Raw genomic sequence first — 55,185 nt, 5'->3', positions numbered from 1 at the left:
GCAACGCGCTGAAATTCTACAGCTCCGTGCGTCTGGACATTCGCCGCATCGGCGCGATCAAGGATCGCGATGAGGTGGTCGGCAACGCGACCCGCGTCAAGGTGGTGAAGAACAAGGTGGCCCCGCCGTTCAAACAGGTCGAGTTCGACATCATGTATGGCGAAGGCATCTCGAAGATGGGCGAGCTTCTGGACCTGGGCGTGAAGGCCGGCGTGGTCGACAAGTCGGGCGCCTGGTTCAGCTACGGCGACGAACGCGTCGGGCAGGGGCGTGAGAACGCCAAGACCTTCCTGCGTGAAAACCCCCGCGTGGCTTTGGAGATCGAAGACAAGATCCGCGCGGCCCACGGGTTGGATTTCGACATGCCGCCGGGCGCCCGGGACGAGGATGACGGGTTGGTCGAGGTCTGATCCCTCGCGGAAATCCCAAGTATCGCAAAGGCCGGGCCCATTGCCCGGCCTTTTTGCATGTGCAGCCGCAGCAACCACCTGTGGACAGCACCGCCCGCCCCTTGTAAACCAAGCCGAACGCCCATCAGAGACAGACGACCATGGCCAGCCTGAACGACATTCGCTCGACCTTTCTGAACTATTTCGCCAAGAACGGGCACGAGGTGGTGGACAGCTCCCCCCTGGTGCCGCGCAATGACCCGACGCTGATGTTCGTCAACTCGGGCATGGTGCAGTTCAAGAACCTGTTCACCGGGGTCGAGACCCGCGACTACAAGCGCGCGACCACCTCGCAGAAATGCGTGCGCGCCGGCGGCAAGCACAATGACCTGGATAATGTCGGGTACACCGCGCGCCATCATACCTTCTTTGAAATGCTGGGGAATTTCAGCTTCGGCGACTATTTCAAGACCGATGCGATCCCCTTTGCATGGGAGCTGATCACCAAGGATTTCGACATCCCGAAGGACAAGCTCTACACCACGGTTTATCACACCGATGACGAGGCGTTCGAGATCTGGAAGAAGGTCGGCGTGCCGGAAAGCCGCATTATTCGCATCGATACCTCGGACAACTTCTGGCAAATGGGCCCGACCGGTCCCTGCGGCCCCTGCACCGAGATCTTCTATGACCATGGTGAGCACATCTGGGGCGGCCCTCCGGGCAGCCCGGAGGAAGATGGCGACCGGTTCATCGAGATCTGGAACATCGTCTTCATGCAGAACGAGCAGTTCGAAGACGGCTCGATGATCGATCTCGAGATGCAGTCGATCGACACCGGCATGGGGCTGGAACGCATCGGCGCACTCTTGCAGGGCAGCCATGACAACTATGACACTGATCTGTTCAAGGCGCTGATCGAGGCGAGCGCGCATGCGACCTCGACCGATCCGTTTGGCGACAAGAACGTGCACCATCGGGTGATCGCGGACCACCTGCGGTCCACGTCGTTCTTGATGGCCGACGGGGTCATGCCTTCGAACGAGGGCCGCGGTTATGTGCTGCGTCGCATCATGCGCCGCGCCATGCGCCACGCCCACCTGCTGGGCGCGAAGGATCCGGTCATGCACCGCCTGGTGCCCGCGCTGGTCGGGCAGATGGGTCAGGCCTATCCTGAACTTGGCCGTGCTCAAGTGATGATCGAGGAGACGCTGCTGACCGAGGAGACCCGGTTCAAGGCGACCTTGGATCGGGGTCTGAAACTGCTGGATGACGAGCTGGTGGACCTGCCCGAAGGCGCCGATCTGCCGGGTCAGACCGCGTTCAAGCTCTATGACACCTACGGCTTCCCGCTCGACCTGACCCAGGACGCGCTGCGTGAAAAGGGCCGCGGCGTGGACACGGACGGGTTCGACGCGGCGATGGAAGAACAGAAAGCCAAGGCGCGCGCCGCCTGGTCCGGCTCGGGTGAGCAGGCGGATGCGACCGTCTGGTTCGACCTGGCCGAGGACAAGGGCGTGACCGAGTTCCTGGGCTATGACACCGAACATGCCGAGGGGCAGATCGTGGCCCTGGTTGCCGGGGGCGAGGCCGTCGAGGCCGCCAAGGCGGGGGATGAGGTGCAGATCGTCGTCAACCAGACGCCCTTCTACGCCGAAAGTGGTGGCCAGGTTGGCGACAGTGGTCTGGTGCGCACCGAGACCGGGTCGGCCAAGATCACCGACACCAAGAAGGTGGCCGGCGTGTTCATCCACATCGCCACGGTGGAGGAGGGTGAGATCACCACGGGGCAGGGGGCGGAGCTGAGTGTCGATCACCTGCGCCGCACCGCCATCCGCGCCAACCACTCGGCCACCCACCTGCTGCATGAGGCGCTGCGCAACGAGCTGGGCGAACATGTCGCGCAGCGCGGCAGCTTGAACGCGCCGGATCGTCTGCGCTTCGACTTCAGCCACAACAAGGGGCTGAGCGCGCAGGAACTGTCCAACGTGGCGCTGGAGGTGAATGCTTACATTCGCCAGAACACGCCCGTCGAAACGCGCATCATGACCCCGGATGACGCCCGCGCCATGGGCGCCCAGGCGCTGTTCGGCGAGAAATACGGCGACGAGGTGCGGGTCGTGTCGATGGGGCATGCGCCGACCGGCAAGGGTTCGGACGGGCAGACCTATTCGATCGAGCTTTGCGGCGGCACCCATGTGAAACAGACCGGCGACATCGGGCTCTGCGTGATCCTGGGTGATAGCGCGTCCTCCGCTGGCGTGCGCCGGATCGAGGCGCTGACCGGCAAGGCGGCCTTTGCCTACCTGGAGGATGAAGCCAAACGCGTGGCCGAGATCGCGGGCGTGTTGAAAGCGCAGCCCAGCGAGCTGGTGGACCGCATCAAGGGTCTGTTGGACGAACGCAAGGCGTTGACCGCCGAGGTGGCGCAGCTGCGTCGGGAGCTGGCCATGTCTGGTGGCGCCAAGGCTGAAGAGCCTGCGAAGGAGATCAACGGGGTCAGCTTCAAGGCGCAGGTTCTGACCGGCGTCTCAGGCCGTGACCTGCCGCCGCTGGTGGACGAGATGAAAGCGCAGATGGGATCGGGTGCGGTGCTTCTGATCGCTGATGTCGACGGCAAGGCCGCCGTGGCCGCCGGTGTGACCGAGGACCTGAAAGGTGATCTGTCTGCCGTGGACCTTGTGCGCGCGGCCGTGGCCGAGCTGGGCGGCAAGGGCGGCGGTGGCCGTCCCGACATGGCGCAGGGCGGGGGTAAGGATGCCTCCAACTCGGACGCGGCCATTGCTGCTGCCGAGGCGGTGATCGCGGGCTGACCATCCGGTCAAATACCGCTTGCTGAGACACGGAAAGGGCGCGTAACCTGCATGGGTTCGCGCCCTTTTTCCATAGGAGAGACCATGCCTGCGCTCTGGATTGCCCATGTCACCGTCACCGATGAAGAGGCCTATGGCAAATATGCCAAGCTGGCCGGACCGGCCATTGCCAAACACGGCGGGCACTTCATTGCCCGCGCCGGGCGTTACGTGCAGCTCGAGGGCAAGGAGCGCCCGCGCAATGTGGTTGCCAAGTTCGATAGCGTCGAGGCCGCCGAGGCCTGTTACCACAGCCCCGAATACCAGGAAGCGCTGAACCACGCGCGCGATGCGTCCGAGCGGGAGCTGCTGATCGTCGAGACCAGCGAGTAGGCGCGTTCTCGCCCCGCTGCTTGCACAAATAGTCTAACAAAAAGGGCCCCAACTGGGGCCCTTTCGTCGTTCTATCTCAGGCGCTTACTGGTTCGCCTTCGCATGACGCTTGCGCTCATGCGGGTCCAGGTAGCGCTTGCGCAGGCGGATCGAGTTCGGCGTCACCTCGACCAGTTCGTCGTCGTTGATATAGGCGATCGCCTCTTCCAGCGACAGGGTGACGGGCGTGGTCAGGCGCACGGCTTCATCGGAACCCGAGGCACGCACGTTGGTCAGTTTCTTACCCTTCAGCGGGTTCACTTCCAGGTCGTTGTCGCGAGAATGCTCGCCGATGATCATGCCGGTGTAGACGTCCACCTGCGCGCCGATGAACATCTTGCCGCGATCTTCCAGGTTCCACAGGGCATAGGCCACGGAGGTGCCGTTCTCCATCGAGATCAGAACGCCCGCGCGGCGGCCCGGGATGGCGCCCTTGTGGGCCGTCCAGCCGTGGAACACACGGTTCAACACGCCGGTGCCGCGGGTGTCGGTCAGGAACTCGCCGTGGTAGCCGATCAGCCCGCGCGAGGGCACGTGGGCGATGATGCGTGTCTTGCCCGCGCCGGCCGGGCGCATCTCGACCAGCTCGCCCTTGCGTGCGCCGGTCAGTTTCTCGATCACCGCACCGGAGTATTCGTCATCCACGTCGATGGTGGCTTCCTCGACCGGTTCCATCACCTGGCCGTCGTCTTCGCGCATGATCACCTGCGGGCGGGAGATCGACAGTTCGAACCCTTCGCGGCGCATGTTCTCGATCAGCACGCCCATCTGCAGTTCGCCACGGCCCGAGACCTCGAAAGCCTCGCCGCCCGGAGTGTCCTCGATCTTGATGGCGACGTTCGATTCCGCCTCTTTCATCAGGCGGTCACGGATCACACGCGACTGCACCTTCTTGCCGTCCCGGCCCGCAAGCGGGCTGTCGTTGATGCCGAAAGTCACGGTGATGGTGGGCGGGTCGATCGGCTGGGCGTCCAGCGGTTCCTCGACTGCCAGGGCGCAGATCGTGTCGGCCACGGTGGCCTTGGACATGCCGGCGATGGAGACGATATCGCCCGCGACGGCTTCGTCGATGTCCTGTTGGGCGAGGCCGCGGAAGGCCTGGATCTTGGTCACGCGGAACTGTTCGATCTTCTGGCCGATGCGCGACAGGGCCTGCACGGTGGCGCCCACCTTCAGCGTGCCCGACTCCACGCGGCCGGTCAGGATGCGGCCAACGAACGGGTCGGCGCCCAGGGTCGTGGCCAACATGCGGAAGTCTTCGCCCTGATGGGCCAGCTGTTTCGGCGCGGGCACGTGGTTGACGATCAGGTTGAACAGCGCGTGCAGGTCCTTGCGGGGTCCGTCCAGCTCGGCATCCGCCCAGCCGTTGCGGCCAGAAGCGTACATGTGCGGGAAGTCCAGCTGGTCCTCGGTGGCGTCGAGCGAAGCGAAGAGGTCGAAACATTCGTCCAGCGCGCGGTCGGGTTCGGCATCGGGCTTGTCGACCTTGTTCAGCACGACGATCGGGCGCAGCCCCAGGGCCAGCGCCTTCGAGGTCACGAATTTGGTTTGCGGCATCGGGCCCTCGGCGGCGTCCACCAGCAGGACAACGCCATCGACCATCGACAGGATACGTTCGACCTCGCCACCGAAATCGGCGTGGCCGGGGGTGTCGACGATGTTGATCCGCGTGCCTTTCCATTCAACGCTGGTCGGCTTGGCGAAGATGGTAATGCCGCGCTCGCGCTCCAGGTCGTTCGAGTCCATGGCCCGTTCGGCCACTTCCTGGTTTTCGCGGAACGCACCGGATTGTTTCAGAAGCTCGTCCACCAGCGTGGTCTTGCCGTGGTCAACGTGAGCAATGATCGCGATATTGCGAAGGTCCATGATACGCGCCTTTTCAGAAGAGTTGGCGCGCGGATAACGTGGATGGGGGCGAATTGCTAGCCCCTAGTGCGACGCCGTAGAAGAAAACAGGTTAATTACCACGATCCCGGCCAATATCAGCGCAAGACCCAGCAAGGCGGGCAGGTCCAGCCGCTGGCCGAAGACTGCATAACCGATCCCGGCGATCAGCACGATGCCCAGGCCCGACCAGATCGCATAGGCGATGCCCACCGGCATGAATTTCAGCGCCCAACCCAGCAGGATGAAGCTGATCACATAGGCCACGACCACGGTCACTGACGGGCCAAGGCGGCTGAACTGCTGGCTGGCCTGCAGGGCCGAGGTGCCGATGGTTTCGAACACCACCGCGACAAAGAGGATGAGGTACTGCATCGCGCGCTCCTTTGCCCTCTTTTGGGCGTTGACGCTCGGCCTGTCCAGTCTGCGCGCGACGCCATTGCAGTTCAATCGCGACCCCGGTTTCGGCGCTGGGGTTGAGTAAATTTAAAAACCGTGATTAAAGGCTGACAAAATCACTGGGGTATTCATATGTGCCGTTGGGCCGCCTATCTGGGGCAACCGATCTTCATCGAGGATGTCGTCTCGAACCCGGGACATTCGCTTGTCGTGCAAAGCCAGGACGCCGAGGAGGCCAAGACCGCCATCAACGCGGACGGGTTCGGTGTGGCCTGGTATGGTCACCGGCCCGAGCCGGGGTTGTTTCGCGATGTCTATCCGGCCTGGTCCGATCCGAACCTTCGGTCTCTGGCTGAGCAAGTGCAATCAGGGCTGTTTCTGGCCCATGTACGCGCCTCGACCGGCACGGCGACCAGCCGCAACAACTGCCATCCCTTTGCCGTCGACAAGTGGAGCTTCATGCACAACGGTCAGGTCGGCGGGTTCGAGTGCTTTCGCAAGAAGGCGGATATGCTGATCCCGGATGAGCTCTACGCGCATCGCAAGGGGGCAACGGACAGCGAGGTGCTGTTCCTGCTGATGTTGGGGGCAGGGGGGCAGGACCCGGTCGCGGGGCTTGCAGCTTCCGTGCGTCAGCTCGAGGGTCTGTCGCGCGCCCATGGCGGAACGCCGCACATGCGCTTGTCGGCGGCCTTCTCGGATGGCGAAACGCTTTGGGCGGCGCGTTATTCTTCGGATGAGATCGCACCGACGGTCTATTATCGCTGGTCGCAGACGCGCGTCGGTTGGGCGGTGGTATCCGAACCTCTGGAAAGCGACGAGGGGGATTGGACCGAGCTGCTGCCTGGGCAGGTGGCGCGGTTCCAGGGCGAAGAGGTCGATATCCTCCCCTTCGCCCCCTGAGGTCTCAGCCCACCAGGGCCTTGTTCAGGTTCTCGTCGATCTTGTCGAGGAAACCCATGGTGGTCAGCCAGCCCTGGTCGGGGCCGACCAGCAGGGCCAGGTCCTTGGTCATGTGGCCCGATTCCACGGTCTCGACGATCACACGCTCCAGCGTCTCGGCAAAGGCGCGCAGGGCGACGTTCTCATCCAGCTTGGCGCGGTGTTTCAGCGCGCCGGTCCAGGCGTAGATCGAAGCGATCGAGTTGGTCGAGGTGGCCTCGCCCTTCTGGTGCTGGCGATAGTGGCGGGTCACGGTGCCGTGGGCCGCTTCGGCCTCGACGATCTTTCCGTCCGGCGTCATCAGCTGCGAGGTCATCAGGCCCAATGATCCGAACCCCTGCGCCACGGTGTCGGACTGCACGTCGCCATCGTAATTCTTGCAGGCCCAGACGAACTTGCCGTTCCACTTCATCGCACAGGCGACCATGTCGTCGATCAGCCGGTGTTCATACCACAGCCCCTTGGCTTCGAACTGCTCCTTGAACTCGGTGTCATAGATATGCTGGAACAGCTCCAGGAAGCGGCCATCATATTGCTTCAGAATGGTATTCTTGGTCGACAGGTACAGCGGCCAGCCGATGTTCAGCGCGTAGTTCATCGAGGCGCGGGCGAAATCGACGATGGATCTGTCGAGGTTGTACATCGACATGAAGACACCGGCGTCGGGGGCGTCGAAGACCTCTTTCTCGATCACCGTGCCGTCTTCGCCGACGAATTTCATCGTCAGCTTGCCGGCGCCCGGGAACTTGAAATCTGTCGCCTTGTACTGGTCGCCGAAGGCGTGGCGGCCGATCACGATGGGCGAGGTCCAGCCGGGCACAAGGCGCGGCACGTTCTTGCAGATGATCGGCGCGCGGAACACCACGCCGCCCAGGATGTTGCGGATCGTGCCATTGGGGCTGCGCCACATCTGTTTCAGGCCGAACTCTTCCACCCGGGCCTCGTCCGGGGTGATTGTGGCGCATTTCACCGCGACGCCGATTTCCTTGGTCTTTTCGGCGGCGTCGATGGTGATCTGATCCTCGGTCCGGTCGCGTTCCTCGATGCCCAGGTCGTAATAGAGCAGGTCGAGGTCCAGGTAGGGCTGGATCAGCTTCTTCTTGATGAAGTCCCACATGATGCGGGTCATTTCATCGCCGTCCATTTCGACGATGGGATTGTCGACTTTGATCTTCGTCACGGGAAAGCCCTCCGGCTGGTCACATTTGCGCTCTCTTTAGCGCAAACGGAGCCGGAGGGGAAGTGTTGTATGCGACGGTATACATAATTATTCCGCCGCAAGCCGCCGTCAGTAGAAGGGCGTGTAGGTAAACATGCGTTCGTTGCGCGTGCCGCCCGGGGTCAGAACGATGCCGAAGGCAAAGACATTGCCGTGATAGACGTCGCCGGCACCGAAGTCGTTCTCGTGAAAGCCTGCGTCTGCATAGAGGCGCACACTGTCAGAGACGTCATGGCTGACCCCGACCGACAGAAGGCCGAAATGACCGAAGTCGCCGTCATAGATCACGTCGCGGGCGAAAGCACGCAGACGGGTGCGGTCGGTCAGGGCATAGCTGCCGTGCAGCTCGGCCAGGGTCGCCGGTTCAACGTTGGAAACAAACCGACCGACCCTCCCCTCAAGGCGCAGGGGGCCGTTCACGTGCGTTGCTTCGACGCCGAGGAACCAATCGGTTCCATTGAAGCTGTCCATGGCCACCACGCCACCCAGGCGTGTCCGGTCATTCAGGTCCCGGAACAGATGCAGGTTGAGCGAGTTGATGTGCCGAAAACTCAGGAACGATCCGAACTGCCGACCTCGGACATGTGGCCCAAGCCGACCTGGATACCACCCCGGTCAGACTCCAGGAAACTTGCGCTGACCCAGGCTTCGGCGGTGTCGACGCGAAAGCCGAGCCCGTCGTCATAGCTGGCGTATTCAATGCCGAAACTTAGCCCGTCCAGCCCCGGCTCCGATGCCAGTCCCGGCCCCTGCGCATGAGCGCTGGACGTGGTGGCGGACGTAGATATGACACATGCGGCCAAAGCCGCAGCGAACCTTTTCATGGTGTGATCTCCCAGTCAGTTTCAATGTGGGAGGAAGACGGTAATTATTGGCCCCAGTTCGGGGGTCGTTTCTCAATGAACGCCTGAATGCCTTCCTCGGTATCCTTGAACAACATGTTCTCAACCATAACGTTACCGGTGAAAGCATAGGCATCGGAAGTTGACATGGTCAACTGGTCGTAGAAAGCGGATTTGCCGACCTTGACCGCGGCGCCGAGTTTCGCGGCCACCTTGGCGGCCAGCGCCATTGCTTCGTCGGTCAACACGTCGGGCGCCACCACGCGGTTGACCAGCCCCAGTTCGGCGGCGCGCTCGGCTGAGATGAACTCGCCCGTCGTCAGCATCTCAAACGCCTGTTTGCGCGGGATGTTGCGGGTCAGGGCGACCATGGGGGTGGAGCAGAACAGGCCGATATTGACCCCGTTCACGCCGAACCGCGTACCCTCGGCCGCCACCGCCATGTCGCAGGTGGCGACCAGTTGGCAGCCGGCGGCGGTGGCGATGCCGTGTACCTCGGCAATCACAGGTTGGGGCAGGCGTTGCAGCGACTGCATCATGGCAGCGCAGCGGTCGAAGAGGTCCTTGAAATAGGCGCGTCCCCCGTCCTCGGCCGCGCGGCCTGCGGTCATCTGTTTCAAATCGTGCCCCGCGCAAAAGGCCTTGCCCGCGCCCGCGATCACCACTGCGCGGATCGTGCTGTCCTGGGCCAGTGCGTCGATCTCGGCCTGAAGGGCCGCCAGCATCTCATCCGACAGCGCATTCAGCGCTTTCGCGTTGTTCAGGGTCAGTCGGGCAACTGACGCTGCGTCCTCGCGCTTCAGAATCGGTTCCGTCATCTTGTCCTCCCGCAGATTTCCCGCTCACGATAGGGGTCAAGACAGAGAGGGAAAAGCATGGACGTGAAAATGTCGAAAGAGGAGCTGGGCGCGTTCCTTGATGCCCAGTTCGAGCAGGTGGCGAAGGATTTCGTGGTCGAACAGGTGCGCCCGATGGGAATTACCGTGCGCAAGCTGGTGCAGCAGAAACACTTGCGCCCAGGCGGGACGGTGTCCGGCCCGACCATGTTTGCCCTGGCAGATGTCTGCGTCTATCTGGCGATCCTGGGCATGGTCGGCCCCAAGGCGCTGGCGGTGACGACCAACTGTTCCATCGACTTCATGCGCAAGCCGGTGGCCCATGCGGATCTGATCGCCGATTGCACCCTACACAAGCTGGGCAAGGTGTTGGCCGTGGGGGATGTGTTGATCCGTTCGGAAGGGCAGGAGGCGCCGGTTGCCCGGGCCACCCTGACTTATTCGATCCCGCCGGGGTAGCGGTTATTCCAGTTCGATCCGGATCACGACCCCATCCGCCCCATAGCCCCAGTTGTCAGCCGATGCGACAATGGCGGTGCTGACCACGGCGGCAACCAGCCCAGCGGGTGAGGCGCCACCAAAGGCCACGCCTTGCAGCGCCGGGTCGACCTTGCGGGTGCCCGTCTGTTCCCCGGTGGTGCAGGAGATATGCAGGGGCGTCGGTTTTCCCTTCATGGTCGGCAGGCGCACATAGGCGGGGGTGACGAACTCTCCGCTCAATTCCGCGCTGTCCAGGGTGCAGCGGGCGCCGACAACTTCCGCCTCCTGGCCATCTTGTTCGATGAAGCTGCGCAGGATCGGTTCGCGGTAGCCGGTGATGCGTTCAGCCGGAACGCCCGGTTTCACGGCCATCGATACGGGCGGTGCGGTGACTTCGGCGCCCTGCATGCAGCCAGTCAGGACGACAAGAGCGGACAGCGCGGGAAAAGCAGTGCATTTCAATTCCTCTTTTGAAATTTTTCAGAGGGTTATCGGCAGCTCCCGCCAGGTTGTCAATTCGCAACCCTCGACCTGCGATCAAATGTTCCACGCGCTGAATATCTGCTCCACGTGGGTGCTGTGTGGAGCGGCTGAGGGGGCTCTGTCGCCCCCAGGGAGGCGACAGAGCCAAGTCTCTTACGGGATCAGATTCGACACGTAGGGCGGCAAGGCAAAGGCGCCCTGGTGCACCTCGGGGGTGTAGTAGCCCGTGTCCAGCTCGGCCGCGTCAAAGCGCCCGCGCAGCACGTCCAGCGGCACATCGCGCGCGTCGCCATCGGTGCCCCAGCCAAAGGCCATCGGCCCGCCAGCATAGGTCGGCACCGTGGCGAGGTAGCAGGTCGCGTCGGCAAAGAGCGTCTTGAAGGCGCGCATGGTGCCGGTCAGCTCGTCGCCCTGCATGAAGGGCACGCCGTTCTGGGTGACCAGGATGCCGTTCGGCGCCAAGGCGCGTTTGGCATGGCCATAGAAATGGTCGGTGAACAGCACCTCGCCCGGACCGATCGGATCGGTCGAGTCGATGATGATCACGTCATAACCACCCTCGGTGGTCTTCATGAACTCGGCCCCGTCGGCAATGATCAACTCCAGGCGCGGGTCGTCGAAGGCGCCGCGCGACAGCATCGGCAGGTATTCCTTCGAAAACTCGACCACACCGCCGTCGATCTCGACCATGGTGACATGTTCCACAGAGGCGTGATCCAGCGCCGCGCGGGCCATGCCGCCGTCGCCGCCACCCACGATCAGCACGCGTTTCGCGGCGCCATGGGCCAGGATCGGCACATGGGTCAGCATCTCGTGGTAGATGAAATTGTCGCCCTCGGTGGTTTGCATCACATCGTCCAGCGTCAGGATGCGGCCAAATGTGCCGTTCTGGAACACTTTCAGGCGCTGACGCTCGGTCTTGCTGTCATAGAGCAGCTCGTCCACGCGCAGCGACTGGGCGTAGTGGTCGTGCAGACGCTCGGTGATCCACTCCTCGCTCATGCCGCCACCTCGTCGGCGACGATGCCGTCACCGCGCAGCAGTTCCTTGACGCGCACGTTTTCGGTCTGGAAGGCGGCTTTCAACACATCGACCGCGTTCCAGGGCTGGGCGTCGCCGCACATGAAGACGTCAAAGGCGCCGTAGCCAATTTCCGGCCAGGTGTGCACCGAGATATGGCTTTCCGACAGGACTGCCACGCCGCTCACGCCCTGGGGGCTGAACTTGTGCGTGTGGATGTGCAGAAGCGTCGCGCCGCAGTCTTCCACGCAGTCGCGGAAGGCCTGTTGGATGCGGTCTTCGTCGTCCAGACCATGGCCGTCCATCACCTCGATGATCAGATGCGTGCCCGCAAAGACCTTGCCGTCGCGACGAATGAAATGGTCGTGACGGTCTTCGTCCAGCAATTCGCATGCAAGATTGGAATTGGCCGCAATCGGGCCATGTGAGCCTTCCTCGTGGGCGCCTGTCTCCAGACCGATCCCCAGTTGGAAGAGGTCCGCGTCCTTCATGGCGCTCCCCTTCGTTACCAGCAGTTCGTTCCAGTCGGTCCCTTAGCGCCCCCCCAGATGGCTCGTGGGGTTGGGATCGGTCCCGAAAGTGAGGGGCATCTAGGCTTGGTTGCGGATTCGATCAAGCCTTGATTTGCCGCAGGGGCAAAAAAGCGCAAAAAAAGGGCCCGGGCGAACCCGGGCCTTGAGTGGTTCTGACGGTACGGGGAACGTGCGCGGAAGCGGGGACAGGCCCCGCCGACCGCTTAGCGCCAGAACGGAAGAGTGGTTTCGCGCCATGCCTCTTCGGGGCTGAGCCCGATGTCGCACAGCAGATGATTGTCCAGCTTTGCCAGGTGTTTGCGGGTGTGTCGGGTCACCGTCCAACGGGTCACAGCCACCGCGAACCATACGGCCGCGCGGGCCGCGACGGGCAGAAAGGGCGCTTGCGCAAGGCTGTCGATCTGGTGCTGGGCTGCATGTGCCATGGTGACCTCCGATTGTATTGACACAATTTTGAACTCTGTATAACAATATTGGTACAAAGAGTCTGATTGTGTGGCTAGGAAAAGATTGTAATGGATACAATATGGGCGCCGAAGCTCGAAGGGACACTCGCGGGCGCGGGGCGGGCAAAGTACAAGGCCCTGGCCGAGGGGATCCGCTCGGCGATCCGCGACGGGCATCTGACCGAGGGCGCCAAACTGCCGCCGGTGCGCGATCTGGCCTTCAGGGTCGGCGTGACCCCGGGCACCGTGGCGCGGGCCTATTCCATCCTGACCGACGAGGGCGTGTTGAGCGCCGAGGTCGGGCGGGGCACATTCGTGGCCACTCGCGCCGCACCTGTGGCCGAGGATTGGCCCGAAATCGTGCGCTTGCGCAGCCCGACCATCAGCGACGGTGGGCAGGTGGCGCTGATCCGCGAGCATATGCGCCAGCAGGCCGATGACCTGTCCTTGCAGGAGCTGACCTTCTACCCGTCGCGCCAGGGTGATCTGCCGCTGCGCGAGGTGCTGGCCGGTCGGCTCAGCCAGGAGGCGCTGGGGCCGATCTCGCCCGAACAAATGGTGCTGACCCATGGCGGGCAGAGCGCGCTGGTCATGGTCATGCAGGCGGTGTTGAAGGGGCCGAACCCGGTGGTCATGGTCGAACGTCTGGCCTATCCGGGGTTTCGCCGCGCGGCCGAGCTGAACCGCGCCCGGGTCATCAGTATCGACACGGATGACGAGGGGCCCTTGCCCGACCAGGTCGAGGCCGCCGCCAAGGCCCATGGCGCGCAGATGCTGCTGACCTCGGCAGATGTGAACAACCCGACCCTGCGCCGCACCTCGGCCCGGCGACGGCTGGAGATCGCCGAGGTCGCCCGACGCTGGGGCATCCATGTGGTGGACGACGACTGTTACACCCTGGCGCAGCTGGAGGAGGAAGGCTATCGCGCCATCCTGCCGGAGCTGGGCTGGTATCTGTCCAGTTTCTCGAAGGTACTTACGCCCTCGCTGCGCATCGGCTATGTCGCCACGCCCGAGGGGCAGGGCAAGCGGCTGTCGCGGGTTGCGGCCTTCGGGCATTTCGGCATGGCCCTGCCGCTGGTCGACCTCGGGCGGCGTGTGTTGCAGGACCCGCGCCTGCCTGCCATTCGCGCGCGCATTCAGGCCCTGTCCGCCGAACGGGTCCGTGTGGCGGTGAACCACCTGGGCGGGCATGAGGTCACCTGGAGCGAGGACGTGCCCTTCCTCTGGCTGCAACTGCCCTATGGCTGGCGCAGCTCGGCCTTTGTCCGCGCGGCGCAGGATCGCGGTGTGATCCTGAAAAGCAGCGAGGATTACGTGCTGCGCGACGCCCGCGCGCCCCATGCGGTGCGGCTGGCGGTGAATGGCCAGGTCTCGATGGCCTGTTACGAGGATGCGCTGCGCAAGGTGCGCTCGATCCTCGACAACCCGGTCGAGGAGATGACGGTGTGAGGCGTCGCCTCGTTCGTTTCTGGGCGCTGGCCCCGGTGATGCTGTTCTGGCTCGCCTGGTCGCCCAGTTCCACCGATCCGCAGACGCCCGACGGTACGCCGGTCTGGGTCTTCGATCACGGATGGCATGCGGGTGTGGTGGTCGAACGCGCCACGCTCGAAGCGCACGCCGGGCCCGTGGGGCAGGGATGGCTGGCCGATTTTCCCGACGCCGACTGGTTCGAGATCGGCTGGGGAGATCGCGGATTCTATTACGAGGCGGGCGGACTCGCCGATGTAACCGTCCCGCTGGCCGCCAAGGCGCTGCTCTGGCCCACCGACAGCGTGATGCACGTGGCGACGGGGCGGGGCGATCCAGAATGGGTGTTCGAGGGCTCGACCTCGGCGCGGTTTTCACTGGATGACGGCGCCACGGCCCGGTTGGTCGCGGCAATGGAGGCGGGATCGGCGGGTGGCGCGGCCCTGGGGCCGGGCCTCTACGGCACCAGCCTTTTCTACCCGGGGCTGGGGCGTTATCACCTGTTTCGCACCTGCAATGACTGGGTGGCAGGCGTCTTGCGGGCGGCCGGAATTGGCGTGAGCCGCGCGCTGTCCACCCACTCCGGACCGCTGGTTTGGGAGCTGAATCGGCGTCATGGGAATGGGGTAATATAATACCTTATTTGTAATTCTTTGATTTTGCTGCATTTAATGCGTCAAACTTGTGTTGACTGGCCCGCGCAAATCACTAGAAACACCCCATCCGAAAACCCATCAAGGGCTGACACCATGAAAACCTTCTCTGCAACCCCTGCAGATATCGACAAGAAATGGATCCTGATCGACGCCGAAGGCGTTGTTCTGGGCCGTCTTGCGACCATCGTTGCCACGCGCCTGCGCGGCAAGCACAAAGCGACCTTCACCCCCCACATGGACATGGGTGACAACGTCATCATCATCAACGCGGACAAGGTCCAGCTGACCGGCAAGAAGCGCACCGACAAGGTGCACTACTGGCACACCGGTTACCCGGGCGGCATCAAGTCGCGCACCGCTGGCCAGATCCTGGAAGGCGAGCACCCGACCCGCCTGGTCACCAAAGCCGTTCAGCGCATGCTGCCCGGCGGCCCGCTGAGCCGCGAACAGCTGCGCAACCTGCGCGTCTACGCCGGTTCCGAGCATCCGCATGAAGCCCAGCAGCCTGAAGTGCTGGACGTCAAAGCCATGAACCCCAAAAACGCGCGTGAGGGCTGAGCATGACCGAAGAGATCAAATCGCTCGAAGAGCTGAACGCGGTTGCTGAAGGCACCGAAGCCGTGGTCGAAGTGGCCGCGCCCCGTGAACCCGTCCGTGACGAGCTGGGCCGCGCCTATGCCACCGGCAAGCGGAAGGACGCCGTTGCCCGCGTCTGGATCAAGCCGGGCTCCGGCAAGGTCATCGTAAACGGCAAGGACCAGGACAAGTACTTTGCCCGTCCGGTGCTGCAGCTGATCCTGCGCCAGCCGTTCCAGGTTGCCGGTGTCGAAGGCGAATTCGACGTCGTCGCGACCGTCAAGGGCGGTGGCCTGACCGGCCAGGCCGGTGCGGTCAAGCACGGCATCTCGAAAGCCCTGCAACTCTATGAACCGTCGCTGCGCGCGCCGCTGAAAGCCGCCGGCTTCCTGACCCGCGACAGCCGCGTGGTGGAACGTAAGAAATACGGTAAGCGCAAAGCCCGCCGTTCGTTCCAGTTCTCGAAGCGCTAAATCGCTTTTGCAGAATTTCGAAAAGGGCTGCCCTCGGGTGGCCCTTTTTGCATAACCAAGCTCCCCGAAGGTGCCTGCCATGTCCGACTTCATCGTCCAGAACATCGTTCCGATCTCGCTTGCGGTCGCGATGATCCTGTCCGCCCTTGGCCCTTACCTGATGGGCGCACGCCCCATGCATGGCGCGCTGAGCGGTGCGGCCTTTCTGGCGGTGACGCTGGGGCTTTTGAACTTCGTCACCAGTTCCTTCCTGATCGCGCTTTTCGCAGGCAGCACCGCGGCGGCGCTGTTGGGGCGTGTCCTGGGCATGACATCGGCGCAAAGCCTCACCGCCCTCGGCGGCTGCCTTCTGGGCCTGGCCTTGCCGATCCTCGTCCTCTGAATTCGGCCATCTCGGCCGGATTTCATATTGCGGGGCAGGGGGCTTTGCCCTATATCCCGCCCACGACCAAGTGTCAGTGGCACCCGTAGCTCAGCTGGATAGAGCGCTGCCCTCCGAAGGCAGAGGCCATAGGTTCGAATCCTATCGGGTGCGCCACCTTTTCGAACATCCCGGACTGCTTTCTGCGCCTCATGGTTGCGCGGCGTGAATTCTGTTGGCCTATTGGTTGCGTTGCAATCAGGAGGCGGCCATGGGGAGCCAGCGGCAGGGTACAAAGAAGCGGGCGCGCGACTGGGTTCGCGTTCTGGCGCAATATCGCGAGCCGGATGAGGCGCGGTCCTGGTTTGAAATCGCAGTGACTTTGGGGCCGTTCCTGGCGCTTTGGGCCTTGGCCTGGGTGTCGCTGGACGGACCGCGCATTGCAACCCTGGCTCTGGCCTCCCTGCTGGGCCTGTTCCTGATGCGCCTCTTTGCGTTGCAACATGACTGTGGCCACGCGGCCCTGTTCAGGGATCGGCGGGTGAATGACTGGGTTGGGCGGGTGCTGGGCGTGCTGACCCTGTCGCCCTACACGACCTGGCGCAAGATGCATGCGACCCATCATGAGAATGCGGGCAATCTGGATGGCGATTTCATGGGGGACTTGATCGTGCTGACCGTGGAGCGGTTCCGGGCGCTTGGCCCCTGGGGGCGGCTGGGATATCGCATCTATCGCAACCCGATCTTCATCCTCGCCGTGTCGCCCGCGCTGCTGTTCTACGTGCTTTATCGGATCCCCGTTGGGTTGATGTCCCATCGCCGCTATTGGGCCAGTTGCATGATCAACAACGCGGTGCTGCTGGCGATCCTGGGGGCGATGGTCTGGGCGCGGGGATGGGAGCCGGTGCTGTGGATCTTCCTGCCCTCGACCATGGTGGGGGCGACCGCCGGGGTCTGGATCTTCTATTGCCAGCACCAATGGGATGGGGCGCAGTTCGACTTCGGGGATGACTGGCAGGTGCATGAGGCGGCGCTGCATGGCTCATCGCAGCTGATCCTGCCCGGCTGGATGCGCTGGTTCACGGCGAACTTCCCGATCCACCATGTGCACCACCTCTATGCGCGCATTCCCTGTTACCGCCTGCCAGAGGTCGTGCGCGATCATCCGGAGTTGGAGCCGATGAACAAGATCACAATCGGGCAAAGCCTGCGCGGGCTGAACCTGGCGCTTTGGGATCCCGAGGCGCGCCGCCTGGTCAGTTTCGCCGAGGCAAAACACTTGCCCACCCCTGCTTGATATCGTCGCAGGGGCGGGCTCCGCCCACGTTTGCGCAACCGGTTTGTTGAATTCCGCGACCACTTGGGCTAAACGGTGCGCGAACACCTGCGCGGTCCAGCGTGGGATTTCCCTGCGCTCGCGCGCCAGACAACACTGCCTCCAGCACTTCGAAAAAGGGTAAGGAAAAATGGCTGATCTCTCGAAACCGGATATTTTGTATACCATTGTAGACGAAGCGCCCGAACTGGCCTCCGCCTCCTTCCTGCCGATCATTCGCAAGTTCGTCTCGGCGGCAGACATCACCGTGGGCACGCCAGACATCTCGCTGGCGGGCCGAATCATCTCGACCTTCCCCGAATATCTGACCGAAGAGCAGCGCCAGTCGGACGACCTGGCCGCCCTGGGCGAGCTGGTGAAGACCCCCGGCGCCAACGTGATCAAACTGCCGAACATCTCGGCCTCGGTGCCGCAGCTGGTCGCGGCGATCGAAGAGCTGCAGGCGCAGGGCTACAAGCTGCCGGATTACCCGGAAGACCCGTCGAGTGACGAAGAGAAAGCCGTGCGCGCCAAGTATGACACCATCAAGGGCTCCGCCGTGAACCCGGTGCTGCGCGAAGGCAACTCGGACCGCCGCGCTGCCCGTGCGGTGAAGAACTACGCCCAGAACAACCCGCATTCGATGGGCGCCTGGGTGTCGGACAGTAAGACCAAGGTCTCGTCCATGCCGGGCAACGATTTCTACGCCAACGAAGTGTCCGCCACCATCTCCGCCGCTCAGGCTGGTGACGCGAAGATCGAGTTCGTCGCCAAGGACGGCACTGTCACCGTTCTGAAGGACGGCTGGCCGCTGGAAGAGGGTACCGTGGCCGACGCCACCTTCATGTCCGCGCGTGCCCTGGGCGCCTTCCTGGCCGAGGCCATTGAAGACACCAAGGCTGATGGCACCATGTTCTCGCTGCACATGAAGGCGACGATGATGAAGGTCTCGGACCCGATCATCTTCGGCCACGCCGTCAAGGCCTGGCTGGGCCCGGTCTGGGAGGCGCATGGTGACGCGATCGCCGCCGCCGGTGGTTCGCCGAACTCGGGTCTGGGCGCGGTTCTGGACGCCATCGACAGCCTGGGCAATGCGGCCGAGATCAAGGCCGAGATCGCCGCGCTGGAGCGTCCGTCGATGTACATGGTTGACTCGGATAAGGGCATCACCAACTTGCACGTGCCGTCCGATGTGATCATCGACGCCTCGATGCCCGCCGTGATCCGTGCTGGCGGTAAAGGCTGGGACGAGACCGGCGCCAAGGGCGACACCAACTGCGTGATCCCCGACCGCTGCTATGCCACCGTCTATGATGAGACGATCAACTTCTTCAAAGCCAATGGCGCGCTGGACGTGACTACCGCGGGTGCCGTTGCCAACGTCGGCCTGATGGCGCAGAAGGCGGAAGAATACGGCTCGCACCCGACCACCTTCGAAGCGCCGGGCGAAGGCACGATCCGCATCGTTCTGGCGAACGGTGAGACGCTGCATTCGCACGAGGTCGAGACCGGCGACATCTGGCGGTCCTGCACCGTCAAGAAAGCCCCGATCGAAAACTGGATCGAACTGGCGATGGACCGTCAGCGTCTGACCGGGTCGGAAGCGATCTTCTGGCTGGACGCGAACCGTGCCCATGACGCCGAGCTGATCAAATACGTTCAGCCCGCCCTGGAGGCGGCCGGCAAGGCCGACCTGTTCCAGATCATGGCGCCGCGTGAAGCCACGGCCCAGTCGCTGAAGACGATCACCGCCGGTAACGACAGCATCGCCATCACCGGCAACGTGCTGCGCGACTACCTGACCGACCTGTTCCCAATCCTGGAGCTGGGCACCTCGGCCAAGATGCTGTCGATCGTCAAGCTGATGAACGGTGGCGGTCTGTTTGAAACCGGTGCTGGTGGCTCGGCGCCGAAACACGTGCAGCAGCTGGTCGAACAGAACCACCTGCGTTGGGACTCGATGGGTGAGTTCTGCGCGCTGGGTGAGAGCCTGAACTTCCTGGCTGACGTCAAGGGCAACGCCAAGGCCGGCGTGCTGGGCCGCGCCGCCGAGGACGCCACGCAAGGGATCCTCGACAACAACAAGTCGCCCGAGCGCAAGGTCGGCCAGCCCGACAACCGCGACAGCCACTACTGGTTCGCCCGCTACTGGGCCGACGCGCTGGCCGCGCAGTCGGATGACGCGGGTCTGGCTGCCGAGTTCGCCCCGATCGCCAAGGCACTTGCCGAGGGTGAAGAGGCGATCCTGGCCGAACTGGCCGCGGCCCAGGGCCCGGCGGCCGAGATCGGCGGTTATTTCCGCCCGTCGGTCGAGCTGAAAGCGAAAGTGATGCGCCCCTCGGCCACGCTGAACGCGATCATCGACTGAGCCGGTCGAACAGATTGATTGAAGGGCCCGGGGGAACCCCCGGGCCTTTTGCGTTAGTGAAGCAGGGCGGTGGCGGCGTCGGCAATGTCCGCGCCCGACCCCATGGCTTGATACAGTGCGCGAGGCGGGTGGATGTCGGTATCCACGGCGCGAGTGATCCAATCACGGGCTTGAAGCTGTTTCAGGCTCTGCGACAGGGCGCGGTCGGTGATCGGGGGTAGGGCGGTCTTGACCTCTCCGAAAAAGCGGGGCTGCTGGCAGGTGGCCAGTACCGGCACGGTCCAGCTGCGGCGGAGCAGGGCGAGCCCCGCGTCATTCACCTTTGCCTCCATGATCCGCGCGGCCATGGCGGCGGCCTCCTTACCCGTGGCTGTCAGCCGGTACTCCGGCCGCAGCGGGTGGCCGTGGCCGGGGTTGCGCTCCAGCACACCCAAGTCGATCAGATGGGCAAGGCTCTGCGCAAAGGCGGTGCGGCTGGCCCCTGTGGCGGCCAGCAGCGGTGCCTGTCGGGCAGGGGTGCCCCTGTACAAGGCGGCCAGGATGCTCAGGCACCAGGCGCGGGAAGTGATCTTGACAAGCAGAGGTATGTCCATAAAGTATAGTTGCTATATTTTTTGAAAAAAGGAAAGTCCAATGCCCGCTGCCACGCTTGAAAACACCCTGACCTTGGCCATTTCTGTACGCGACCGGCACGCGAGCGCGGCCTGGTATCATGAGATGTTGGGGTTCGACTTGCTCTACCACGCCGATGAGGCGGGCTGGAGCGAGCTTCAGACCAAGACCGCGGGCGTGACCCTGGGGCTAGGCGAACAGGCGGAACCCGCGCCGGGCAACACAGTGCCGGTGTTCGGCGTGGCGGATATTGCCACGGCGCGCGCGGGGTTGGAGGCCGCAGGCGTGGATTTCGACGGTGACACGGAAGTGGTCGAAGGCATGGTTGCCACCGCCACCTTCTATGATCCCGACCGCAACGCGATGATGCTGGCGCAGGATCTGACCGGCGGCTAGGCGTTCCGGTAACGGGCCACGAAATTGCGCAGGATCTTCTCGGGCATGTGCACCTCTTCGGCCTGGCACATGGCGATCAGTTTCTTGGCGTCCTCGGGCGGGAAATAGCCCTTGTTCTTGTAGATGCGAATGCGGGTTTCGAACCCGTCGCCATCCGCTTCCGGATGGAACTGCGTGGCATAGACGTTCTGGCCGTGGCGGATCATCTGAAACGGGCAGGCCTCGCCCTCGACCAGGTGCACGGCGCCTGGGGGCAGGGCCTGCACGGCCTCCTTGTGGCCCACGAAGGCGCGGAAATGCGTGTCGATCCCGGCCAGCACCGGGTCGGCCTGGCCCGCATCAGTCAGCTCGCAGTTGGTGGCGCAGACCGGTTCGCCGTACCTGTCCTTGTTGACGATGCCGGGCTGAAGGTGGTGGCCCAGGATGCCGATGCCGTAGCAACAGCCCATGTAAGGAAAGTCGCGTGCTGTGATCTCGGGCATGAGGCCCAGGATCGCGGTTTCGATCCGCGCCTCGATGGGATCCTTGGTGGCCGGATCGTCGGAGACGCAGCCGGGCCCCCCGCCCACGATCACACCGGCGTAACCGTCCAGAGACAGCCCCTCGGGCAGCTCCTCCTGATCCAGGCGGATGCGGTGGGTCTCATCCTCGCTCAGGCCACCCTTCGACAGGATCGCCTTGTATTCGTCGTCGGAGGCCTCGGTCTCGGGGCGCAGCTGCAGGATCAGGAACGGTTTCATGGGTGGCCGTTTAGCGTGACCGGGGGGCGGGGGGCAACAGGTTTGGGGCTGGATCCCATCGCCCGCCCGCTGAGGCGACACCACGCACCGCCCCGCTGCGCTCTCCCGGAGCCAAAGCTAAGCGGCAGATGCGTCATTATGCGCCCTCGCTTTTCCTCATGTAAATTTGAAGAGTCAGATAAGCAAATCTACGCCCGAGGTGCGACTCGCCTCCGGGCACCGAGGAGGTAGCCAAATGAGAGTTTTTGCCGGCATCGCCCTGGCCATGGGACTGACCCTGGGCCTGGCGACCAGCGGCGCCATGGCCGAAAGCGCCGGGGGCACGCCCCACGCGCCCGAGGCCCCGCCGCCCATTCCCGTCAGTTCAACCGCGGATCACAGCGAGTTCGAGGCGCTGAAACGCGCCTTCGCCTCCGGTCCTGAAGTGACCGAGGCCTGCCTGTCCTGCCACAACGAGGCGGATGACCAGCTGGCCCATTCGCTGCATTTCAAGTGGGATTACGAAAGCACCACGGGCCAGGCCCTGGGCAAGTCCAACGTGATCAACGCCTTCTGCGGCAACGTGGCCTCGAACGAGCCGCGCTGTACCTCGTGTCACGCGGGCTATGGCTGGGACGACATGTCGGCCGATCCGGCCTCGATGGAGGTACAGCCCGACTGTCTGGTCTGCCACGACCGCTCGGGCCAATACACCAAGACCGCGACCGGGGCAGGGCACCCGCCGCTGGATCCGGTGAAACCCGGGACCAAGACCATTACCGGCGCGCTCGCCTGGGCCGTGGACCTGACCGAAGCCGCGCAGAGCGTTGGCATGCCGGGGCGCGACAACTGCGGCAACTGCCACTTCTACGGCGGCGGTGGGGACAATGTGAAACACGGCGACCTCAGCTCGGTGCTCTATGCGCCCAGCGAAGAGATCGACGTGCACATGTCCCCGGATGGCGAGAACTTCACCTGCTCGACCTGCCACGTGGAAGAGGACCACAACTGGGCCGGCTCGCGCTATGACGTCGACATGTCGATCCCGGAAGAGGCGCAGGCCCCCGGCGCGCATCGTGTGACCGCGACGTGCGAAAGCTGCCACAGTGAACGGCCGCACCCGCTGGAGATCGCCTCGGGCCCCGAGTTCATTCGCAACCTGAAGCTCAACGACCATACCGACAAGCTGGCCTGTCAGAGCTGCCACATCCCAGAGTTTGCCCGCGGCGGCGTGCCGACCAAGACCGTCTGGGACTGGTCGACCGCCGGGCAGATGAACGCCGAGGGCAAGCCCTATAGCGAGGACAACTGGGTCAGCTCGACCGGCAAGGCGATGCACACCTACATGTCCACCAAGGGCAACTTCGAATATGGCGAAGATGTCGTGCCGCATTATGCTTGGTTCAACGGCTCCATCACCTACACGCTGGGGGATGAGACCATCGACCCCAGCCAGACGGTCGAGATCAACCGCCTGGGCGGTGAACCCGGCGATGGTGTGTCGAAGATCTGGCCCTTCAAGCGCATGGAAGGGCGCCAGGGCTATGACGTGAACCTGAACCGCCTGACCTATTCGAATGTATGGGGACCCACCACCGACACGGCCTTCTGGAAGAACTTCGACTGGTCGAAGGCGATCGAGGCCGGGATGGAAGCCGCAGGCGCCGAGTATTCCGGTGAGTTCGATTTCGTCGACACCTACATGTACTGGCCGATCACCCATATGGTCGCGCCCGCCGAACAGGCGGTCGAATGCGCCGACTGCCACGCCGAGGATGGCCGCATGGCCGAGCTGGCGGGCATCTACCTGCCGGGCAGCAACCCCAATGGCATGGTTGGCATCATCGGCAAGGTGATCCTGGCCCTGGCCCTGTTGGGTGTCATCGGCCACGGGCTGTTGCGCGTGCTTGGTCGCAAATCGAAGGAGGGCTGATCCATGTCCAAACGTATCGTCAAGGTCTACCCATTCTTCGAACGCCTGTGGCACTGGTTGCAGATGGCGCTGATCGTGATCCTGATGCTGACCGGGTTCAGCCTGAACGGGCAGCTGGGCCTGGTGCCCTTCGGCCCGGCGGTGGTGTTCCACACGCTGGCGGCGGGGCTGCTCTTGATGCTGTGGATCTTCGCCACCTTCTGGCTATTCACCACCGGCACCTGGAAGCAGTTCATCCCGCGCATCGAGGGCATGATCGAAACCGCGCGCTTCTATGCCCTGGGCATCTTCAAGGGCGAGAAACATCCGTACCGAAAGGTTTATTTCCGCAAGCACAACCCGTTGCAGGCGGCGACCTATTTCGTGCTGAAATGGTTCATCTTCCCGGCGATCTGGATCTCGGGCCTATTCTACCTGACCTATGCCCTGTGGGAAGGCGGCGAGAACGCCGGGTTCTGGATCGTGGTGGTCGCGAACATCCACGTGCTGGCAGCCTATGTGGTGGCCTGTTTCGTGGTCGCGCATGTCTATCTGCTGACCGTGGGCCATGGCTTCCGCCACCACGTGCAGCCGATGGTCACTGGCTATGAAGAGGTCGACCTGACCACTGAACAGGAGGCCTATCTGGAGGCCAACGAACCCAACCGTCTCAAGCCGCGCGGCGTGCCGGCCGAATAGGCGGCACTGGCTGAGGCAAGGAAGGGGCGTCCCGCGGGGCGCCCTTTTTTTGCGGCTGCGCCGTGCCTGATGCTTCCGTGTGTTCGGTCGACGGGGCCAACGGCGTGATCTATTGGCTGAAGTGACTGGGGCCGGTCACGACGTGTGCCTGCATCAGTTCCCGAAGGCTCGGAAACCACATCTCGTCTGGTGCGACCTCGGGGACGCGTACAAGGAAATCAGGCGCGACGCCGCGCGCCTGCAGATAGGCCAGGTCGCGCTGCATTTCCTCGGCCGGGTCGATGTTCGGGTGGCCGGAGGGGATCAATAGCGCGTAGCTGTGGAATCCAAGGCGGCCTTCCAGTCCCAGTGTGCGGTTCTTACCTGCCACAAAGACCAGGGTGCAGGCGGAGCTGCAGGTGCGCACTACTCGGGTGTTCAGACCGGTCTGCAACACCAATCGGGCCAAGGTGCGCGCCGCCTGCACCTGCCCGCCGGGGCTGTTCAGCACCAGGGTGGTGACCTCCGGGTGCGCCTTCAACCGCGCCGCGACCTGGGCCGTGATGCCGATCGGAATGACCCCGTCCAGGTGAAGGTCCTGGCCCGAGATGGTCAGAACCAGATCCTCGTCCGGCACCACCCGCCCAGCCAGCGGGTCGGGGCGCGGAGGCGACAGCCGGCTGTGCAGCACCAGCATCCACCAGATCGACAGTGACAGGAATAGCGCGACCAACAGGGCCAGCAGACCGGCCCAGACATGGCCGGTGGCCCCGAAGCTGCGGGCACGGCGGTCGCCGTGGCGCACCAGACCCACGGTCTGCCAAGTGTAAAGTGCGATGTCGGCACCGATAAGCCCCAACACCACCAGAGAGGGCAAGGGGAGGGGCAGGAGGCCCCAGGCGAGCATGATGATCACGATGCGTAGGGCCACCACATTTAACCAGAGGCTCTGTCGTGCGGTCAGCGCCCCACGCCAATGCGCGCGCAGATAGGTCGAGAGGGTGGCGGGGTTTGACATACGGCTCAGTCTGGGGCCGGTGGCGGAAATTCCCAAGCCGAAACGTAATAGCGTTCTCCGGGCAACAAAAAACCCGGCCAAGGCCGGGTTCATGATCGAATTGTGGGAAGCTCAGAGGCCCTCAGCGCCCCCAGGTACGCACCACGCCGCAATCCATATGCACGAAGTTCGAGCCGGAATACTTACCAACCCCACCCGCGCGGCAGGCGGTGGCGGCGCGGAACATCTGGTGCACGGTGCGATTTTGCAGACGCAGGTCAGCCGCCTGACCCTTCATGTGCAGCGAGTTCTTGGCCACCCCGCGCGAGCGCGAGCGCAGCATCGCGTTGGTCTGCGGCGAGCGGTAGCCCGACAGCAGCATATAGGGCTCGTTCACGTCCATCAGCGAATGCGCCGCCGCCATGATATCGATCGTGCGCGTGTCCATGGAGATCGAACTGTCGATCCGCCAGTCGCGCATGAAGTGATTGATTTCCTTGAGGGCTTCCTTGATGTACTTGCCTTCGATCCAGTAGATCGTGTCGACGCTTTCGCCGGTGCGGCCCGAGTACATCGAGATGCGGCGGATGTCGCCCCCCCCGCGCAAGAAGCCTGCTGCATTGGAGAAAGTCGGGGCTGCTGCCACCGTGGTTGCTGCAAATGCGCCAAGAAGCGCACGCCGCGTCATGCCCGTCGAGCTGTGTTCCGTCATCTGTCCCAGCGCGTCCCGTCGCTTGCCTGTGCCCGCCGTGCCCTGCATGACCCGTTCACCATGCTGGCTTTCGGCAAAGCCCCAATGTCACCTCATCCCCAGGTGCAGCTGCTTTATGGCATGGTTCGATTCGTCCGCCAACCCCTCATGGATCCAACGGGCTGTTATTCAAGGGGAATCGGCGAAAAATTGCTGAAATTGCTGCGATGTGGCGAAAACGCGCAGGAAAGTGCCCGATGCGTGACCCGAAAAGGACAAGGTCGGGTTTTCCGGAACCCGCGCGGAAATGTGAGTGGACAGTGTTAACTCTTTCGCGAGATTATGTCATTTACTCATGAATTGCAGCTCGTAACCCGTGGCAGCTCTTACCCCGTGACCGAGGATATATCGAGGAAGACGATGACGATTTCCCGCCCGCGCCTTCGCGCCCCGTTTGTGTTCAAGATGCTGGCCGTTCTGGCCCTTCTGTCGATCTCTACCATGGCCCCGACGCCCGCCCAGGCACAGCGTGCCGTGCCGGCCTTTGCCCAGGCCGTGGCCGAGGCAGCCGCGATGGACGAGGAGATTGCCGCTTTCTACCGTGAAAACGGGTACGAGCCGATTTGGACGGGCACCAGCAACCGTCACAAGCAACGTCGCGCGGCGCTGCTGAAGGCGCTGGAGGCGGCGGGCGATCACGGGTTGCCGGTGGCCGCCTATGATACGGAACTGCTCAAGACCAACCTGCGCCGGGTCGGCTCGACCCGCGATCTGGGCAAGCTCGAAGTGCAGATGAGCCGCCTGTTTCTGATGTATGCGCGCGATGTGCAGTCGGGCGTCGTGACGCCGAAACGCGTGGATGGCGAAATTCACCGCGACGCGCCGGTGCGCGGCGGCAAGGCGCTGCTGGCCGGGTTCGCGCAGAGCTCGCCGCGCGGGTTCCTGAAAGCGCTGACGCCGAAATCGCCGGAATATGCCCGGCTGATGAAGGAAAAGCTGCGGCTGGAAAAACTGCTGGCCCAGGGTGGCTGGGGTGAAACCGTTGCGGCGCGGTCGGTCAAGCCGGGTGCCTCGGGTGATGCTGTCGTCGCGCTGCGCAACCGTCTGGTGCGCATGGGCTACCTGCGCCGTTCGGCCACGCGCAATTACGACGCCGACCTGCAGCGCGCCGTGCAGCTGTTTCAGATCGACCACGGGCTGGAGCCCGACGGGGTCGCGGGCGACGGCACGATCAAGGAGATCAACCGCTCGGTCACCGACCGCCTGAAGTCGATCCTGGTGGCGATGGAACGCGAGCGCTGGATGAATATCGAGCGTGGTGAGCGTCACATCTGGGTCAACCTGACCGATTTCACCGCCAAGATCGTTGACGGTGGCAAGGTGACATTCGAGACTCGCTCGGTCGTCGGCAAGAACCGCCACGACACCCGTAGCCCGGAGTTTTCCGACGAGATGGAGCACATGATCGTCAATCCGACCTGGAATGTGCCACGCTCGATCGCGGTCAGCGAATACCTGCCCGCGCTGCAGCGCAACCCGCAGGCCGCCGGTCACCTGCGCATCACCGATGTGCGCGGCCAGGTGGTGGACCGCTCGGCGGTGGATTTCACCCAGTACACGGCGACCAACTTCCCCTTCGACATGAAGCAGCCGCCGTCCAGCCGCAACGCGCTGGGGCTGGTGAAGTTCATGTTCCCGAACCGCCACAACATCTACCTGCATGACACGCCCTCGAAGAGCTTGTTCGGCCGCGAGGTACGCACTTTCTCGCACGGCTGCATTCGCCTGCAGAAACCGTTCGAGTTCGGCTATGCCCTGCTGGCGCGTCAGACCAGCAACCCCAAGGGCACGTTCCACGCCGCGCTGGACACGGGACGCGAGACGCAGATCGACCTGGATGAACACGTGCCGGTGCATATCGTCTATCGTACCGCCGTGATGCCCGCGAAGGGCCGCGCCAACTACCGTCGTGACGTCTATGGCCGCGACGCCAAGGTGTGGAATGCTCTCGCCGGGGCAGGGGTGGCGCTCCGCGCCGTTCAGGGCTAATCCTGTCGCGGGGGCGCGTTGCCCCACGCGGAAAGGACAGCCATGCGCCATACGCTTGCCGAGATTGCCGTGGCCTTGGGGGGGGACCTCCTGGGCGACGGGACCATCGAAATTACCGGCACCGCCGAGCCTGCAGAAGCGCGGCCCGACCAGCTGGCCATCGCCATTGACCCGAAATATGCCGACGCCTTTGCGACTGGCCGCGCCCGGGTGGCGCTCTTGTGGGAAGGGGCCGATTGGCAGGCGCTGGGGCTGGACGGCGCCGTGACCCTGCCGCGCGGCAAGGCGGGCATGCCGGAGCTCACACGCATGATGGACAAGGGACCCGAGATTGCGCCGGGGATCCACCCGAGCGCGGTGATCGACCCGACCGCCAAGATCGGCGAGGGCGCAGCCATCGGCCCCTTCGTGGTCATCGGGCCGCGCGCCCGGGTCGGGGCGCGGGCGCGCATCGACGCAGGCGTGACCATCGGCGAAGACGTACAGATCGGCGACGACTTGCTGCTCCATTCCGGCGCACGCATTGCCCGCGGCGTCGAGATCGGCCACCGTTTCATCGGCAATCAGAACTGCGTGGTGGGCGGCGATGGGTTCTCGTTCACCACCCGCGACAAGAGCGCGGTGGAAGAGCTGCGCGGTGACCTCGATCACGCGGGCGAGGCCGTGGCCGGATCCAGCCAATGGCAGCGCGTGCACTCCCTGGGCGCGGTCGAGATCGGTGATGACGTCGAACTCGGCGCCGGGTCGACCATCGACCGGGGCACCATTCGTGCCACCCGCATCGGGCGCGGCACCAAGATCGACAACCTCGTGCAGATCGGCCACAACGCGGTGCTGGGCGAGGATTGCCTGGTCTGTGGTCAGGCGGGTGTCGCTGGATCCGCCCGGATCGGCAATCGCGTGGTGCTGGCGGGCCGGGTGGCGGTCAGCGACAACCTCTTCGTTGGCGACGACGTGATTGCTGGCGGCGGGGCCGGGATCATGACCAATGTGCCCGCAGGGCGTGCCGTTCTGGGCACCCCGGCGGTCAAGATGGACACCCAGCTGAAGATCAACCGCGAACTCAGGCGCCTGCCGCGCCTGGCTGATACCATTCGCGAGCTTCAAAAAGCTGTTTCACAAATGACGCAAAAGGACTAAATCACCTCCTAATTCCGGGAGGACGGAAAGGAAATATCATGTCTGAGACCATCAAGGATCGCGTCATCGCCATCATCGCCGAGCAAGCCGTTCTGGAGCCGGGAGATGTCAGCCTTGATCAGACGCTGGAAGACCTGGGCATCGACAGCTTGGGTCTGGTCGAAAGCATCTTCGCGATCGAGGAAGCCTTCGATATCTCTGTGCCCTTCAACGCCAATGATCCGTCGGATTCAGATTTCGACATCTCGTCGGTTGCCGCGATCATCACGGCGGTCGAAGGCCTGGTCGCCGAGCAAGCCGCATGACCTGCCGCGGGCGGCGCGTCGTAATCACCGGCCAGGGTACGATCAACGCTCTTGGCACCAATGTCAGCGAGACGTTGGAGGCCATGCGCGAAGGGCGCTGTGGGATTTCCGAGCTGGAGTTTCAGGACGTCGACCGCCTGTCGATCCGCATCGGCGGGCAGGTCAAGGGCTATGACGCCGAAGCGCAGTTCAATCGCCAGCAGATCGCGCTTTATGACCGGTTCACCCAATTCACCCTTGTGGCCGCGCGCGAGGCGATCGGGCAGGCGGGGTTGAGCTTTTCCGGTGACCTGGCCACGCGGTCCGGCGTGGTGCTGGGCACTTCTGGCGGCGGCATGAACACGCTGGATGAGAACTACCGGTCTGTCTACGAGGACGGCAAGAACCGCGTGCACCCCTTCGTTGTGCCCAAGCTGATGAACAATGCGGCGGCCAGCCACGTGTCGATGGAATACAACCTCAAGGGGCCGAGCTTTACCGTCGCCACCGCCTGTGCCAGCTCGAACCACGCGATGGGTCAGGCGATGCAGATGATCCGTCACGGCGGCGCCGATGTGATGATCACCGGCGGGTCCGAGGCGATGCTGTGTTTCGGCGGGATCAAGGCCTGGGAAGGGCTGCGCGTCATGTCGCGCGATGCCTGCCGCCCGTTTTCTGCGAACCGCAACGGCATGGTCCAGGGCGAGGGCGCGGCAATCTTCGTCTTCGAGGAATACGAACATGCCCGCAAGCGCGGCGCCGAGATCCTGGCCGAGGTGGTGGGCTTCGCGATGAGCTCGGATGCGTCCGACATTGTCATGCCCTCGAAACAGGGCGCGGCGCGCGCGATCCGGGGCGCGATGCAGGACGGGGCGTTGAACCCGGAAGATATCTGTTATGTCAACGCTCATGGTACCGGTACGGCGGCCAATGACAAGACCGAATGTGCGGCTGTGGCCGATGCCTTCGGGCATCACGCGGATGACCTGATGATCAGCTCGACCAAGTCGATGCATGGTCACCTGATTGGCGGCACCGGCGCGGTGGAACTGCTGGCCTGTATCATGGCCCTGCGCGAAGGGGTGATCGCCCCCACGATCGGCTATGAGGAGCCGGACCCGGAGTGTGCGCTGGATGTGGTGCCCAACGTGGCGCGCCAGATGGAATGCGAGGCGGTACTGTCCAATGCCTTCGCCTTTGGCGGGCTGAACGCGGTGTTGGCCTTGCGAAAGGTGGCGTGAGGGACGCTTTCCCCGTTGTGGTCCATTAAAAGGGATCCAATAAAAAAACGCCGCCCCGAGGGCGGCGTTTTCGTGTCTGGGCCTGTGGCGGCTTATTGCTGCGGCAGAACCGGCGGCTGCAGCGAGTCAAAGGCGGCGGTGAAGCCGGTCAGCGAGATCGGCAGCTGCACGCGCTGGTCCGGTGCGACGGCGGGCACGATAGTGGCGGTCGCCACGCTACCGGCCTTCATTGCCGCGATATCCGCGGGGCCAAAACCCAGCTGAACCAGGCAGCCCTGTGCGGTGCAGACGCGGAAGGCGTATTCCTTGCCACCGCCACTGTCCACGGCAATGGTCAGCTTTTCGGTCAGCAGTGTTTCCAGGGGGGCAACAAAGGTGGCCCCGGCCAGGGCCTGGCTGCCCTCGGGCAGGCGCACGATGTTGATCTCGGCGACTGGCGTTCCGTCCGCGTCCTTCAGCAGCTGATACATCTGACACGGATCGTCGCCGCCCGGGTTGTGGGCGCAGCGGCGCTCCCAATCGCCATGAACCTCGGCGACATAAATCTGGCCGGGCTGGCGTTCCGCATCGGTGCCCATGTCCAGACCGGTCACACCGGCGTCGGCTTCGGCCTCGGCCTCAGCTGCGGCGTCTTCACCTTCGGCCGGGGCGGCCTCGCCGCTGTCCTGTGCCCAGCCGGTCGAAGCGGTGCTCAGCGCAAACAGTGCGGCCAGGGTAAGCGGTTTCAACAGATCTGCCTTCATGTGCAATGTCCTGTGTTTATCATGAACCTGTTCGGACGGATGCTTAACATGGCTGGAACAGGCTGTCAGGCGCAAAACGACTGCCTGACGCGCCATGGGGGAATTCCGCGTGTCCCCGGCCGTTCAGTGTTTGCTTGCCGCGTTCCGGACGGGAGGTGACGCAAATTCGCCTGACACCACGACCTGCCCGTGTTAGAGCGCAGAGGATGGTTTCGTTCGGCGCGCCCTGCGTGTCGGACGATCAGGGAACACGGTGCGGCGCCCACGATCCGTTCAACGGCGCCAATTCCGCGACTGCCCCCGCAACTGTAGGCGGCGAGCACCCCGGCATGACCACTGATCCGAGGCTTTCGAGCAGAGGATCGGGAAGGGCCGGGCGAGCCATGACCCGCAAGTCAGGAGACCTGCCATCGCCTGTAGACAACCCGGGCGGGGTGCCCCGGCGTGGATGATCCGTCCGCCCGTAAACCCCGTTTCAACGCGCGGAGGGCGACATGACCCGGAAAGACGAAACGATCATCTGCACCACCTGTCCGATCACAGGCGGGGCCTGCCTGCAGGGCCATGCTCTGTTGACACGATTGAGCGCTGCCATCGGTGCGGCGGGCGACACGCTGGACGAGGAATTCGAAATCTCCGGCGCGGCGGATGTGGCGGGCTGCGGGCGGCCCTGCCGCCTGGCTTGGCGCGCCACGCGGGACGAGGCCTGGCTGGCCGGGGATGTGGATGCGGACCTGTCCGAGGACGAGGTTTGGGCGGCGGCCAAGGCCGGGCGCGGCTTGGTCATTGCCACCCGTCAGGTCGAGATGGCGCTGAGTTGACACAAAGGTTGGTCGCGCCGCCGCTGGCGCACCCACCTGCCGGGAACGATATTCCGGCCCCCATCATTTTCTTGGAAAAAGCACAAAGAAAAAGGGCCCTGGATGAGGGCCCTTTCCTGATTTTTCACTCCCTGCCGGACCGGCCGGCTTATATTGTGTCGGAACGCTATGACGTTTGGTCGCATCGGTCAACAGGGGAAAGTGGTTGTTTTTCAACATTTTCGAAAAAAAGCCGCGCCCGGGGGCGCGGCCAGTCTGACAGGGAGGAAGTCATCCGGGCGAAAGAGGACACTGCCCGGATGATTTCACCCTAGCGCAGAAGGGTTAATTTTGTATTTTCAACCCAGAAGTTTTCCACAGGAAGTAGAGGCGGGCTCATGGGCAGCGATATGGACGGGCGCATTTTCATTGGCGGCGGCGGGGCTGAATACGTTGAAAAACAAGGACTATTGCTGAAGTATGCCAACCGCCACGGGCTGATCGCGGGGGCTACCGGCACCGGCAAGACCGTCACTCTGCAGATCCTGGCCGAAGGCTTTGCTGCCCAGGGCGTGCCGGTTTTCCTGTCGGATGTGAAAGGGGACCTGTCGGGCCTGGCGGCCGCGGGCTCGGAGGGGTTCAAGCTGCATGACGCCTTCATGAAACGGGCGGGAACCATCGGCTTTGACGACTATAAGTATGGTGCCTTCCCGGTGACTTTCTGGGATCTCTATGGCGACCAGGGGCACCCGATCCGCACCACCGTGTCCGAGATGGGGCCGCTGCTGCTGTCGCAGCTGCTGGAACTGACCGAGGCGCAGGAAGGTGTGCTGAATATCGCCTTCCGCGTGGCGGATGAACAGGGGCTGCCTCTGCTGGACCTGAAGGACCTGCAGGCGCTGTTGGTCTGGGTTGGGCAGAACTCCAAGGACCTCAGCCTACGCTACGGCAATGTCTCCGCCAGCTCGGTTGGGGCGATCCAGCGGGCATTGCTGGTGCTGGAAAACCAGGGCGGCGCGCGGCTGTTCGGTGAACCGGCGCTGGAACTCAGCGACATCATGCGCACGGATACAGACGGGCGCGGGCGGATCTCGATCCTGGCGGCGGACAAGCTGATGGGCTCGCCGAAGCTTTACGCGACCTTCCTTCTGTGGCTGTTGTCGGAACTGTTCGAGGAACTGCCCGAGGTCGGGGATCCCGACAAGCCCAAGCTGGTCTTCTTCTTTGACGAGGCGCATCTGCTGTTCGATGACGCGCCCAAGGCGCTGCTGGACAAGGTGGAACAGGTGGCGCGGCTCATCCGGTCCAAGGGCGTGGGCGTCTATTTCTGCACCCAGAACCCGGCCGATGTGCCCGAGGATATCCTGGGTCAGCTCGGCAACCGCATTCAGCATGCGCTCAGGGCCTTTACCGCCAAGGACCGCAAGGAGCTGCGCCAGGCCGCCGAGACCTATCGCGACAACCCGCGTTTCGAGACCGAGGACGCGATCCGCGAGGTCGGCGTGGGCGAGGCCGTGACGTCCATGCTGGAGCGCAAGGGCGCGCCCGGGGTGGTGGAACGCACGCTGATCCGCCCGCCGTCCTCGCAGCTGGGGCCGCTTGACCCGAAGGATCGCAAGGCGCTGATCAATGCCTCGCCGATTGCCGGCAAGTATGAGGAGCTGAAGGATCGCGAAAGCGCCTATGAGGTGCTGACCAAACGCGCAGCTGACGCGGCCCGCGAGGCCGAGGAGGCGGAGAAGGCCGAGGAGGAGGCCGAAAGCGCTGCCGAACGCGAATACCGTGCCGGGCGGCGCTACTCGGGCACGCGGGTGGGGCGGTCAAGCTCGCGGTCCCCCCGCAAGAGCCGCTCGCGCAAGTCGGAAAGCTTCGGCGAAGCCGTCGCCAATGTGGTGATCAAGGAGCTGAAGGGTACCACCGGACGCCGCATCGTGCGCGGGCTCTTCGGCACGTTGTTCAAGGGGCGCTGAGATGGCCCGCGTGTCTGAGGCGCCGCTGCCGGAGACGGCTCTGTTGCAGACCTATCACCAACGGCCCGGCTGTTATGCCGATTGCTATGCGGTGGAGCTGCCTGGGAAGGTGTCCTTTGCCGACTATGTCGTGGCCTTCTACACCACGCCTCTGTTCAAGCTGGAACGCGTCATCCTGCGGGTCACCGTGCGCCGCCCGTCCACGGACGGTGAGGTGCGGGCCCTGGCTGAGGGGCGGGCGGAGCGTTTCGCCGCCTGGGATGTCGAGGGACGGGAGGTGGATCAGCTCCTCTTGTGCGACATGGCCGCGAAAACCCGCTCCTGGCTGATGGTGGAGCCCACCCCGGGCGGCACGCGGCTCTATTTCGGCTCGGCCGTGGTGCCGGGCGGGAATGGCAAGCTGGGGGTACTGGTCCATGCGCTGATGGGGTTTCACAAGGCCTATTCCCGCGCGCTTCTGGGCGCGGCGGTACGGCGGCTGCGTTAGCCTATTGGATGGGCGCTGCAGTCGCGCCGAAGGCGCGCCACCGCCCCGCAGGTGCAAAACTATTTGAAATAGTTTTCGGTTGCGCGGCGATGGCCTCGCTGCGCTCGGGGGACCGCCGTCTTACAGCGGTCGGATCTTCAGTTCGGCAATGCGGTGGCCTTCGCGGCTGACCACCTGGAAGCGGAAGCCGTGGAAGGAAAACACTTGCCCCTCGTTCGGGATCATCTGTGCCTCGTGGATGACCAGACCGGCGATGGTGTTCGCCTCCTCGTCCGGCAGGCCCCAGTCGGTCATGCGGTTGAGGTCGCGAATGGTCATCGCGCCGTCGACCAGGAAGTGCCCATCGTCGGAGCGCGTCAGTTCCGGCTCGCTTTCCGTGTCGAACTCGTCGGTGATCTCGCCCACGATCTCTTCCAGGATGTCCTCGAGCGTGATCAGACCCTGCAGGGAGCCGTATTCGTCCACCACCAGCGCAAAATGCGTATGGCGGTGCAGGAACTGGCGCATCTGGTCGTCGAGCGTGGTGGTTTCGGGGATGAAGTAGGGCTCCTTGGCCACTTCCATCACGTCGAAATCCATCAGTTCGCGCCCGGCTGCCTGGGCGGCATACATGGCGCGGCTGAGGTCCTTGGCATGGATCACACCGACGATGTTCTCGGGCTCGTTGCGAAAGACGGGCAGGCGGGTGTGCGGGCTGGCCAGGGCCTGTTCCAACACCTCTATGGCGCTTTGGCCCGCGTCGATCATCTCGATCCCTGAGCGGTGCAACATGATCTCTTCCACCACACGGTCGCCCAGGTCCAGCGCGCCCAGCAGCCGGTCGCGGTCTTCCTTTTCCACCGCGCCTTCCGAATGGCCCAGGGTAATGGCGCCGGCGATTTCCTCGCGCACCGCCAGGATGTGGCTGTCCGGGTCGGTCTTCACGCCGAACAGGCGCAGCATCAGGCGGGTGATCGTGCGCACGGTGGCCACGATCGGGGCCAACACCAGGATGACCACCTTGATCGGGGCCGAGACGCGCGCGGCGGCGACCTCCGGGTTGGTGATCGCATAGGTCTTGGGCAGCACTTCGGCAAAGATCAGCACCAGCAGGGTCATGACTAGGGTCGCCAGGGCCACACCGCTGTCGCCGAACAGCCGCGTGAACAGCGCTGTCGCCAGGGAGGCTGCCAGGATGTTCACCAGGTTGTTGCCCAACAGGACCGAACCGATCAGACGCTCGTTGTCCTCGGTAATGTCCAACGCGCGCTGGGCGTTCGCCTCTCCCTTGTCGGCGCGCGAGCGCAGCTTGCCCCGCGAGGCGGCGGTCAGCGCGGTCTCGGAGCCCGAGAAGAAGGCGGACAGGACCAATAGCGCAATGATTGCGCCGGAGGTGATCCAGAACCCGGTATCAAGAAGAGTTGACGCGTCATCCATTTCCATTGTCTTTCTGTGGCTTGCGCTATCTTATGGGGCGCGAACCGCATGCTTTCAAGGGAGGAGCCCATGCGTATTGCCGATCTGGGCACGCTCTCGGGCGAGGTATGGTGCTTTGGCGGGCCCTTGTCGAACCTGCAGGCACTGGCGGCGCTGCAGGGTGAAGCGGCACGGCATGGCATCTTGGGGTGCAATCTGATCTGCACCGGAGATGTTGCAGGCTATTGCGGGCAACCGGCCGAGACGGTGGCGCTGATCCGGCGCATGGGCGCCCATGTGGTCGCGGGCAATGTCGAGGTGCAGTTGGCCACGGGGGCTGCGGATTGCGGTTGCGGTTTCACGCCGGGGTCGGCTTGCGACCTGCTGTCCGGCGGCTGGTATGCCCATACGGATCGCGCGATCGACGGGGCGGCGCGCGCCTGGATGGAGGACCTGCCGGACATGGCGGTCTTTGCCCATGAGGGGCGACGTTATGCGGTGATCCATGGCGGCTTTACAAATATCGCGCGCTTTCTTTGGCCAACCTCCAGCCATACGGAGTTCGCACTGGAGCTTGCCGCGATCCAAGCGGCGGCCGGGCCGGTGGACGGGGTGATCGCCGGCCATTGCGGCGTGGCGTTCGAGCGCGACATCTCGGGCATTCACTGGATCAACGTGGGTGCCATTGGCATGCCACCGAATGACGGGCGGCGTCAGACCCGTTATGTCACGCTGCAGGCGGACGGCGCGCGGATCCACGCGCTCGACTATGATGTTGCCGGGGCCGTGGCCGCAATGCGGGGCGCGGGGTTGACCCAGGGCTATGACCGCGCGCTTGAGACGGGGATCTGGCCCAGCGAAGATATTCTGCCGAAGGAGATGCGGCTGTGAGCGATCTGATGAAGCACCTGGTGGAGTTTACTCATTGCGATCTGGCGCAGGCGGAGGATGCCCGTCGTATGATGAGCCTATCGCTGCTGGACTGGGCCGCCTGCGGGCGTGCAGGCGCCGCAGAGCCCGTGTCGCGCATTACCCGCGACATGGTGCTGGCCGAGGGCGGGCAGGGGGCGGCAACGCTGTTTGGCTCCCGCGCCTGTGTGCCACCGCGTGCGGCGGCCCTGGTGAACGGGGCCACCTCTCATGCGCTCGACTATGACGACACGCATTTCGCGCATATCGGCCACCCCTCTGTGGCGGTGATCCCGGCGGCTCTGGCTGTGGCGCAGGACCGGGATGCGTCAGGGGGGGATTTCCTGGACGCCTGCCTTGTGGGGTTCGAGGCTTCGATCCGGATCGGCACCTGGCTGGGCCGCGCGCATTACCAGATCGGATTTCATCAGACCGCCACAGCCGGAGCTTTCGGGGCCACCGTGGCCGCCGCGCGTCTGATGGGACTGACCCCGGATCAGACCGCCCAGGCGCTGGGCGTGGCGTCCACCCGGGCCGCCGGGCTGAAAAGCCAGTTCGGCACCATGGGCAAGCCCTATCACGCGGGGCTTGCGGCGCAGACCGGGGTGGAGGCAGCTACCTTGGCGCGCGCCGGTTTCCAGTCCAACCCGAAGGGGCTGGACGGGCCGCAGGGCTTTGGCCCCACCCATGCGGGCGAGGGAAACCTCGCCGCGCTCGATGGGCTGAACAAGGATTGGTGGATCCTGGCGATCAGCCACAAGTTCCACGCTTGCTGCCACGGCACCCACGCGATGCTGGAGGCGTTGGCGAGCCTGCCGCCTCCGAACACGGTGGACGAGGTCGTCGTCGCGACCCATCCGCGCTGGCTGACCGTCTGCAACATCCCTGCGCCTGCAACCGGGCTGGAGGTCAAATTCTCCTACGCCCATGTCGCGGCGATGGCGCTGTCTGGTGTGCCGACCGGGGCGCTGGAAAGCTTCTCGGACGCGGTGGCACAGGACCCCGCGCTGGTCGCACTGGCGGCCAAGGTACGGGTGGAGGCGGATGACGCGATCCCCGAGACCGCGACACGCGTGCGGGTGAATGGGCAGGAGGCGGCCTTCGATCTTGATGCGCCGATCCCGCTGGACGTGAGGCAGGAGAAACTGCTGACCAAGGCTCGCGCGCTGCTGGGGGCGGAGGCGGATGGGCTGTGGGCCTCGATCAAGGCAGGGCCGGATTTGGGAGCTTTGACCTGACCCCCAAAAGCTAAGGTGAAGCCGCGACGTGCCCGACCCTGGGTGGGCGCTTATGGACCGGGAAGTGGATTGATCGGGACGCCATATTCGCAACGGCTGTGAGGTTGGAAACGTCGCAATGCGCCCTCCCGTGGGGAGGGCCCCCTTCCGGCAGAACTCGTACCGAGTTCGCCTGCCGGGTCAATGCAGGCGCGTCGCGGCTGCGCCGCTCCATAGAGGTTTCCTACCAAAAAAGAAAAAGGCGGGGCCCAGTCCCCGCCTTTCCCTCGCGCCTGCCGTGAGTGATTACGACGTGATGTCGTAGGCGCGTTCGCCGTGGACCGAGAGGTCCAGGCCGTTGGTCTCGGTTTCGGCATCCACCCGCAGGGGTGTCACCAGAGCGACCAGCTTGATCAGCACGAAGCTGACGACGACGGTAAAGACACCGACGATCACCAGCGCGCCAAACTGGGCGACAAAGCTGCCGTGGCCGAAGATGGCGATCATGATCGTGCCGAAGATGCCGCCCACGCCGTGCACCGCAAAGACGTCCAGCGTGTCGTCGATCTTCAGCTTGTTGCGCACCAGGTTCACCGCTTCCTGGCACAGGATGCCAGCCACCGCGCCGATCACCAGCGCCTCGATGGGGCCAGCCACACCGGCCGCCGGGGTGATCGAGGCCAAGCCCGCGATGGTGCCGGTAACCAGGCCGACCAGCGAGGCCTTGCCGTATTTGATCTTCTCCCACAGCGCCCAGGTCAGGGACGCGGTGGCAGCCGACAGGTGCGTCACGGTGATCGCCATGGCGGCGGAGCCATCCGCGGCCAGGGCCGAGCCGCCGTTGAAGCCGAACCAGCCGACCCAGAGCATCGCGGCGCCGATCATCACGAAACCGGGCGAATGCGGCGGCGTGGTGCGGTTCCGGCGCGGGCCCAGGAAGACCGCGATCATCAGGGCGGCAATCGCGGCGGTCTCGTGCACGACGATGCCACCGGCGAAGTCGATCACGCCGGTCTCGCCGAAGATGCCGCCATCGGCCAGGAAGCCGCCGCCCCAGATCCAATGCACCACGGGCGCGTAACACAGCAGCATCCACAGCGACGAGAACAGCAGCACGAAGCCAAAGCCGATACGTTCCACATAGGCGCCGACGATCAGCGCGGGGGTAATGACGGCGAAGGTCATCTGGAAGGCAAAGAACAGGACCTCGGGCAGGGTGCCCGACAGGCTGTCCGCGTCCACGCCCATCAGGAAGGACTTGCCCAGGCCGCCCCAGACGCCCGGTTCCCCCGGGCCGAAGGCAATCGAATAGCCGAAGGCGAGCCAGAGCACGCTCATCAGACAGGCAATGGCATAGACATGCATGAAGACGCTGAGCACATTGCGTGCGCGCACCAGCCCGCCGTAGAACAGGGCAAGCCCTGGCAGTGACATGAACAGGACCAGCGCAGTTGCGGTGATGATCCAGGCGGTATCCGCTCCGTTCATTTTCCCCTCCGTATTCCTTTGAGATCAGGTTGAGGGCCTTTCTGGCGCGTGCCTGCGCAAAAGGAAGTCACGGGGTCGCATTTTGCGGGGAAATGACGGGCGTTTCGCAAACTGCCCGGTTTTTGGGCGCCAAATCGGCGCGCTGGTGCGCAAATGGGCAAGCAGTGATCAGCGCTCTGCCGCTTCTTTCAGCAGGGCGAGCGCGTGTTGGGCGGCGGCTTCGCGGACCTGCCCGCGGCCCAGGGCGCCGAATTCCACCGTTTCGGCGCGCATCCAGCCGTCGCGCGTGACGGCGAAACAGACGCGGCCCTCGGGCTTGTGCTCGGACCCGCCGGGGCCTGCGATGCCGGTGATCGACACGGCGATATCGGCCAAGGACCGGGTCACTGCACCTTGGGCCATCTCCATCGCGACCTCTTCGCTGACAGCGCCATGGGCGGCCAACATGTCCACGCCCACGCCCAACATCTCGACCTTGGCGGCGTTGGAATAGGTGATGAAGCCGCACTCGACCACGTCCGAGCTGCCGGGCACCTCGGTCAGGGCCGCGCCGACCATGCCACCGGTGCAGCTTTCGGCGGTGGCGACGCGCAGCCCCTTGGTGCGACAGAGGTCGAGCAGGTCGGCAATACGCATCTTACGCGCCCATCAGCCCGTGGGCCGCGTAAGCCAGCACGATCACGGTAAACCCGGCGGCAAAACCCGCATAAACATCGTCCAGCATGACGCCGGCGGCATCTCCGCGCCGGTCGGCGGCACCGATCGGGCCGGGTTTGGTAATGTCGAAAAGGCGGAAGGCCAGGAAGGCGACGATCCAGCCCGGGTAGAGCGCGAGGATATCCACCCCCATCATGCGCGCGCCGAAGCTGACCGGCATGAGCGCGATCCACATGCCGACCACCTCGTCAATCACCACCTCGCCCGGGTCGTGATTGTCGCTGCCTGCGGTATAGGCACGGGTGGCATAAAGCCCGGCCATGTAGGCGACGATGGTGGCAATGGTCAGGGCCAAGGGGCCGCCGACCATATGCAACGCCCAGGCGGCGGGCAGGGCGGCCAGGCTGCCCCAGGTGCCCGGTGCGGGTTTCATCAGGCCGGAGTAGAAGAAGGTGGCGATCAGTTTCGCGGTCGCATGGTTCATGCCTTATTCCTTGATCAGAGTGGCGACAGCCATGGAGGCGATGCCCTCCTCGCGACCGGTAAAGCCCAGTCGTTCGGAAGTGGTGGCTTTCACGGACACCCGGTCGATATCCACGCCCATGATACCCGCCAGCGCCTCGCGCATGGAGGCTGCGTGGGGGCCGATCTTGGGGCGCTCGCAGATCAAGGTCACGTCGACATTGGCGATGGCGTATCCGCGATCCGTCGCGCGGGACACGGCGTGGCGCAGGAAGATGTCGCTCTCGGCACCCTTCCACTGCAAGTCCGAGGGCGGGAAGTGCTGGCCGATATCGCCATCCGCCAGCGCGCCGTAGATCGCGTCGGTCAGCGCGTGCATGCCCACATCGGCATCCGAATGCCCCTTGAGTTTCTTCGTATGGGGGATCTTGACGCCGCAGAGCACGACATGGTCGCCCTCTTCGAATGCATGCACGTCGTAGCCTTGTCCGGTGCGGATATCCATCTGTCCTCGCAGGATGTTCTCGGCCCGGGCGAAATCGCCGGGGGTGGTGATCTTGATATTCTGCTCGTCGCCTTCGGTGATGGCGACGGTAAGCCCGGCGGCGCGGGCAACCTCGACATCATCCGCCGCGCCACCCGGGTGGGCGCGGTGGGCGGCGACGATATCGGCAAAGCGAAAGCCCTGCGGGGTCTGGGCGCGGTAGAGCCCCTCGCGGTCCTGTGTGCCGGTGACTTCACCGTTCTCACCGCGCCAGAGCGCGTCGGTGACCGCCAGCGCGGGGGCGGCGCCGGGGGAGGTGTCGAGCGCGGCGATGACCTCGGAGATGATCCGGTCGCTGATGCAGGGGCGGGCCACGTCATGGATCAATACGCGAGCGGGGGGCGTTTCGATCAGGGCATTTAGCCCTTCCGAAACGCTTTGGTCGCGCGTGGCGCCGCCGGGCACGCAGATCACGCTAGGGAATCGGTCCGCCAGCTCCATGTCATCGGGGTGCAGCACCAACACGATCGGCCCGACCTTTGGGTGATCCGCAAAGCGCGCCACCGTGTGTTCGGCGACCATGCGCCCGGCCACGATCTGCCATTGCTTGGGCACATCGCCCCCGGCGCGGGTGCCGCGTCCGGCGGCGACGATCAAAGCGGCTGTTGTCATGCGCCCTGTTTACGCATTGCCGAATTCAAGGACAATGCCCCTGCGACACCGCTGGAAGTTGCACAAAAAATGTGCAAATGATGAATTATCAATCAATCACCCCCCGGAAAAATTGTGACCTCCCACCGGGCTGGCCACTATCGGGGCAGTTGCACAAGGATTAGGCATGTCGATCTCGCTCGGCGCAGTCACTCTGGACCCTCCCGTGATCCTGGCCCCGATGGCCGGGATCAGCGATCTGCCGTTTCGCCAGTTGGTGGCGGGGTTCGGCGCGGGGCTGGTGGTGTCGGAAATGGTGGCCAGCCAGGAAATGGTGCAGGCCAAGCCCGGGGTGCGTGAACGTGCCGAGCTGGGGTTCGGCGAGCACAACACCGCGGTTCAGCTGGCCGCGCGGGACGTGCATTGGGCCGGTGAAGCTGCGCGCATGGTCGAGGCGAACGGTGCAAAACTCATCGACATCAACATGGGCTGTCCCGCCCGCAAGGTGGTGGGGGGCATGTCCGGCTCGGCCCTGCTGCGCGACCTGCCGCTGGCGCTTGAACTGATTGAGGCCATTGTTGGCGCCGTGTCGATCCCGGTGACGTTGAAGACCCGTCTGGGCTGGGATGATGGCTTGATGAATGCGCCCGATCTGGCCCGTCAGGCGGAAAACGCAGGCATCCGGATGATCACCATTCACGGCCGCACCCGCTGCCAGTTCTACAAGGGGCATGCCGATTGGGCCGCGATCCGGGCGGTGAAGGACGCCGTGTCCATCCCGGTCATCGCGAATGGCGACATTACCAGCCCGGCCACCGCCCGTGCCGCGCTGGACGCCTCCGGTGCGGATGGGGTGATGATCGGACGTGGGGCAGGCGGGCGGCCCTGGCTGCTGGCGGAGGTGGCCCATCACCTGCACGGCACGCCGATGCCCACGATCCCCGAAGGCCACGACCTGATCGACATGGTCGCGCGCCATTATGAGGCAAGCCTCGATTTCTACGGCCCCGCGCTGGGCGCGCGGGTCATTCGCAAGCATTTGGGTTGGTACATGGACGATGTCGCCCCCCCGCCGGACCTGCGCCGTGAGGTGCTGTCGTCCCGCGATCCGGCCCACGTGCTGGCCCTGCTGCCGCGAGCGCTCACCGAACAGGAGGCCGCGTGATGGAGAACGACGCGCTCTGGTTCTCGCTGCCGGTCCCGGCGATCCTGATCGACGCGGATGACCGCATCGCGCAGGTGAACACGGCGGCGGAGCTGTTCCTGAACGCCTCGGCCAAGAGCCTGACCGCCATGCCCGTCTTCGATCGGCTGCATATCGACGCGGCCCTAGACAACGCCTTTGCCCGGGTGCGCCGCGACCAGGGGGCGCTGTTCATCAACACGGTGGATGTGGGGTCGGGCCAATCGGCGCCGGTCGAATGCAACATCCAGATTGCGCCCTTGGCGGGCACCGACCAGGTGCTGATGCTGCTTCAGCCGCGCCAGATCGCTGACCGGCTGGGGCGCGCGCAGGGGGTGAAATCCGCCGCCGCATCGGCCATCGGCATGGCCGAGATGCTGGCCCATGAGATCAAGAACCCGCTGGCGGGCATTACCGGGGCTGCGCAGCTGCTGTCGATGGGGCTGAGCCCCGAGGATCAGGAGCTGACCGATCTGATCGTGGTCGAAAGTCGCCGCATCGTCGCCCTGTTGGATCAGGTCGAACAGTTCGGCAACCTGCGCCCGCCGGAGCGCAAGGTGGTCAATATTCACGACCTGCTGGACCGCGCGCAGAAATCCGCGCGGGTCAGCTACGCCGCGCATATGGCCATTGTCGAACAGTTCGACCCCTCGCTGCCGCCGACCTATGTGGATGGCGACCAGCTGATGCAGGTCTTTCTGAACCTTCTGAAGAACGCCGCCGAGGCCAACCCCAAGGGCGGCACCATTACCATTCGCACCTTTTACGACCACGCGCTGCGCCTCAGGCGTAAGGACGGCACCGGCAATGCGTTGCCGCTTCAGGTCGAGATCATCGACGACGGCCCCGGCATCCCGCCCGAGATCGCCGGTCAGATTTTCGACCCGTTCGTATCGGGGCGTGAGAACGGCACCGGGCTGGGCCTGGCCCTGGTGTCGAAGATCATAGGTGACCACGACGGCTGGATCGCGCTGGATACCGTGCCCGGACGCACGGCTTTCCGCATTTCCCTGCCCGTCGCGCCGAAACAAGCCGAAGGAGACTGACCCATGGACGGCACCGTTCTTGTCGCCGACGACGACCGCACGATCCGCACCGTTCTGACCCAGGCGCTGACCCGCGCGGGCTGCCGGGTGCATGCGACCAGCTCGCTGGTGACGCTGAAACGCTGGGTCGAGGAGGGGCGCGGGGATCTGGTGATCTCGGACGTGGTGATGCCGGACGGAAACGGGCTGGAGGCGCTGCCGGAAATCTCGGACATGCGGCCCGACCTGCCGGTGATCGTGATCTCGGCGCAGAACACGATCATGACCGCCATTCAGGCCGCCGAGGCGGAGGCGTTTGATTACCTGCCCAAACCCTTCGACCTGCCGGATCTGATGAAACGCGCTTCCAAGGCGCTGGAGCGCAAGCGCATGCGCCCGACCGCCCCGCGCGAGGGCGGTGAAGGCGGCGGGGATGACCTGCCGCTGGTGGGGCGCACACCCGCCATGCAGGCGCTCTACAAACTGGTGGCGCGGGTGATGAACACCGAGCTGCCGGTCATGATCACCGGCGAGAGCGGCACCGGCAAAAGCTTGATCGCGCGGGCCATTCATGACTTCTCGGACCGGCGCAACCTGCCTTTCGTGGTGGTGACGCCGGATGACCTTGGGCCGATTGATGGTCCCGCGCAGGTGTTGTCGCGCGCTGGGCAAGGCACCATCCTGTTCGACGAGGTGGGCGATCTGGACGACGAGGCCCAGGCCCGGGTCACGCGTATGCTCGACAGCTTGACAGATCCGGCCCCACGCATCCTGTCGACCTCGCAGCTCGACATGCAGCAGAAGATCGACCAGGGCGCGTTCCGCCAGGACCTGTTCTATCGCCTGGGCGGGGTGACCATTCCGGTGCCCAGCCTGCGCGAACGGCTCGAGGACATCCCGGCGCTGGCGGAGCATTTCCTGACCCGGGCCGAACGCGACGGGCTGTCGCCGCGCCGCCTGTCCGATGCGGCGGCCGAGGTCCTGCGCACCTACCCCTGGCCCGGCAACGTGCGCCAGCTGGAAAACACCGTGCAGCGGCTGATGGTCACCGGCGCCGAGGAGGAAATCACCCGCGCCGAGGTCGAAGCCACGCTGGGCGCGCCCTCAGGCGGGGTGTTGCCCCAGGCGGTGGAGGGCGAGAAACTGTCGGCTTCCGTCGCACGCCACCTGCAACGCTATTTCGACCTGCACGGCGGCACCCTGCCACCGCCGGGCCTCTATCAACGTATCCTGCGCGAGATCGAACTGCCGCTGATCGAAATCGCCCTGGACGCCACCGGCGGCAACCAGGCGAAATGCGCCGATCTGCTGGGCATCAACCGAAATACTCTGCGTAAGAAGATCACCGACCTGGGAATCGAGGTGACACGGCGCCGCAAGTTGATGTAAAAAGGCCACAGGCGTGGCAAAAGGGCGTCAGACCCTGTGACAGCACACGCTGCGGTGGCCGCATTGTCGGCGTTTTTTGATGGGGTATTTGCGTGGTGGCACGCAACGGGTCGTTATCTACCTGGGAAAGGCTGAATCGCCTGCGCAAACTGCGCCGGGCAAAGACCTTTGCCAGTTTCGGACTGGTCACGCTGGGCCCTGCGCTGGCGCTGGCGACCTGGCTTATTCTGGGACCATTGGACCAGGGCGCGCGCTCGACCGCGCTGCGGCTGATTCTGCTGGCCGATCTGGTCTATGTGCTGGCCGTGGCCGCCATGGTGCTGTCGGGCGTTGCGCGCATGATCGCGGCGCGGCGGCGCAAGTCGGCGGGTTCCCGCCTCCACCTGCGCCTGACCGGGGTTTTTGCGGTGGTTGCGCTGATCCCCACCGTTCTGGTCGCGATCTTCGCCACGTTGACCGTGAATGTCGGGATCGAGGGTTGGTTTTCGGACCGGGTCAGCCGTGTGGTGAACAACTCCCTCGCCGCCGCCCAGGCCTATGAGAGCGAGCATCAGGACGATCTGCTGGAAGATGCTCAGGCGCTGGCGGGCTTTCTCAATCGGCAGCGTGAGGCGAGCCGCATCCTGCCCGATGCGCGCCTGCGAGTGTTGCTGGCCGAGGGGCAGCAGAGCATCCAGCGTGGTCTGCGCGAGGCCTTCGTCATCAACTCCGATGGCGACATCCGTGTGCGTGGCGACCGGTCCTATCGCTTCGACTATGATCCGCCGGATCCTCAGGTGATTGCCGACGCCATGTCGGGCCAGGCCATCCTGATCGAGGATTGGGATCAGAGCGAGTTCCGCGCCCTCGTGCGGCTCAACGCCTTTTCAGATCACCTGCTCTATGTCTCGCGCGACGTGGATGGCGACATCCTGAACCTGTTGGATGAAACCCAGGAGACGGTGGTCTTCTACAACCAGCAGGAAAGCCAACGCGGCGCCATCCTGTTCGAATTTGCCCTGATTTATCTGGGCTTTGCGGTGATCATGATTATTGCAGCGATCTGGGTCGGCATGTGGTTTGCCGAGCGCCTGTCACGCCCCATCGGTCGGCTGGCCGCTGCCGCGGAACGGGTCGGCGAGGGCGACCTTGAGGCCCGGGTGATCGAGGAAGAAGGCGATGATGAGATCGCCACCATGGGCCGTGTCTTCAACCGTATGACCGGGCAGTTGAAGCTGCAGCGCGACGAGCTGTTGGCGAACACTCAGCAGATCGAGCGGCGCCGACGCCTGTTCGACTCGGTTCTCAGCTCGGTCACGGCCGGGGTCATGGGGGTGGATGGGACCGGTCAGGTCACCTTCCTGAACCGCGCCGCAACCCGGCTTCTGGACGTGGAAGAGGGCGCGGTGCTGGATCACGACATGTCCCTGCTGATCCCGGAGTTTGAACCTCTTTTCAAGCGCTTGACCGAAGAGGGACGGGAGACGATCCAGGAAGAGTTGCGCCTGACCCGCCAGGGACGACAGGAAAGCCTGCTGGTGCGCATGGCGGTCCGGCGTGGGGCGGAGGGATCGCTGGAGGGCTATGTGGTCGCCTTCGACGATGTGACCGACCTGGTGTCCGCCCAACGCATGGCTGCCTGGGGCGACGTGGCGAGGCGCATCGCGCATGAGATCAAGAACCCGCTGACGCCAATCCAGCTGTCGGCCGGCCGGATCAAGCGCAAGTTCGGCCGCCTGTTAGAAGAGGCCGAGGCCGAGGATCTGGAGAGCCTCACCGATGTGATCGTGCGCCAGACCGATGACCTGCGCCGCATTGTCGACGAGTTCTCGAAATTTGCCCGCATGCCTGAACCCGACCGCCGGTCGGAGGACCTGGCGGCCCTTGTAGGTGGCGCGGTTTTGCTGCAACGCGCGGGTCAGGAAGGCGTGCGCATCGTCGACCGGCTGCCGAAGAAGCCGGTGATGGGCAATTTGGACGGTACAATGATTGGCCAAGCGCTGACGAACCTGATCAAGAACGCGGGCGAAGCGATTGAAAGTCTGCAGGAAAAGGGTGCGCCGGATGGGCACACACCCGAGATCCGTGTGGTGATGGCGGTGGATGGCGAGGTGGCGGAAATCCGCATCTCGGACAACGGGATCGGGTTGCCGGAGGACCGTGCGCGTTTGTTCGAACCCTATGTGACGACGCGCGACAAGGGCACCGGCCTGGGCCTGCCCATCGTCAAGAAGATTATCGAGGAACACGGCGGTAGCCTAGTGCTGGAAGATGCGGAACCCTTCGTCGAGGGCGCGCATCCCGGCGCCATGGCGGTGATCCGCCTGCCGGTCGAGGAGGCTGCTGCATGAACATGATGAACCAAGTGAATTTGCGAGTAAGTGGGAACAAGAGAGGGCAGAGCCATGGGTGATATTCTGATCGTGGATGACGAGCGCGATATTCGCGAGCTGATCTCGGATATCCTGGAGGACGAAGGCTACACGACCCGCAAGGCGGGCACCTCGGACGAGGCGGTGGCGGAGGTCAAATCCGAACTGCCTGCGCTGATGATCCTGGACATTTGGCTGAAGGATTCAGCCATGGACGGGATCGACATCCTGAAGATGGTCAAGCGCGAGCACCCGGAGGTGCCGGTGGTCATCATCTCGGGTCACGGCAATATCGAGATTGCCGTCGCTGCGATCAAACAGGGCGCCTATGACTTCATCGAAAAGCCCTTCAACATCGACCAGCTGATGGTGGTGATCGGCCGCGCGATGGAGACCAGCCGCTTGCGCCGCGAAAACGTCGAGCTGAAGCGCAAGGATACCGCCTCGGCCGACATGATCGGATCAAGTTCGGCCTTCAAGGCATTGAAATCACAGCTAGAAAAGGTAACAAAATCGAACGGTCGGGTGCTATTGTCTGGTCCTGCCGGCGCGGGCAAGGAAATCGCCGCGCGCTTCATTCACGCCAATTCCGACCGGTCGCGCGCGCCCTTTGTGTCGGTCAACTCCGCCTCCATCGAGGCCGAGCGCATGGAAGAGGTGTTGTTCGGTCGTGAGAGTGCGGATCGCGGCGTGGAACCGGGGTTGCTGGAGCAGGCCAACGGTGGCGTGCTGTTCTTTGACGAGGTGGCCGACATGCCGTCCGGCACCCAGTCGAAGATCCTGCGCGTGCTGGTGGAACAGGCGTTCCAGCGGGTCGGTGGCAGTGACAAGGTCAATGTGGACGTGCGGGTGATTTCCTCGTCCAACCGCGATTTGGAGGCCGAAATCGCGGCGGGTAACTTCCGTGAAGAGCTCTATCATCGCCTGAACGTGGTGCCGATCCCGGTCCCCGCCCTGTCCGAGCGGCGCGAGGATATCCCCGAGCTTGCCGCCTATTTCATCGACGGGTTCAACAAGACCCAGGGCCTGCCGCTGCGCGACCTGTCGGAAGAGGCCTCGGCGATGATGCAGACCATGACCTGGCCAGGGAATGTGCGCCAGTTGAAGAACGTGATCGAACGGGTGCTGATCCTGGGCGAGGGCACGGGGCCGATCGAGGCGGCCGAACTTCCCGGCAGTGAAGGCGCCGAGGAGGATAGCGGGCAGGGCATCGTTGTTTCGGGCCATCTGGCTATGCTGCCCCTGCGCGAGGCGCGTGAGGCGTTCGAACGCGAATACCTGCTGACCCAGATCAATCGCTTCGGCGGCAATATCAGCCGCACCGCGAATTTCGTCGGCATGGAACGTTCTGCCCTGCACCGCAAGCTGAAAAGCCTGGGGGTGGTGACCTCGGCCAAGGCCGGTGGACGTGTGGCCCACGTGGCGGACGGTGTGGCCGAAGGCGAGGCCGAGGCCTGAGGGCGTCCGGCAGATATTGCCAACGGGGCAGGCGGTTGACGCCACCGGCCCCGTCTGCCATGCCAGCAGAGCCGGTCATTGAAAGGGCACAGCGATGAAGGTCATCATCTGCGGCGCGGGCCAGGTCGGCTGGCAGATCGCGCGCCACCTGTCGGGCGAAAAGAACGACGTTACCGTCGTCGACAACAACCCCGAACTGGTGCACCGCGCCACCGATACGCTGGACGTGCAGGGCATCGCCGGGCACGCCTCATATCCCGATATCCTGGAACGCGCGGGCGCGCCGGATGCGGATATGATCATTGCCGCCACCCATTCCGACGAGGTCAACATGGTCACCTGCCAGGTGGCCCATTCGGTCTTTTCCGTGCCGCGCAAGATCGCCCGTCTGCGCGCGCAGAGCTATCTGGACGCCATTGTCGCCGACCTCTACCGCCGCGAGCACCTGCCGATCGACGTGGTGATCAGCCCTGAACGCGAGGTGGCCGATGCGGCCCTGCGCCGCCTGTCCGCACCTTCTGCCTTTGATACGGAAAGCTTTCTGGACGGGCGCGCTCAGCTGATGGGCGTGGCGCTGGATGACGACTGCCCGGTTCTGAACACGCCTCTGCGACAGTTGACCGACCTCTTTTCCACCCTGCGTGCCATTGTCGTGGGCGTGCGCCGCAAGGGCACGCTGTTTGCCCCGGAGCCTGGGGATCAGCTTTTCGCAGGCGACCAGGTCTATGTGGTCTCGGTCGCCGAGGATGTGGAACGCACGCTGGAGATCTTCGGCAAGTCGACCAAGCGGCAGGAGCGCGTGGTGATCCTGGGCGGCGGCAATGTCGGTCTCGCGGTGGCCCAGGCGCTGGAAAGCCGCACCGACCGGATCCGCGCCAAGGTGGTCGAGCTCAATCGCGACGTGGCCGAGGTGGCGGCGGACGCGCTTGAACGTACTGTGGTCCTGCATGGCGACGGGATGAGCAATGACATCCTGAAGGAGGCGGGCGTGAACCGCGCCGACGCGATCCTTGCCGTTACCGATGACGACAAGGTCAACCTGCTGGCCTCGGTCCGGGCCAAGGCCGCGGGCTGTCCGATGTCGATCTGCTTGATCAATGACCCCTCGCTGGCTTCGCTGATGGGCCCACTGGACGTCGACGCCTATATCAACCCGCGCACCACCACCGTCAGCTCTATCCTGCGTCACATCCGCCACGGGCGGGTGCGCGGCGTCTATTCGATCGGCGATGCCGAAGCCGAGGTGATCGAGGCGCAGGTGCTGTCCACCTCGCCCATCGCGGGCCAGAAGGTGCGCGACATTCCCTTTCCCGAAGGCGTGCTGATCGGTGCGGTTCAAAAGGGGGACAAGGTGGTCAAACCCACCGGATCCCTGCGCATTGATGAGGGCGACGTGATCGTGCTCTTCGCCATGTCCCCGGATGTGCCCGAGGTCGAACGCCTGCTCCAGGTCACGATCGACTTTTTCTGAGGCTTTCAGGGGCCGCCTGCCATGTTCGACCGTATCGCCAAACTGCCTTTGCTGGTGATCCTGATGGGGATCGGTGTGCTGGCCATGCTGGTGCCGGGGCTGCACGGGCTGTTGGTCAAGGACCACTACGAAGGGCGGGTCTTTCTTTATGCAGCGTTGCTGTTCGGCTTCCTGACCAGTTTCATCGCGCTGGCGATGATGGGACGGCCGCGGTTGAATCACCCTTCGCGCCACCTGCTGGCACTTCTGGGCCTCTTCGTGATCCTGCCCCTGATGCTTGCGGTGCCATTCCATCAGGCGGTGCGCAACACCACGTTTCTGAATGCCTATGTCGAGATGGTCTCGGCCCTGACCACCACTGGTGCAACCCTGTTCGACGATCCCGGTCGGCTACCCGATAGCGTGCACCTATGGCGGGCCCTGGTCGGCTGGATGGGCGGGTTGTTCATCTGGGTTGGCGCGATCGCCATTCTGGCCCCCATGGCCCTGGGCGGTTTCGAGGTGCGCGCGCGGCGCATCTGGGGGGCGGAAGGTAAGGGCACCAGCCAGATCACCCATGTCGCCGAGATGAGCCAGCGCATCCGCGTCTATGGCGCGCAGCTTTTGCCGGTCTATACCGGGCTGACCCTGATCCTCTGGCTCGGTCTGGTCTTGGCGGGGGACAGCCCTTTCGTGGCGATCTGCCACGCCATGTCCACGCTTGCGACCAGCGGGATTTCCCCGGTCGGCGGGCCTGGCGGCGGTAACGCGGGCGTCGGAGGCGAGATCATGTTGGCCGTCTTCATGTGTTTCGCCATTTCGCGCCTGACCTTTACCCGCGACCGGATGAGCACTGACCTGACCAGCCTTTGGTCGGATCCGGAGGTGCGCCTCGCTGCCGTTCTGATCCTGGCCGTGCCCGGGTTCCTGTTCCTGCGTCACTGGCTGGGGGCCTTCGAGGTGGATGAGGAGATGAACCTGCTCGCCGGCCTCGCCTCGCTTTGGGGCTCGGTCTTTACCGTCTTGAGCTTCCTCACCACCACCGGGTTCGAAAGCCGCGCCTGGGAGGCGAGCCAGACCTGGTCCGGCCTGCAGACCCCGGGGCTGATCCTGATGGGGCTGGCTTTGGTTGGCGGCGGTGTGGCGACAACGGCGGGGGGCGCGAAGCTACTGCGTGTCTATGCGCTCTACAAGCACGGCATGCGCGAGATGGACAAGCTGGTCTATCCGAACTCCGTCGGTGGCCACGGCGGCGAGGCGCGCCACCTGCGCGGGCGCGGTGCCTATATGGCATGGGTGTTCTTCATGCTGATGACCCTCTCCGTGGCCCTGGTTATGGTGCTGTTCTCGCTGACCGGCGAGGGGTTCGAAAGCGCGATGGTGCTGACCATCTCGGCCCTGACCACCACCGGCCCGCTGGCCGGGATCGCGGCGGTCGAGCCGATCTCTTACGCCGACCTGTCCACCCCCGCCAAGCTGGTCCTGACCGGGGCCATGGTGCTGGGCCGGCTGGAGACCCTGGCCATCGTCGCGCTTCTAAACCCGGAAACGTGGCGCCGGTGATACACCCGGGTTCGACTGCCGCATTTTTGGGCTGGTAACATCCGGAATAGTTTTTCATACTCGCCTGAAAGGTTAATACCCCTGCCGGATCCCGGCAGTCCGATAGAAAAAAGGAAACAAGCGATGGCTGCCGACAAACAGAACCTGCAGGACGCCTTCCTCAATCACGTGCGCAAGACCAAGGTGCCGGTCACGATCTTCCTGATCAACGGCGTCAAACTGCAGGGCGTGATTTCCTGGTTCGACAATTTCTGTGTCCTGCTCAAGCGGGACGGCCAGTCGCAGCTCGTGTACAAGCACGCGATCTCGACCATCATGCCGACCCAGCCGATCAACCTCTACGACGGCGACGAAAACTGACCGATCCGCATTCCAGCGAGGCCAAGCCCACCCGGGCCTGGGTTCTCCATCCCGATATAAAGTCCGAGCCCGACCGCCGCAAACCCGGCCCGGCGCTTGAAGAAGCCGTGGCGCTTGCCGCGGCGCTCCCGCATCTGGAGGTCGCGGGGCAGGAGGTCGTGCCCCTGCCGCGCCCGCAACCGGGCTACCTGTTCGGGTCCGGCAAGATCGAAGAGCTGGGCCAACGCTTCAAGGCCGCCGAGATCGAGCTGGTTCTGATCGACGGCCCCGTCACTCCGGTGCAGCAGCGCAATCTCGAGAAAGCCTGGAAGGTCAAGATCCTCGACCGGACCGGGCTGATCCTGGAAATCTTCTCGGACCGCGCGCGCACCCGTGAGGGTGTGTTGCAGGTCGAAATGGCCGCGCTGTCCTACCAACGCACCCGACTGGTGCGGGCCTGGACCCACCTGGAACGGCAGCGCGGCGGGCTTGGTTTTGTGGGCGGCCCCGGCGAGACGCAGATCGAGGCCGACCGCCGCGCTATTGACGACCAGCTCACGCGCCTGCGGCGCCAGCTGGAGAAAGTCGTGAAAACCCGCGAGCTGCATCGCGCCGCCCGTGCCAAGGTGCCGTTCCCCATCGTGGCCCTTGTCGGCTATACCAACGCGGGCAAGTCGACCCTGTTCAACCGGGTCACCGGCGCGGACGTGATGGCCAAGGACATGCTTTTCGCCACGCTCGACCCGACCATGCGCCAGATCGAACTGCCCGGAACCGGGCAGGGGGCCAGTAATCATAACGGCCGCAAGGTGATCCTGTCCGACACCGTGGGCTTCATCTCGGACCTGCCGACGCAACTGGTCGCCGCCTTCCGCGCCACGCTGGAAGAGGTGCTGGGCGCCGACCTGGTGCTGCATGTGCGTGACATTTCGGCCGAAGAGACCGACGAACAGGCGCGCGACGTGGAAACAATCCTGGCCGAGCTGGGTCTGGATGAAGAGACGCCGAAGCTTGAAGTCTGGAACAAGCTCGACCTGCTGAACACGGAGGAGGCCGAGGCGCGTCGTATCGAGGCGTCGCGAAATGACCATGTCCATGCCACGTCGGCGATCACTGGCGAGGGGCTGGACGAGCTGTTCGTCGCCATCGAAGACGCTCTGGGGGAACCCAGTACGACCGAGACCCTGACGCTTACCTTTGCGGAAGGCCGCCATCGCGCCTGGCTGTTTCAGAAGGGCGTGGTGGATGGTGAGGCGCAGGACGAGACCGGCTGGCAGCTGACCGTGACCTGGACCGAACGGCAGAAGGCGGAATACGCTGCACTTTGATCCGCCCCCGGTGGAAGACCGCCGTGTCCCCGGCGGCCTTCCTCCCGTGAGTGACGGGTATCCGCCCTGGGGGTGCGTAACGGGCGGATGGGACCTTCTGCCCAAAGCGCTTTGGGAGCGATAGGGGGAAATTTCCCAGTTTTCGCCCCGTGGTTGCAAACTGGCGGGATTGTGCCGCATGACTTCGCGTCAATTCGGCAAGGAAACGCTCAAGCCGTTTCCGTCAGTTCGCCGGGGTCAACACGGTTACGCCCACCGCCGCGGCGCGCGCCAGCTCCGGGTCCAGCGACATCGGGATGTATTCGCCACGCCGCCACAGCTCGCCCAGGTCGTCATAGTGGCGGCTGAGGAAATGGCCCGATTGCCCGGTTGAGGTAACGAAGAGCGAGCTGTCGGGATCGGCGAAGTCATAGACGCCCCGATAGCCCGCCGCATGCACATTACGGAACGGGTCGCGTCCGGTGCCTGAAGTAAGGCCGCGGTTCAGGGTGTTGTCTCCACCAGAAGTGGATTGACGGATGTTCACCACCCAGCGCAGCCCGGGCACCTGGCCCAGCACCGGGTGGTCCTGGTGGGCTTGGTGCGCATCGCCCCAGCGAAGGGACTCCCAGGCGCCGCCATGGCGTTCCGAGATCCATAGGAGCGCGTCATCCAGCGCGGCCCTGGCCATGTCCGTGCAGGTCTCGGTCGCGGCCGATTGCACCACGTCGCACCAGACTCCCGCGCCGTCCACGTCGCGGTAGACACGTTCGATGAACAGCGGTTCGACATGGGTGAATTCGGCGGCCAGCGGGCCCAGCTCGTCACGGATCAGCCGGGTTTGCAGCGCCCGCATCCAGGCGGCGTAGAGCAGCGGTTCCGGCATGTGCTCGTTCATCTCGCCGTTCCAGTCGGCCAGCAGGGTCAGGGCGCGCTGGCGGTTGCGCTCGGGCGTGCCCTCGGGCGCGGCGGCGCCGGTGAACCACAGGTCTGCGCCGACCAGCGGCAGCAGCGTGCGGGCGGTGGTGGACACGGTGTCCAGCTGTGCCTCGATAAAGCTTTCGCGCGTGTGCACCTTGCGCCCCTGCATCAGCCGTTCCCAACGCTGCACGCGCTGGCTGTCACCCCAGTCGAAGCTGACATGGCGCGGGAAGGGGCGGTCGACGATCTTGTTGTTGGTATTGCCGACAATGCCGCCGCGTGGGGCGATGTATTGCGGGTT

General features: G+C 64.3%; 54 protein-coding genes, 1 tRNA gene and 1 riboswitch (2 of these 56 running past the window's edge). Of the genes, 34 read left to right on the top strand and 21 right to left on the bottom strand.

The genetic code is table 11. The features are described from left to right. From recA to ACO07D_RS18780, 3 genes are all read left to right on the top strand, one after another. Positions 1 to 410, top strand: the 3' end of a protein-coding gene (gene recA, locus ACO07D_RS18790) for a recombinase RecA (protein WP_421704456.1). 670 nt of this gene lie to the left of the window's left edge; only the last 410 of its 1,080 coding nucleotides appear in the window; the start codon falls outside the window, past its left edge; it ends in the stop codon at positions 408 to 410. 140 nt (positions 411 to 550) lie between these two features. Further along, on the top strand, positions 551 to 3,202 hold the full coding sequence (gene alaS, locus ACO07D_RS18785; RefSeq protein WP_421704455.1) for an alanine--tRNA ligase: 2,652 nt from the start codon (positions 551 to 553) through the stop codon (positions 3,200 to 3,202). 84 nt (positions 3,203 to 3,286) lie between these two features. Beyond that, positions 3,287 to 3,574, top strand: coding sequence for a DUF1330 domain-containing protein (locus ACO07D_RS18780; protein ID WP_421704454.1), 288 nt, complete (start codon positions 3,287 to 3,289; stop codon positions 3,572 to 3,574). An 84-nt stretch (positions 3,575 to 3,658) separates the two neighbouring features. On the opposite strand, the gene typA is transcribed toward ACO07D_RS18780, so the two are convergent. Together typA and ACO07D_RS18770 are read right to left on the bottom strand one after the other, a co-directional pair. Then, positions 3,659 to 5,479 carry a translational GTPase TypA gene (gene typA / locus ACO07D_RS18775; protein ID WP_421704453.1) on the bottom strand — a complete coding sequence of 607 codons (1,821 nt, stop codon included), beginning with the start codon at positions 5,477 to 5,479 and terminating at the stop codon, positions 3,659 to 3,661. Between the two features lie 63 nt (positions 5,480 to 5,542). After that, entirely contained in the window at positions 5,543 to 5,872 is a 330-nt protein-coding gene (locus tag ACO07D_RS18770; protein WP_421704452.1) for a DMT family transporter, read from the bottom strand. Between the two features lie 156 nt (positions 5,873 to 6,028). On the opposite strand from ACO07D_RS18770, the gene ACO07D_RS18765 reads away from it, so the two are divergent. Further along, on the top strand, positions 6,029 to 6,799 hold the full coding sequence (locus ACO07D_RS18765; RefSeq protein WP_421704451.1) for a class II glutamine amidotransferase: 771 nt from the start codon (positions 6,029 to 6,031) through the stop codon (positions 6,797 to 6,799). A gap of 4 nt (positions 6,800 to 6,803) precedes the next feature. Here the strand turns inward: ACO07D_RS18765 and ACO07D_RS18760 are convergent, their stop codons facing one another. From ACO07D_RS18760 to ACO07D_RS18745, 4 genes are all read right to left on the bottom strand, one after another. Next, on the bottom strand, positions 6,804 to 8,018 hold the full coding sequence (locus ACO07D_RS18760) for an NADP-dependent isocitrate dehydrogenase (RefSeq protein WP_421704450.1): 1,215 nt from the start codon (positions 8,016 to 8,018) through the stop codon (positions 6,804 to 6,806). Between the two features lie 108 nt (positions 8,019 to 8,126). After that, entirely contained in the window at positions 8,127 to 8,528 is a 402-nt protein-coding gene (locus ACO07D_RS18755) for a hypothetical protein (RefSeq protein ID WP_421704449.1), read from the bottom strand. A gap of 80 nt (positions 8,529 to 8,608) precedes the next feature. Continuing rightward, positions 8,609 to 8,881 carry a hypothetical protein gene (locus ACO07D_RS18750; RefSeq protein WP_421704448.1) on the bottom strand — a complete coding sequence of 91 codons (273 nt, stop codon included), beginning with the start codon at positions 8,879 to 8,881 and terminating at the stop codon, positions 8,609 to 8,611. A 44-nt stretch (positions 8,882 to 8,925) separates the two neighbouring features. Next, on the bottom strand, positions 8,926 to 9,717 hold the full coding sequence (locus tag ACO07D_RS18745) for an enoyl-CoA hydratase (protein ID WP_421704447.1): 792 nt from the start codon (positions 9,715 to 9,717) through the stop codon (positions 8,926 to 8,928). A 57-nt stretch (positions 9,718 to 9,774) separates the two neighbouring features. On the opposite strand from ACO07D_RS18745, the gene ACO07D_RS18740 reads away from it, so the two are divergent. Next, positions 9,775 to 10,194 carry a PaaI family thioesterase gene (locus ACO07D_RS18740; protein ID WP_421704446.1) on the top strand — a complete coding sequence of 140 codons (420 nt, stop codon included), beginning with the start codon at positions 9,775 to 9,777 and terminating at the stop codon, positions 10,192 to 10,194. A gap of 3 nt (positions 10,195 to 10,197) precedes the next feature. Here ACO07D_RS18740 and ACO07D_RS18735 read toward each other — a convergent pair whose 3' ends face one another. The 4 genes from ACO07D_RS18735 to ACO07D_RS18720 all read right to left on the bottom strand — a co-directional run bounded on the left by ACO07D_RS18735 (position 10,198) and on the right by ACO07D_RS18720 (position 12,676). After that, on the bottom strand, positions 10,198 to 10,623 hold the full coding sequence (locus ACO07D_RS18735) for a hypothetical protein (RefSeq protein ID WP_421704445.1): 426 nt from the start codon (positions 10,621 to 10,623) through the stop codon (positions 10,198 to 10,200). 228 nt (positions 10,624 to 10,851) lie between these two features. Next, the gene (gene speE / locus ACO07D_RS18730; protein ID WP_421704444.1) at positions 10,852 to 11,700 is read right to left on the bottom strand and encodes a polyamine aminopropyltransferase; all 849 of its coding nucleotides are present in this window, start codon (positions 11,698 to 11,700) and stop codon (positions 10,852 to 10,854) included. Then, positions 11,697 to 12,209 carry an adenosylmethionine decarboxylase gene (speD, locus tag ACO07D_RS18725; RefSeq protein WP_421704443.1) on the bottom strand — a complete coding sequence of 171 codons (513 nt, stop codon included), beginning with the start codon at positions 12,207 to 12,209 and terminating at the stop codon, positions 11,697 to 11,699. The genes speE and speD overlap by 4 nt, the downstream gene beginning before the upstream one ends. A 245-nt stretch (positions 12,210 to 12,454) precedes the next feature. Continuing rightward, a complete protein-coding gene (locus ACO07D_RS18720; protein ID WP_421704442.1) occupies positions 12,455 to 12,676 on the bottom strand; it encodes a DUF1127 domain-containing protein in 222 nt (73 codons plus the stop codon). A gap of 90 nt (positions 12,677 to 12,766) precedes the next feature. Between ACO07D_RS18720 and ACO07D_RS18715 the strand changes: the two genes are divergently transcribed. The 8 genes from ACO07D_RS18715 to ACO07D_RS18680 all read left to right on the top strand — a co-directional run bounded on the left by ACO07D_RS18715 (position 12,767) and on the right by ACO07D_RS18680 (position 19,916). Beyond that, positions 12,767 to 14,149, top strand: coding sequence for a PLP-dependent aminotransferase family protein (locus ACO07D_RS18715; protein WP_421704441.1), 1,383 nt, complete (start codon positions 12,767 to 12,769; stop codon positions 14,147 to 14,149). Continuing rightward, the gene (locus ACO07D_RS18710; protein ID WP_421704440.1) at positions 14,146 to 14,802 is read left to right on the top strand and encodes a DUF2459 domain-containing protein; all 657 of its coding nucleotides are present in this window, start codon (positions 14,146 to 14,148) and stop codon (positions 14,800 to 14,802) included. Before ACO07D_RS18715 ends, ACO07D_RS18710 begins: the two co-directional genes overlap by 4 nt. A 114-nt stretch (positions 14,803 to 14,916) precedes the next feature. Next, positions 14,917 to 15,381: a 50S ribosomal protein L13 gene (rplM, locus tag ACO07D_RS18705; protein WP_421704439.1), complete on the top strand. Its 465-nt coding sequence runs from the start codon at positions 14,917 to 14,919 to the stop codon at positions 15,379 to 15,381. 2 nt (positions 15,382 to 15,383) lie between these two features. Then, the gene (rpsI, locus tag ACO07D_RS18700) at positions 15,384 to 15,872 is read left to right on the top strand and encodes a 30S ribosomal protein S9 (protein ID WP_421704438.1); all 489 of its coding nucleotides are present in this window, start codon (positions 15,384 to 15,386) and stop codon (positions 15,870 to 15,872) included. A gap of 79 nt (positions 15,873 to 15,951) precedes the next feature. Further along, the gene (locus ACO07D_RS18695; RefSeq protein WP_421704437.1) at positions 15,952 to 16,254 is read left to right on the top strand and encodes a hypothetical protein; all 303 of its coding nucleotides are present in this window, start codon (positions 15,952 to 15,954) and stop codon (positions 16,252 to 16,254) included. A 79-nt stretch (positions 16,255 to 16,333) separates the two neighbouring features. Continuing rightward, positions 16,334 to 16,410: transfer RNA gene (locus ACO07D_RS18690), tRNA-Arg, on the top strand. A 94-nt stretch (positions 16,411 to 16,504) separates the two neighbouring features. After that, positions 16,505 to 17,530, top strand: a complete 1,026-nt coding sequence (locus ACO07D_RS18685; RefSeq protein ID WP_421704436.1) for a fatty acid desaturase family protein — start codon at positions 16,505 to 16,507, stop codon at positions 17,528 to 17,530. A gap of 169 nt (positions 17,531 to 17,699) precedes the next feature. Continuing rightward, positions 17,700 to 19,916 carry an NADP-dependent isocitrate dehydrogenase gene (locus ACO07D_RS18680; RefSeq protein WP_421704435.1) on the top strand — a complete coding sequence of 739 codons (2,217 nt, stop codon included), beginning with the start codon at positions 17,700 to 17,702 and terminating at the stop codon, positions 19,914 to 19,916. Between the two features lie 53 nt (positions 19,917 to 19,969). Here the strand turns inward: ACO07D_RS18680 and ACO07D_RS18675 are convergent, their stop codons facing one another. Beyond that, positions 19,970 to 20,509 (bottom strand): winged helix-turn-helix transcriptional regulator, encoded by a 540-nt coding sequence (locus ACO07D_RS18675; RefSeq protein ID WP_421704434.1) that lies wholly within the window; start codon positions 20,507 to 20,509, stop codon positions 19,970 to 19,972. 40 nt (positions 20,510 to 20,549) lie between these two features. Between ACO07D_RS18675 and ACO07D_RS18670 the strand changes: the two genes are divergently transcribed. Then, positions 20,550 to 20,924, top strand: a complete 375-nt coding sequence (locus ACO07D_RS18670; protein ID WP_421704433.1) for a VOC family protein — start codon at positions 20,550 to 20,552, stop codon at positions 20,922 to 20,924. Here the strand turns inward: ACO07D_RS18670 and ACO07D_RS18665 are convergent. Then, on the bottom strand, positions 20,921 to 21,664 hold the full coding sequence (locus ACO07D_RS18665) for a glutamine amidotransferase (RefSeq protein WP_421704432.1): 744 nt from the start codon (positions 21,662 to 21,664) through the stop codon (positions 20,921 to 20,923). The two genes, ACO07D_RS18670 and ACO07D_RS18665, sit on opposite strands and share 4 nt — an antisense overlap. Positions 21,665 to 21,899: 235 nt before the next feature. On the opposite strand from ACO07D_RS18665, the gene ACO07D_RS18660 reads away from it, so the two are divergent. Next, positions 21,900 to 23,576, top strand: a complete 1,677-nt coding sequence (locus tag ACO07D_RS18660; protein WP_421704431.1) for a tetrathionate reductase family octaheme c-type cytochrome — start codon at positions 21,900 to 21,902, stop codon at positions 23,574 to 23,576. 3 nt (positions 23,577 to 23,579) lie between these two features. Further along, a complete protein-coding gene (locus ACO07D_RS18655) occupies positions 23,580 to 24,254 on the top strand; it encodes a cytochrome b/b6 domain-containing protein (RefSeq protein WP_421704430.1) in 675 nt (224 codons plus the stop codon). Positions 24,255 to 24,363: 109 nt separating this feature from the next. Here the strand turns inward: ACO07D_RS18655 and ACO07D_RS18650 are convergent, their stop codons facing one another. Beyond that, entirely contained in the window at positions 24,364 to 25,251 is an 888-nt protein-coding gene (locus ACO07D_RS18650) for a hypothetical protein (RefSeq protein ID WP_421704428.1), read from the bottom strand. A 121-nt stretch (positions 25,252 to 25,372) separates the two neighbouring features. Beyond that, positions 25,373 to 25,942, bottom strand: coding sequence for a YcbK family protein (locus tag ACO07D_RS18645; protein ID WP_421705072.1), 570 nt, complete (start codon positions 25,940 to 25,942; stop codon positions 25,373 to 25,375). A 399-nt stretch (positions 25,943 to 26,341) separates the two neighbouring features. Between ACO07D_RS18645 and ACO07D_RS18640 the strand changes: the two genes are divergently transcribed. Genes ACO07D_RS18640 through ACO07D_RS18625 form a run of 4 tightly spaced genes read left to right on the top strand, consistent with a single transcriptional unit; the run spans position 26,342 to position 30,635 of the window. Beyond that, entirely contained in the window at positions 26,342 to 27,970 is a 1,629-nt protein-coding gene (locus tag ACO07D_RS18640) for a L,D-transpeptidase family protein (protein ID WP_421704427.1), read from the top strand. A 42-nt stretch (positions 27,971 to 28,012) separates the two neighbouring features. After that, positions 28,013 to 29,110 (top strand): UDP-3-O-(3-hydroxymyristoyl)glucosamine N-acyltransferase, encoded by a 1,098-nt coding sequence (locus ACO07D_RS18635; RefSeq protein ID WP_421704426.1) that lies wholly within the window; start codon positions 28,013 to 28,015, stop codon positions 29,108 to 29,110. 38 nt (positions 29,111 to 29,148) lie between these two features. Further along, the gene (locus ACO07D_RS18630) at positions 29,149 to 29,415 is read left to right on the top strand and encodes an acyl carrier protein (protein WP_421704425.1); all 267 of its coding nucleotides are present in this window, start codon (positions 29,149 to 29,151) and stop codon (positions 29,413 to 29,415) included. After that, on the top strand, positions 29,412 to 30,635 hold the full coding sequence (locus ACO07D_RS18625) for a beta-ketoacyl-[acyl-carrier-protein] synthase family protein (protein ID WP_421704424.1): 1,224 nt from the start codon (positions 29,412 to 29,414) through the stop codon (positions 30,633 to 30,635). Before ACO07D_RS18630 ends, ACO07D_RS18625 begins: the two co-directional genes overlap by 4 nt. A 92-nt stretch (positions 30,636 to 30,727) precedes the next feature. On the opposite strand, the gene ACO07D_RS18620 is transcribed toward ACO07D_RS18625, so the two are convergent. Beyond that, the gene (locus ACO07D_RS18620) at positions 30,728 to 31,378 is read right to left on the bottom strand and encodes an invasion associated locus B family protein (protein ID WP_421704423.1); all 651 of its coding nucleotides are present in this window, start codon (positions 31,376 to 31,378) and stop codon (positions 30,728 to 30,730) included. A gap of 190 nt (positions 31,379 to 31,568) precedes the next feature. Beyond that, positions 31,569 to 31,804, top strand: a riboswitch (cobalamin riboswitch). Between the two features lie 68 nt (positions 31,805 to 31,872). On the opposite strand from ACO07D_RS18620, the gene ACO07D_RS18615 reads away from it, so the two are divergent. The 3 genes from ACO07D_RS18615 (at position 31,873) to ACO07D_RS18605 (ending at position 34,635) form a co-directional block, all read left to right on the top strand. Then, a complete protein-coding gene (locus tag ACO07D_RS18615) occupies positions 31,873 to 32,199 on the top strand; it encodes a hypothetical protein (RefSeq protein WP_421704422.1) in 327 nt (108 codons plus the stop codon). A 389-nt stretch (positions 32,200 to 32,588) separates the two neighbouring features. After that, positions 32,589 to 34,148 (top strand): helicase HerA-like domain-containing protein, encoded by a 1,560-nt coding sequence (locus tag ACO07D_RS18610; RefSeq protein WP_421705071.1) that lies wholly within the window; start codon positions 32,589 to 32,591, stop codon positions 34,146 to 34,148. A 1-nt stretch (position 34,149) separates the two neighbouring features. Next, positions 34,150 to 34,635 carry a hypothetical protein gene (locus ACO07D_RS18605; RefSeq protein ID WP_421704421.1) on the top strand — a complete coding sequence of 162 codons (486 nt, stop codon included), beginning with the start codon at positions 34,150 to 34,152 and terminating at the stop codon, positions 34,633 to 34,635. A 120-nt stretch (positions 34,636 to 34,755) separates the two neighbouring features. On the opposite strand, the gene ACO07D_RS18600 is transcribed toward ACO07D_RS18605, so the two are convergent. Next, positions 34,756 to 36,051 (bottom strand): HlyC/CorC family transporter, encoded by a 1,296-nt coding sequence (locus tag ACO07D_RS18600; protein ID WP_421704420.1) that lies wholly within the window; start codon positions 36,049 to 36,051, stop codon positions 34,756 to 34,758. 69 nt (positions 36,052 to 36,120) lie between these two features. Here ACO07D_RS18600 and ACO07D_RS18595 point away from each other — a divergent pair, with 69 nt between their 5' ends. Next, complete coding sequence (locus tag ACO07D_RS18595; RefSeq protein ID WP_421704419.1) at positions 36,121 to 36,921, top strand: metallophosphoesterase family protein; 801 nt, start codon at positions 36,121 to 36,123, stop codon at positions 36,919 to 36,921. Further along, positions 36,918 to 38,177 (top strand): MmgE/PrpD family protein, encoded by a 1,260-nt coding sequence (locus tag ACO07D_RS18590; protein WP_421704418.1) that lies wholly within the window; start codon positions 36,918 to 36,920, stop codon positions 38,175 to 38,177. Before ACO07D_RS18595 ends, ACO07D_RS18590 begins: the two co-directional genes overlap by 4 nt. Before the next feature lie 285 nt (positions 38,178 to 38,462). On the opposite strand, the gene ACO07D_RS18585 is transcribed toward ACO07D_RS18590, so the two are convergent. The 4 genes from ACO07D_RS18585 to ACO07D_RS18570 all read right to left on the bottom strand — a co-directional run bounded on the left by ACO07D_RS18585 (position 38,463) and on the right by ACO07D_RS18570 (position 41,919). After that, positions 38,463 to 39,644: an ammonium transporter gene (locus ACO07D_RS18585; protein WP_421704417.1), complete on the bottom strand. Its 1,182-nt coding sequence runs from the start codon at positions 39,642 to 39,644 to the stop codon at positions 38,463 to 38,465. Between the two features lie 168 nt (positions 39,645 to 39,812). After that, positions 39,813 to 40,280, bottom strand: coding sequence for a CinA family protein (locus ACO07D_RS18580; protein ID WP_421704416.1), 468 nt, complete (start codon positions 40,278 to 40,280; stop codon positions 39,813 to 39,815). 1 nt (position 40,281) lies between these two features. Continuing rightward, positions 40,282 to 40,785 carry a phosphatidylglycerophosphatase A gene (locus ACO07D_RS18575; RefSeq protein WP_421704415.1) on the bottom strand — a complete coding sequence of 168 codons (504 nt, stop codon included), beginning with the start codon at positions 40,783 to 40,785 and terminating at the stop codon, positions 40,282 to 40,284. Between the two features lie 3 nt (positions 40,786 to 40,788). Beyond that, positions 40,789 to 41,919 carry a bifunctional 2-C-methyl-D-erythritol 4-phosphate cytidylyltransferase/2-C-methyl-D-erythritol 2,4-cyclodiphosphate synthase gene (locus ACO07D_RS18570; protein WP_421704414.1) on the bottom strand — a complete coding sequence of 377 codons (1,131 nt, stop codon included), beginning with the start codon at positions 41,917 to 41,919 and terminating at the stop codon, positions 40,789 to 40,791. Positions 41,920 to 42,085: 166 nt separating this feature from the next. On the opposite strand from ACO07D_RS18570, the gene dusB reads away from it, so the two are divergent. The 9 genes from dusB (at position 42,086) to hflX (ending at position 53,984) form a co-directional block, all read left to right on the top strand. Further along, a complete protein-coding gene (dusB, locus tag ACO07D_RS18565) occupies positions 42,086 to 43,063 on the top strand; it encodes a tRNA dihydrouridine synthase DusB (RefSeq protein WP_421704413.1) in 978 nt (325 codons plus the stop codon). Beyond that, a complete protein-coding gene (locus ACO07D_RS18560) occupies positions 43,063 to 44,127 on the top strand; it encodes a two-component system sensor histidine kinase NtrB (RefSeq protein WP_421704412.1) in 1,065 nt (354 codons plus the stop codon). The genes dusB and ACO07D_RS18560 overlap by 1 nt, the downstream gene beginning before the upstream one ends. 3 nt (positions 44,128 to 44,130) lie before the next feature. After that, entirely contained in the window at positions 44,131 to 45,495 is a 1,365-nt protein-coding gene (locus tag ACO07D_RS18555) for a response regulator (protein WP_421704411.1), read from the top strand. Positions 45,496 to 45,587: 92 nt separating this feature from the next. After that, on the top strand, positions 45,588 to 47,825 hold the full coding sequence (locus ACO07D_RS18550; protein WP_421704410.1) for an ATP-binding protein: 2,238 nt from the start codon (positions 45,588 to 45,590) through the stop codon (positions 47,823 to 47,825). Positions 47,826 to 47,879: 54 nt separating this feature from the next. After that, positions 47,880 to 49,304, top strand: coding sequence for a sigma-54-dependent transcriptional regulator (locus tag ACO07D_RS18545; protein ID WP_421704409.1), 1,425 nt, complete (start codon positions 47,880 to 47,882; stop codon positions 49,302 to 49,304). 94 nt (positions 49,305 to 49,398) lie between these two features. After that, positions 49,399 to 50,775: a Trk system potassium transporter TrkA gene (gene trkA / locus ACO07D_RS18540; protein WP_421704408.1), complete on the top strand. Its 1,377-nt coding sequence runs from the start codon at positions 49,399 to 49,401 to the stop codon at positions 50,773 to 50,775. A 21-nt stretch (positions 50,776 to 50,796) separates the two neighbouring features. Further along, complete coding sequence (locus ACO07D_RS18535; RefSeq protein ID WP_421704407.1) at positions 50,797 to 52,317, top strand: TrkH family potassium uptake protein; 1,521 nt, start codon at positions 50,797 to 50,799, stop codon at positions 52,315 to 52,317. Between the two features lie 123 nt (positions 52,318 to 52,440). Then, positions 52,441 to 52,677, top strand: a complete 237-nt coding sequence (hfq, locus tag ACO07D_RS18530; RefSeq protein ID WP_300517794.1) for an RNA chaperone Hfq — start codon at positions 52,441 to 52,443, stop codon at positions 52,675 to 52,677. Then, the gene (gene hflX, locus ACO07D_RS18525) at positions 52,674 to 53,984 is read left to right on the top strand and encodes a GTPase HflX (protein ID WP_421705070.1); all 1,311 of its coding nucleotides are present in this window, start codon (positions 52,674 to 52,676) and stop codon (positions 53,982 to 53,984) included. Before hfq ends, hflX begins: the two co-directional genes overlap by 4 nt. Before the next feature lie 223 nt (positions 53,985 to 54,207). Here the strand turns inward: hflX and ACO07D_RS18520 are convergent, their stop codons facing one another. Beyond that, positions 54,208 to 55,185: the 3' end of a penicillin acylase family protein gene (locus tag ACO07D_RS18520; protein ID WP_421705069.1), read on the bottom strand. It continues 1,497 nt past the right edge of the window; only the last 978 of its 2,475 coding nucleotides appear in the window; its start codon lies beyond the right edge, outside the window — the gene reads right to left on this strand; its stop codon occupies positions 54,208 to 54,210.

The organism is Aliiroseovarius sp., assembly GCF_965228805.1.
Lineage (GTDB): Bacteria > Pseudomonadota > Alphaproteobacteria > Rhodobacterales > Rhodobacteraceae > JASBTN01.
The sequence above is the reverse complement of the archived record's forward strand: the minus strand, read 5'-3'. Positions and strand labels throughout refer to the sequence as shown.

What these genes read in the sequence shown, in the direction of transcription:
- ACO07D_RS18555 (WP_421704411.1), top strand. Translation starts at nt 44,131, where the DNA reads ATGGACGGCACCGTTCTTGTCGCCGACGACGACCGCACGATCCGCACC.
- ACO07D_RS18535 (WP_421704407.1), top strand. Translation starts at nt 50,797, where the DNA reads ATGTTCGACCGTATCGCCAAACTGCCTTTGCTGGTGATCCTGATGGGG.
- ACO07D_RS18605 (WP_421704421.1), top strand. Translation starts at nt 34,150, where the DNA reads ATGGCCCGCGTGTCTGAGGCGCCGCTGCCGGAGACGGCTCTGTTGCAG.
- ACO07D_RS18695 (WP_421704437.1), top strand. Translation starts at nt 15,952, where the DNA reads ATGTCCGACTTCATCGTCCAGAACATCGTTCCGATCTCGCTTGCGGTC.
- ACO07D_RS18740 (WP_421704446.1), top strand. Translation starts at nt 9,775, where the DNA reads ATGGACGTGAAAATGTCGAAAGAGGAGCTGGGCGCGTTCCTTGATGCC.
- ACO07D_RS18735 (WP_421704445.1), bottom strand. Translation starts at nt 10,623, where the DNA reads ATGCAGGGCGCCGAAGTCACCGCACCGCCCGTATCGATGGCCGTGAAA.
- ACO07D_RS18665 (WP_421704432.1), bottom strand. Translation starts at nt 21,664, where the DNA reads ATGAAACCGTTCCTGATCCTGCAGCTGCGCCCCGAGACCGAGGCCTCC.
- ACO07D_RS18580 (WP_421704416.1), bottom strand. Translation starts at nt 40,280, where the DNA reads ATGCGTATTGCCGACCTGCTCGACCTCTGTCGCACCAAGGGGCTGCGC.
- ACO07D_RS18655 (WP_421704430.1), top strand. Translation starts at nt 23,580, where the DNA reads ATGTCCAAACGTATCGTCAAGGTCTACCCATTCTTCGAACGCCTGTGG.
- ACO07D_RS18720 (WP_421704442.1), bottom strand. Translation starts at nt 12,676, where the DNA reads ATGGCACATGCAGCCCAGCACCAGATCGACAGCCTTGCGCAAGCGCCC.
- ACO07D_RS18660 (WP_421704431.1), top strand. Translation starts at nt 21,900, where the DNA reads ATGAGAGTTTTTGCCGGCATCGCCCTGGCCATGGGACTGACCCTGGGC.
- ACO07D_RS18645 (WP_421705072.1), bottom strand. Translation starts at nt 25,942, where the DNA reads ATGACGGAACACAGCTCGACGGGCATGACGCGGCGTGCGCTTCTTGGC.
- ACO07D_RS18630 (WP_421704425.1), top strand. Translation starts at nt 29,149, where the DNA reads ATGTCTGAGACCATCAAGGATCGCGTCATCGCCATCATCGCCGAGCAA.
- ACO07D_RS18575 (WP_421704415.1), bottom strand. Translation starts at nt 40,785, where the DNA reads ATGAACCATGCGACCGCGAAACTGATCGCCACCTTCTTCTACTCCGGC.
- speE (WP_421704444.1), bottom strand. Translation starts at nt 11,700, where the DNA reads ATGAGCGAGGAGTGGATCACCGAGCGTCTGCACGACCACTACGCCCAG.
- ACO07D_RS18715 (WP_421704441.1), top strand. Translation starts at nt 12,767, where the DNA reads ATGGATACAATATGGGCGCCGAAGCTCGAAGGGACACTCGCGGGCGCG.
- typA (WP_421704453.1), bottom strand. Translation starts at nt 5,479, where the DNA reads ATGGACCTTCGCAATATCGCGATCATTGCTCACGTTGACCACGGCAAG.
- ACO07D_RS18570 (WP_421704414.1), bottom strand. Translation starts at nt 41,919, where the DNA reads ATGACAACAGCCGCTTTGATCGTCGCCGCCGGACGCGGCACCCGCGCC.
- rpsI (WP_421704438.1), top strand. Translation starts at nt 15,384, where the DNA reads ATGACCGAAGAGATCAAATCGCTCGAAGAGCTGAACGCGGTTGCTGAA.
- ACO07D_RS18670 (WP_421704433.1), top strand. Translation starts at nt 20,550, where the DNA reads ATGCCCGCTGCCACGCTTGAAAACACCCTGACCTTGGCCATTTCTGTA.
- trkA (WP_421704408.1), top strand. Translation starts at nt 49,399, where the DNA reads ATGAAGGTCATCATCTGCGGCGCGGGCCAGGTCGGCTGGCAGATCGCG.
- ACO07D_RS18765 (WP_421704451.1), top strand. Translation starts at nt 6,029, where the DNA reads ATGTGCCGTTGGGCCGCCTATCTGGGGCAACCGATCTTCATCGAGGAT.
- ACO07D_RS18585 (WP_421704417.1), bottom strand. Translation starts at nt 39,644, where the DNA reads ATGAACGGAGCGGATACCGCCTGGATCATCACCGCAACTGCGCTGGTC.
- ACO07D_RS18680 (WP_421704435.1), top strand. Translation starts at nt 17,700, where the DNA reads ATGGCTGATCTCTCGAAACCGGATATTTTGTATACCATTGTAGACGAA.
- ACO07D_RS18560 (WP_421704412.1), top strand. Translation starts at nt 43,063, where the DNA reads ATGGAGAACGACGCGCTCTGGTTCTCGCTGCCGGTCCCGGCGATCCTG.
- ACO07D_RS18750 (WP_421704448.1), bottom strand. Translation starts at nt 8,881, where the DNA reads ATGAAAAGGTTCGCTGCGGCTTTGGCCGCATGTGTCATATCTACGTCC.
- ACO07D_RS18770 (WP_421704452.1), bottom strand. Translation starts at nt 5,872, where the DNA reads ATGCAGTACCTCATCCTCTTTGTCGCGGTGGTGTTCGAAACCATCGGC.
- alaS (WP_421704455.1), top strand. Translation starts at nt 551, where the DNA reads ATGGCCAGCCTGAACGACATTCGCTCGACCTTTCTGAACTATTTCGCC.
- ACO07D_RS18640 (WP_421704427.1), top strand. Translation starts at nt 26,342, where the DNA reads ATGACGATTTCCCGCCCGCGCCTTCGCGCCCCGTTTGTGTTCAAGATG.
- ACO07D_RS18625 (WP_421704424.1), top strand. Translation starts at nt 29,412, where the DNA reads ATGACCTGCCGCGGGCGGCGCGTCGTAATCACCGGCCAGGGTACGATC.
- ACO07D_RS18620 (WP_421704423.1), bottom strand. Translation starts at nt 31,378, where the DNA reads ATGAAGGCAGATCTGTTGAAACCGCTTACCCTGGCCGCACTGTTTGCG.
- ACO07D_RS18635 (WP_421704426.1), top strand. Translation starts at nt 28,013, where the DNA reads ATGCGCCATACGCTTGCCGAGATTGCCGTGGCCTTGGGGGGGGACCTC.
- hfq (WP_300517794.1), top strand. Translation starts at nt 52,441, where the DNA reads ATGGCTGCCGACAAACAGAACCTGCAGGACGCCTTCCTCAATCACGTG.
- ACO07D_RS18595 (WP_421704419.1), top strand. Translation starts at nt 36,121, where the DNA reads ATGCGTATTGCCGATCTGGGCACGCTCTCGGGCGAGGTATGGTGCTTT.
- rplM (WP_421704439.1), top strand. Translation starts at nt 14,917, where the DNA reads ATGAAAACCTTCTCTGCAACCCCTGCAGATATCGACAAGAAATGGATC.
- ACO07D_RS18780 (WP_421704454.1), top strand. Translation starts at nt 3,287, where the DNA reads ATGCCTGCGCTCTGGATTGCCCATGTCACCGTCACCGATGAAGAGGCC.
- ACO07D_RS18610 (WP_421705071.1), top strand. Translation starts at nt 32,589, where the DNA reads ATGGACGGGCGCATTTTCATTGGCGGCGGCGGGGCTGAATACGTTGAA.
- ACO07D_RS18755 (WP_421704449.1), bottom strand. Translation starts at nt 8,528, where the DNA reads ATGGACAGCTTCAATGGAACCGATTGGTTCCTCGGCGTCGAAGCAACG.
- ACO07D_RS18545 (WP_421704409.1), top strand. Translation starts at nt 47,880, where the DNA reads ATGGGTGATATTCTGATCGTGGATGACGAGCGCGATATTCGCGAGCTG.
- ACO07D_RS18675 (WP_421704434.1), bottom strand. Translation starts at nt 20,509, where the DNA reads ATGGACATACCTCTGCTTGTCAAGATCACTTCCCGCGCCTGGTGCCTG.
- speD (WP_421704443.1), bottom strand. Translation starts at nt 12,209, where the DNA reads ATGAAGGACGCGGACCTCTTCCAACTGGGGATCGGTCTGGAGACAGGC.
- dusB (WP_421704413.1), top strand. Translation starts at nt 42,086, where the DNA reads ATGTCGATCTCGCTCGGCGCAGTCACTCTGGACCCTCCCGTGATCCTG.
- ACO07D_RS18600 (WP_421704420.1), bottom strand. Translation starts at nt 36,051, where the DNA reads ATGGATGACGCGTCAACTCTTCTTGATACCGGGTTCTGGATCACCTCC.
- ACO07D_RS18615 (WP_421704422.1), top strand. Translation starts at nt 31,873, where the DNA reads ATGACCCGGAAAGACGAAACGATCATCTGCACCACCTGTCCGATCACA.
- ACO07D_RS18685 (WP_421704436.1), top strand. Translation starts at nt 16,505, where the DNA reads ATGGGGAGCCAGCGGCAGGGTACAAAGAAGCGGGCGCGCGACTGGGTT.
- ACO07D_RS18745 (WP_421704447.1), bottom strand. Translation starts at nt 9,717, where the DNA reads ATGACGGAACCGATTCTGAAGCGCGAGGACGCAGCGTCAGTTGCCCGA.
- ACO07D_RS18650 (WP_421704428.1), bottom strand. Translation starts at nt 25,251, where the DNA reads ATGTCAAACCCCGCCACCCTCTCGACCTATCTGCGCGCGCATTGGCGT.